We start from the raw sequence: 56,335 nt of genomic DNA, 5'->3' as shown, positions 1-56,335 counted from the left end.
GCCGGAGCGCCCTGCCCGCCACGGCCCGCGCCGAAGGCGCCGCCCTGACGCGAGGGGTCCTGCGGGGAGCCGTTCTGACCGCCCTGGGCCGGGCGGGGGGCACCGTCACGCCCCGACAGCGCGGCACGCGGCCCCGAGGGGGCGCCGACCTGGCCGCGCGGCGCACCGGTGCCGAGACGGCCGCCCGAGGGCGCACCGCCCGCGCCCGGATCGCTCAGGCCGGGACCACCGGCGCCTGGGCCGCCGAGGCCGGGACCGCCGCCGAGGCCCGGACGGCTGCCGCCGGCCGGAGCGCCGGGACGGCCGCCCGCCAGACCGGGAGCGCCGCCGCCGGGGCCCTGCCCCGCGGCGCCCGGACCGCCCGCACCCGGCTTGCCCGGAAGCTTCTTGCCGCCGTGGGCGACATCGACGGGCAGCATGACGAGCGCGGTGGTGCCGCCGGAGTCCGACGGGCGCAGCTGGATACGGATGCCGTGCCGCAGGGACAGGCGGCCGACCACGAACAGACCCATGCGGCGGGAGACCGAGACGTCCACGGTGGGCGGCGACGCCAGCCGCTCGTTGATCGCGGCGAGGTCCTCGGGGGAGAGGCCGATGCCGGTGTCGTGGATCTCGACGAGGACCCGTCCGTCGGGCAGCGCGTGACCGGTGACCCGGACCTTGGTCTGCGGGGAGGAGAACGACGTCGCGTTCTCCAGCAGCTCGGCGAGCAGGTGCACGAGGTCGTTGACGACGCGGCCGGCGACCTCGGTCGCCGGCACGGCCGCCAGCTCGATGCGCTCGTACTGCTCCACCTCGGACGCGGCGGCACGCAGGACGTCGACCAGCGGGACCGGGCGCGTCCACCGGCGGCCCGGCTCCTCGCCGGCGAGGACGAGGAGGTTCTCGCCGTTCCGGCGCATGCGGGTCGCGAGGTGGTCGAGCTTGAACAGCGACGACAGCTGGTCCGGGTCGGCCTCGCGGGACTCCAGCTCGGAGATGAGCGAGAGCTGGCGCTGGATGAGGCCCTGGGAGCGGCGCGAGAGGTTGGTGAACATCGCGTTGACGTTGCCCCGCAGCAAGGCCTGCTCGGCGGCGAGGCGGACCGCCTCGCGGTGCACGTCGTCGAAGGCCGCGGCCACCTGGCCGATCTCGTCCCGGGAGTGGACACCGACGGACTCGACGGAGGTGTCGACGTCCTGCGGGTCGGCCTCCGACAGCTGCTTGACGAGCTCGGGCAGCCGGTCCTGGGCGACTCGGGTGGCGGTGTCCTGCAGGCGGCGCAGCGAGCGGATCATGGACCGCGCCACGACGAACGCGCCGACGAGCGAGACGCCGAGGACGACGAGGATCAGCGCACCGTTGATGATGGCCTCGCGCTGCGACTCCTCGCGCAGCTCGCGGGCCTTGCTCTCCATCTGGCCGAGGAGGGTCGCCTCGATCTGCTTCATCGCGTTGATGCGGACCGAGTAGTCGTCGGTCCAGTCGAGGTGCGACCGCTCGGGCAGGCGGCCGATCTGGCCCTCGGTGTCCAGGACGCGCTTGGCGTACAGCTCCGAGGCCGCGATGGTCGGGTTGCCGTTGTCCAGCGTGGCGGTGAGCTCCTCGGCGTCGCCGCCGGTGGACTCGTAGATCGCCTTGAACGCCTTGAGCTCGGTCTCGCCGTTCTCCACGGCGGCCTTGCCGTACAGGCGGTCGTTCTCGGTGAGACCGGGTGCCTTGGCGTCGTCGCCGCCGGGCAGGGCCGCGGCGATGATCGCGCGCTGGATGGACGCGTACTCCTTGGCGGACGAGAACGCCGCCAGTGCGCGCGTGCGCTTGATCATCTCCGGGTTGCTGGTCGCCTGCGCCATGTCCTGCGACAGGCTCAGCAGGGACTCGATGAGCCGACTGTACGCCTCCACCGTCTGGGAGTTCGGGACGTCACCCTCGTACGCCGTGGCCCGGATCTTGTTCAGGCCGTTGACCTGGACCGCGATCTGGTTCGCGTTGGCGCGGATGCTCTCCAGCGCCTCGTCGTCGTCCGTGTTGGGGATGTCGCGCGTGGCGTCGAGAAACGCCTTCTTGACCAGGTCGGTCTGGTTGCGCGGGCCGGAGACCTTGAAGTCCGTGACGGGGGAGCCGTTGGCGAGCGGGCCGGCGGACAGGTCGCGCTCGGACTGGAGCGCCTGCGCCAGGTCGGTCGCCGCCCGGGTCATCTCCGTGAGCAGCTGCATGTGGTCAAGCTGCTTCATGTCGTCCATGGACTCCTGGATACGGAGTCCGCCCAGCGTGGTCGCCGCGACGACCGGCAGGGTGAGCAGGGAGACCAGACGCGTGCTGATGCGCCAGTTCCGCAGCGCGATGCGCGAGCCGGTGTCCGTGGGCCCCTTCGCCGAGGACGGCGTCTTCCCGCCGTCAGCGGAGGACGCCGAAGCCCCGGAGCGCGAGCCGCGCTCGCCGCTGTCACCGGGCGCGGCCGGTCCCTGGTTGTGGGCGTGCTGGGGCGAGGAGCCGCGGTCGGTCCCGCGCGGCTCCTGATCCGCCGCAGCTTCCCCGCGGCCCTGGCGGGCCGGGGGAGACCCCGAGCCATCCCTCTTGAAACGTCCCTGCACTAGCGTCGCAACCTCTGGACCAGGCGTCCCTCCGCTTGTACGGCGGGACGGTGTCGGCGTCTCGGGGCATCGATCGCGCCCCATGGTGGTCGTGAGTGACCGGCGCTGCTCCCCCTTCCCCGCCGCCACTCGGCGCTGCGTTGCGCCCCTTGCGCGCCGGCCTGAAACCGCGGCGGTGCGTGGAATTCCAGCACAGTGCCGGATCTCCAACAAGGGCCGTGTACCGGCCTGTGACCTGCGTGACACGTTGTAAGCGTTATGTCACAAGCCGTAGAAAGTGTTCGCGTAGAAAAAGGACTTTCCGGTATGAGTCGCTTAGGGGTGGGGGGTGTCCCAGTCGCGATGATCAGGAGCGGAATGGCTCCTTCAGTGGCGGAATGTCCGTTCCCGCAGGGAAGATCCACAGCCCGGATTGCCCGAAATGCCTCTCTCGTCGTGAGCAAACTCACATAGAGATCGACGTCTCCCCCTGGCTTTCGGTGGGAATTGAATGTTTAGCCTGACGCTTTACAAGGACGGTCCGTCCGTCAACTGCGCTTCTCGAAGCGTCCCTACTCCGACAAGGTCTGAAACAGCCGATGAAGACGACGATGATGTTCCGCAACATAGCCAACCCCCGTCGTACGACGCTCGCGCACCTCAAGGACGCGGACGAGCTGGAGACGCCGGAGCAGCCGGAGCACGCGCTCGATCTTCCCACCCAGACGGCCAACCCCCGCCGCACCGTCCTCATGGACGCGCCTGCTTCTCTTTGAGGCTCGGTTCCCCCTGGCCCCGCCGGGGGACCCCCACGGGGCGCCTTGAGACGGCGTCGACGGTCGATCGTGCTCGACTGCTCTCCCCCAGCCACCGCTGGGTGGGGCCCCACGCCCGCAGGGCGTAGGGGGAGTGCCCCCACTCGCAGCCTCCGCGGTTCTCCCTTTCGACACCCGCGCCCCTTCGGCTCTCCCCCTGGCTTCGCCGGGGGGACCCCCACGCCGCGGGGTGAACCCCCGCCCGCGGCGGAAGCCACCGGGTGACTCCCCGCCCGCGGCGGGATGCGCGAGGCAGGCAGCTCCCGCCGCGTTAGCCTGGAGCGTCAGTCTCCGGTTCAGCGAGCGTCAGCGAGTGGGCCGGTCAGCGAGTCACAGTGAGGGGCGGCAGCAACCCGTGCGCATCGCCAGGTTCTCCATCGACGGCAATGTCGCCTTCGGCGCGGTCGAGGAAGGCCCCGACGGCCTCCTCCTCGACATCATCAAGGGCATTCCGTACGCGGACTTCGCACTCTCGGGCACCAAGGTCCCGCTGAGCAAGGTCCGGCTGCTGCCCCCCGTGCTCCCCAACAAGGTCGTGGCCATCGGCCGCAACTACGCGGAGCACGCGGCGGAGCTCGGCAACGAGGTCCCCGAGGCCCCCATCGCCTTCTTCAAGCCCACCACCTCCGTGATCGGCTCCGGCGACGCCATCGAGTACCCCTCGTTCTCGAACGACCTCCACCACGAGGCCGAGCTCGCCGTCGTCATCGGCCGCATGTGCCGCGAAGTCCCGCGCGAACGCGTCAAGGACGTGATCTTCGGCTACACCTGCGCCAACGACGTCACCGCGCGCGACGTCCAGCAGCGCGAGAAGCAGTGGGCCAGGGCCAAGGGCTTCGACACCGCCTGCCCGCTCGGCCCCTGGGTGGAGACCGACCTCGACCCCGCCGACCTGACGATCCAGTGCACGGTCAACGGCGAACAGCGCCAACTGGGGCGTACGAGCGAGATGATCCGGTCCGTCGAGGACCTGATCGTGCACATCACCGAGGCCATGACGCTGCTCCCGGGCGACGTCGTCCTCACGGGCACCCCCGCGGGGGTCGGCCCCCTGAACGTCGGCGACGAGGTCGCCGTCACCATCGAAGGCATCGGCACTCTCACCAACAAGGTGATCAAGCGTGGCTAACGCGAACGTCCGAGTACGTTTCTGTCCGTCCCCGACCGGCAACCCCCATGTGGGCCTGGTCCGCACCGCCCTGTTCAACTGGGCCTACGCCCGGCACACCGGCGGCACCATGGTCTTCCGCATCGAGGACACCGACGCGGCCCGCGACTCCGAGGAGTCGTACCACCAGCTGCTCGACTCGCTGCGCTGGCTCGGGCTCGACTGGGACGAGGGCCCTGAAGTGGGCGGCCCCCACGGCCCCTACCGCCAGTCCCAGCGGATGGACATCTACCGGGATGTCGCCGACAAGCTGATCGCCGGCGGGTACGCGTACCACTGCTACTGCACCGCGCTGGAGCTGGAGGCGCGTCGCGACGCCGCCCGCGCCGCCGGCCGCCCCTCCGGTTACGACGGCAAGTGCCGCACGCTGACCGCCGAGCAGCGGGCCGCGTACGACGCCGAGGGCCGCGAGTCCATCGTGCGCTTCAAGATGCCCGACGAGCCGATCACCTTCACCGACCTGGTGCGCGGCGAGCTGACGTTCACGCCGGACAACGTCCCGGACTACGGCATCGTCCGCGCCAACGGCGCCCCGCTCTACACGCTCGTCAACCCGGTCGACGACGCGCTGATGGAGATCACCCACGTACTGCGCGGCGAGGACCTGCTCTCCTCCACGCCCCGCCAGATCGCGCTCTACAAGGCCCTGATCGAGCTGGGCGTCGCCAAGGGGATCCCCTCCTTCGGCCACCTGCCGTACGTCATGGGCGAGGGCAACAAGAAGCTGTCCAAGCGCGACCCGCAGGCATCGCTCAACCTCTACCGCGAGCGCGGCTTCCTCCCCGAGGGCCTGCTCAACTACCTGTCCCTGCTCGGCTGGTCGTTCTCGGCCGATCAGGACATCTTCACCATCCCGGAGATGGTCGCGAAGTTCGACCTCGCGGACGTCAACGCCAACCCCGCGCGTTTCGACCTGAAGAAGGCCGAGGCGATCAACGCCGACCACATCCGCATGCTGGACGTGAAGACGTTCACCGAGGCGTGCGAGCCGTGGCTGAAGGCCCCGCACGCCAACTGGGCGCCCGAGGACTTCGACCGGGCCGCCTGGGAGGCGATCGCCCCGCACGCGCAGACCCGGCTCACGGTCCTCTCGGACATCACGGCCAACGTCGACTTCCTGTTCCTGAAGGAGCCGGTGGAGGACGAGGCGTCGTGGACCAAGGCGATGAAGGGCGAGCCGGTCGCGCTGCTGACCACCGCCCGCGAGAAGCTCGAGACCGCCGACTGGTCGAGCCCCGAGTCCCTCAAGGAGGCCGTCCTGGCCGCCGGTGAGGCCCACGGCCTCAAGCTCGGCAAGGCCCAGGCCCCGGTCCGCGTCGCGGTCACCGGCCGCACGGTGGGCCTGCCGCTGTTCGAGTCCCTGGAGATCCTGGGCAAGGAGCGGACCCTGGCCCGCATCGACGCGGCGCTGGCGAAGCTCGCGGCGTAAGCACGGTGCCCGAAGGGGCGGTGGCCGAAGAGGCCGCCGCCCCTTCGGCGTTGTCGGAGCGCGGGACTAGTGTTCGGGGCGATCCCGATCGTCTCGGCTCCCTGGGGGACCAGCATGCCCATGCCCGCGCCCGACTTCTCCTGGCACTTCACGCCGGGCAACCGCTTCCAGGAGGAGAACGGGGTCGCCGGCACGATGTCGGTCACCGAGGCGGGGGAGCTGTGGCTGCCCACCGGCCGTGTCGTGGCCTGCGACCCGTTCATCTCCCTCGGGCACGGCGAGGTCGAGCCGTTCACGGCCGAGGTCGCTCCCGGCCGGTACCGGGTGGAGTGCGCCGTGGCCACCCTCACGCGACCCGACGAGGAGCCCTCCGACACCCCGCACCAGCGGATCGCCGCCGCGCGCCTGGTGATCGAGGACACGCCCCCGGCCTCCTGGGAGATCGGCCTCCAAGCCGGCCAGGACCTCTCGGAGCTCTCCGAGGACGAGTTCTTCGGCTACGGCGTCGACGCCGGAACCGGCTGCTTCTACGACGCCTCGTGCGACGAGTCGTTCCCCGAGTGCGAGGGCGACGAGGGCCCGCTGTGGGACGCCTTCGACGGGGAGGACGCCCACCTGGGCCCGCACACGATCGTGGCCCCGGACACCGGCCACAACCTGGTCGCCTTCAGCTCCGGCTGGGGCGACGGCGCGTACCCGACCTGGGTCGGCCGCGACGCCTCGGGCGGGATCGTCTGCTTCGTGACGGACTTCTTCGTGGTCCCGCCCGAGGCCCTGGCCTGAGCCCCGGCCCCGAACCCCTGCCCGGGCGGGCTCGTGGCGGTACGGTCGGATCATGCCGATCCGCGCCGTCCTCCGGGCCATCGACACGGCGTTCATCGGGGGATGACCCCCGAACCCCCAGCCGGGCGGGCTCGTGGCGGTACGGTCGGATCATGCCGATCCGCGCCGTCCTCTGGGACATCGACGACACGATCTTCGACTACGCGAGCGCCGACCGCGCCGGCATGCGCGAGCACCTGCGGAACGAGGGCCTGCCCGGCGGATACGACTCCGTCGAGCAGGCCCTCGTCGCATGGCGGGAGATCACCGAGATCCAGTGGGCCCGCTTCGCCGCCGGGGAGACCACGTTCACGGGGCAGCGCCGTGACAGGGTCCGGCAGTTCCTCGGCGCGCCGGGGATGAGCGACGACGAGGCCGATGCCTGGTTCGGCCGGCACGTCGAGCACTACGAGGCCGCCTGGGAGCTGTTCCCCGACGCCGTCCCCGTGCTCGATCTGCTCGCCCGTGACTACCGTCACGCCGTCCTGTCGAACTCCAGCATCCACAACCAGGACCGCAAGCTGCGCATCCTCGGTGTGCGGGACCGCTTCGAGGCCGTCGTGTGCGCGGTGGAGCTCGGCGTCTCCAAACCCGACGCCGCTGCCTTCCTCGGAGCCTGCGAGGTCATCGGCCTCGCCCCGCACGAGGTCGCGTACGTCGGTGACCAGCCGGACATCGACGCCCGAGGCGCCGTCGAGGCGGGACTCACCGGGATCTGGCTCGACCGCGGGGGCCTGGGCGGCAGACCGGAGCTCACCCGGATCACCGGTCTCGACCAGCTGCCCGCGCTGCTGAGCGGCGATACCCGTTTTGGAGCGCCGTCCACCTTCGGGTAATGTTCTTCCTGCGCCAAGGGGAGCGGGCCGAAAGGGCCGGAACCGGAAGCGCAAACCCGAACAATATCCCCACCGGGGGTTGCGTTTTGGTGGCCTATGGTGTAATTGGCAGCACGACTGATTCTGGTTCAGTTAGTCTAGGTTCGAGTCCTGGTAGGCCAGCTCGCAGAGCTCATCTGCAAAGCCCCCGTTGTGTAGCGGCCTAGCACGCTGCCCTCTCAAGGCAGTAGCGCCGGTTCGAATCCGGTCGGGGGTACAGATCCTTCCCGCGTGATCACCAGGGTCGCACCCGGTGTATGACGATGCAGGATCGCTAGGGCCCCCGTTGTGTAGCGGCCTAGCACGCCGCCCTCTCAAGGCGGTAGCGCCGGTTCGAATCCGGTCGGGGGTACTGGTCTAAACCACCATGGGCTATGGTGTAATTGGCAGCACGAGTGATTCTGGTTCATTTAGTCTAGGTTCGAGTCCTGGTAGCCCAGCGGATCCAGCTGATGGATCGCGATCTTGCCCCCGTTGTGTAGCGGCCTAGCACGCCGCCCTCTCAAGGCGGTAGCGCCGGTTCGAATCCGGTCGGGGGTACAGAGACCGAAGGGGTCCTCCACGCAAGTGGAGGGCCCTTTCGGCATTCCTCGCGACGGCCCCATCTGCCGTGCGCACGGCCCGAGTTCGGCGACGCCGGGTGGTCCCGGAGGGCGTAGGGGGCCGTCCACGGCGAAGCCTCCGTCGCCCGCGGCGCCGGAGGCTTCGCGCAGGGGCTCATACGGTCAGGGGCACCGCGTGGATCTCGTCGGCGGGGTGGCCCGTGCGCTCGTGTATGCGCTGCACGGCGTCCGCCGACGGGCCCTCGGACAGGCAGTAGACGGTGCCCGACTCCGGGTCCGCCCAGGCCTGCTTGAAGTGCACGCCCTCCTCGCCCTCGATCGCGAGGTCCGCACGGTGCGCCTCCCTGAGCTGGTCGCTCGTGATGCCCTTCATTCCGTGGTGTACATCCATGAACTCGGCCATGGTCCTGCACCTCCGTCGCTCGGCAGGTATCTCCATGCTGCACCCGGCAGGCACCGGAAACACCTCCGGCCGGCCCCTGCGGCGTTGGAGGGGCCGGCCGGCCGATGCGACGCTGTCGTGCGGAGGGTCAGCCGGAGCGGCGCAGCGCCTCGCTCAGGCGCGCGGCGGCGTCGATGACGGCCTGGGCGTGCATACGCCCGGGATGGCGAGTCAGGCGCTCGACCGGTCCGGAGACCGAGACGGCGGCCACCACCCGGTTCGACGGGCCCCGCACGGGAGCGGAGACCGAGGCCACGCCCGGCTCGCGCTCGCCGATCGACTGGGCCCAGCCCCGGCGCCGTACGCCCGAGAGGGCCGTCGCCGTGAAGCGGGCGCCCTGAAGCCCGCGGTGCAGGCGCTCGGGCTCCTCCCAGGCCATGAGGATCTGCGCCGAGGAGCCGGCCTTCATCGTGAGCGTGGAGCCGACGGGCACCGTGTCCCGCAGTCCGGACAGCCGCTCGGCCGCCGCCACGCAGATGCGCATGTCTCCCTGCCGGCGGTAGAGCTGGGCGCTCTCGCCGGTCACGTCGCGCAGATGTGTGAGCACAGGTCCGGCTGTGGCCAGCAGCCGGTCCTCGCCGGCCGCGGCGGCGAGCTCCGCCAGCCGCGGTCCGAGGATGAACCGGCCCTGCATGTCCCTCGCCACCATACGGTGGTGTTCCAGTGCCACGGCCAGGCGATGGGCCGTGGGTCGTGCGAGTCCCGTGGCCGCGACCAGACCCGCGAGGGTGGCCGGACCGGACTCCAGGGCGCTCAAGACAAGGGCCGCCTTGTCGAGAACACCGACGCCGCTAGAGTTGTCCATGCAACGATACTCGCGTCTCACTCTGTGAAACGCAAGTTCAATTTTCGAGGGATCTTGCGACGCTGTAGGTGCGGCCCGCGGACCAACGGGCAGTGCACAAGATCCTTAGTTGCGTCGGCGGCGCAGCCGGCCGGAGGGAAAGCGATGGGTAGGACACTCGCAGAGAAGGTCTGGGACGACCATGTCGTCCGGCGCGCCGAGGGCGAGCCCGACCTCCTCTTCATCGATCTGCACCTGCTGCACGAGGTGACCAGTCCGCAGGCCTTCGACGGTCTGCGCAAGAACGGTCGCCCGGTGCGGCGCCTCGACCTCACCATCGCCACCGAGGACCACAACACCCCGACCATCGACATCGACAAGCCGATCGCCGACCCGGTCTCCCGCGCACAGCTGGAGACCCTGCGCAGGAACTGCGCCGAGTTCGGTGTCCGGCTGCACCCGCTGGGCGATGTCGAGCAGGGCGTCGTGCACGTCGTGGGGCCCCAGCTGGGCCTGACCCAGCCCGGCACCACGGTCGTCTGCGGCGACTCGCACACCTCCACCCACGGCGCCTTCGGCGCGCTGGCCTTCGGTATCGGCACCTCCCAGGTGGAGCACGTGCTGGCCACCCAGACGCTGCCGATGGCCCGTCCCAAGACCATGGCCATCACGGTCGAGGGCGACCTGCCGGACGGCGTCACCGCCAAGGACCTGATCCTGGCCATCATCGCCAGGATCGGCACCGGCGGCGGCCAGGGCTATGTCATCGAGTACCGCGGCTCCGCCATCGAGAAGCTCTCGATGGAGGCCCGGATGACCATCTGCAACATGTCGATCGAGGCCGGTGCCCGGGCAGGCATGATCGCCCCGGACCGGACCACGTTCGACTACCTGAAGGGCCGCGACCACGCTCCCCAGGGCGAGGACTGGGACGCCGCGGTCGCGTACTGGGAGACGCTGCGCACGGACGACGACGCCGTCTTCGACGCCGAGGTGTTCATCGACGCCGCCGAACTGGCCCCGTTCGTCACCTGGGGCACCAACCCCGGCCAGGGCGCGCCCCTGTCGGCGAACGTCCCCGACCCGGCTTCGTACGAGGACGCTTCGGAGCGCCTGGCGGCCGAAAAGGCCCTGGAGTACATGGGGTTGACCGCCGGGCAGCCGCTGCGCGACATCAAGGTCGACACCGTCTTCGTAGGCTCGTGCACCAACGGCCGTATCGAGGACCTGCGCTCGGCCGCCGGGATCCTGGACGGGCGCAAAGTCGCCGACGGCGTACGGATGCTGGTCGTCCCGGGCTCCGTCCGGGTCGCCCTGCAGGCGGTCGAGGAGGGCCTGGACAAGGTCTTCACCGCCGCGGGTGCCGAATGGCGGCACGCGGGCTGCTCCATGTGTCTGGGCATGAACCCCGACCAGCTGGCCCCCGGCGAGCGTTCCGCGTCCACCTCCAACCGCAACTTCGAGGGCAGGCAGGGCAAGGGCGGCCGTACGCACCTGGTCTCGCCGCAGGTCGCCGCCGCCACCGCGGTGCTCGGCCGTCTGGCCTCGCCGGCCGACCTGTCCGGCGCCGATCTCTCCACGCCCGCGGGGGTCTGAGGAACCATGGAAGCTTTCACCACGCACACCGGCCGGGCCGTTCCGCTGCGCCGCAGCAACGTCGACACCGACCAGATCATCCCCGCGCACTGGCTGAAGCGGGTCACCCGCGACGGGTTCGAGGACGGGCTGTTCGAGGCCTGGCGCAAGGACCCCGAGTTCGTGCTCAACCGGCCCGAGCGCCAGGGCGCCTCGGTGCTCGTCGCCGGCCCCGACTTCGGCACCGGCTCCTCGCGCGAGCACGCCGTGTGGGCCCTGCAGAACTACGGATTCAAGACCGTCATCTCGTCCCGGTTCGCCGACATCTTCCGCGGCAACTCCCTCAAGAGCGGCCTGCTGACCGTCGTTCTCGACCAGGAGACCGTGGAGGCGCTCTGGCAGCTGACCGAGGCGGACCCGACCGTGGAGATCACGGTGGACCTGGAGCAGCGAAAGGTCCTCGCCCCGGGAATCTCCGCCGACTTCGAGCTCGACGAGAACGCCCGCTGGCGACTGCTGAACGGCCTCGACGACATCAGCCTCACCCTTCAGAACGAAGCGGACATCGCGGCGTACGAGGCGGCCCGACCGTCGTTCAAACCCCGTACGACGCACGCCTGAGCAGCGCTTTTCCCGTACTGCGCCCTCCACCCGCGGGTGGAGGGCGCAGCCGCATGTTGAGACCCTGTCGGGCGACAACTCGCCCCAGATGGCACAATCGGTGCATGGAACGTGACAGCCAACTCGAGCTCTACGAGGCGGTCGCGGCCCGATTGAAGGAAGCGCACACAAGAGTGCGCGCACTGCAAGTCCCGGAGGGCGTAAGGATGGCGCTGTCCCGGAAGCTGCTGGTCGTCACGGCAGCGGCGAAGCACGATCTCCCGGACGCGGCAAGGCGTCTGGACCGGTTGATGAAGGACCTCGACGAGGGCCGATTCCCTGAAGGTGACTGACCTCAGAACTCCGCGGAGGTCGACTTCGTTGCGGCACTAGGGTGATTAGCCCGTTTCGTGTTTGATTTGCGGTATATATCTGCCTAACGTGCGAAAAAGCCTGGACGCAATCGTTCCGGCCAAATGTCTCCGAAGGGGAAGACGTGAACAAGGCGCAGCTCGTAGAAGCGATTGCCGACAAGCTCGGCGGCCGTCAGCAGGCCGCTGACGCTGTCGACGCGGTGCTTGACGCGATCGTCCGCGCGACAGTCGCCGGAGACCGGGTGTCGGTCACCGGCTTCGGTTCGTTCGAGAAGGTCGACCGTCCCGCCCGTTACGCGCGCAACCCGCAGACGGGTGAGCGCGTGCGGGTCAAGAAGACGTCCGTTCCGCGATTCCGTGCGGGCCAGGGCTTCAAGGACCTGGTCAGCGGCACGAAGAAGCTCCCCAAGGGAGGCGAGGTCTCGGTCAAGAAGGCCCCCAAGGGCAGTCTTTCCGGTGGGGCTCCGACCCGTACGACCGCCAAGGCCGCGGCCAAGAAGGCCGCCGCCAAGAAGGCCACGGCGAAGAAGACCACCGCCAAGAAGGCGGCCCCGGCCAAGAAGGCCACGGCGAAGAAGACCACTGCCAAGAAGGCGGCCCCCGCGAAGACCGCCGCGGCCGCCAAGAAGGCGGCACCGGCGAAGGCCGCGGCCAAGAAGGCGACGGCGAAGAAGACCGCTCCCGCCAAGAAGGCCACCGCGAAGAAGGCGCCCGCCAAGAAGGCGACGGCGCGCAAGACCACCGCCAAGAAGACCACCGCCCGCAAGAAGTAGGCGGACGCAAGCGGTACAAGGTCACAGGGCCACTCACGCGCCGGGCCGGTCTCCCCCTGGGGAGACCGGCCCGCGGCGTGTGCGCCCGGCGTCAGAACGTCTGCAGCGTCACCAGGGTGATCCGGCGCGCCTCGCCCTCGCCCTCGGTCTCGATCCGCACCCGCTGACCGGGACGCAGCAGCCGCAGACCGCCCGCGTCGAAGGCGGCGGCGTCGAATTGCACCGGGGTGCCGTCGTCGAGCAGCACACTCCCGCTGCGGGTCTCGGGGTCGTACGTGTACGAGGTCGCCTGCATGCGCCCAGCCTACGGGGCCGACAGTCGCGCGGCGGACAGGGTCCGGCGGCCGCTAGAGGCCGTCCGGCGCGGGTGCGCCCGCCGTGAGCCGCCGGCTGGTCCGCGGGCCGACCCCGAGCGCCAGCGCGACCGACAGATCGGCTGCCGTGTCCACGTCCCGGCGCACGGAATCGACACCGCCGACCAGGATTTCCGTGGCGCCCGATGCCAAATGCCGACGGCGTGAAGGGCCCCCGAAAGCCGGGCGCAATTCCACTCCCGGCAGCGCGCTCAGCAATGTCGTGCCGATTCCCGCGGCATCCGCCAGAAATGCCCGGGTAAATACCGAAGCCGCGGCCAGTACCCGAGTCAATTCACGCGGCCGCAATGCCGGCAGATCGGCGTTGAGCGCGGCGACCGGCGCCGCCGGGCGCCGGGCGCGCACCGACTGCGCGCCGTGCGCCAGCGCCGCGTTCAGGCCCGCCGCGGGCGCGTCCGGCACGATCCGCGCCCCGAGCGCCGTCAGCGCCGCCCCGGCCGCCGGGTCGTCCGTGACGACCACCACATCGCGCACTGCCGGACAGGCCAGCGCCGCGGCCACGGTGTCCTGGGCGAAGGCGAGCGCGAGGCGCGGCCGCAGCGCGTCGTCCGCGGCGTCGCCCAGCCTGCTCTTGGCGAGCGCAAGGGGCTTCAGCGGGACGATCAAGGACCACAGGAAGGTCGGCTTCGTGTCCGTGGCGGGCTCTCCGTCCGTGCGCGTGGGGGCCTCATTGTCGCCCGGGACGGCGCAGGGCCCGAGGGCCGGGGTGTGGTGGCGGGGCGTACCGTGTCCTCGACAGACCAGGGGCGTGGGGCGACACTTGACCCCCAGCAGCCAGGCAATAGCCCGGTCGTAGAGGAAGGTGTCCGAGTGTCCCGCCGTAGAATCGGCTTCTGGTACCGCCTGGCGGCGGTCATCGCCAAGCCGCCGCTGTTGCTTCTGTTCAAGCGGGACTGGCGGGGAATGGAACACATTCCGGACGAGGGCGGATTCATCACCGCCATCAATCACAACTCGTACCTCGACATGTTCTCCTACGGGCACTTCCAGTACAACACCGGACGAGTGCCGCGCTTCCTGGCCAAGGCCGCCCTCTTCAAGGCGCCCGGTGTCGGACTGATGCTGCGCGGCACGGGCCAGATTCCCGTCTTCCGCGAGTCCTCGAACGCGGTCGGCGCCTTCCGCGCCGCCGTCGACGCCGTGGAGCGCGGCGAATGCGTGGCCTTCTACCCCGAGGGCACCCTCACCCGCGACCCCGGCCAGTGGCCGATGACCGCGAAGACCGGAGTGGCCCGCGCCGCCCTGCAGACCAAGGCGCCGGTCATCCCGATCGCCCAGTGGGGCGCCAACTTGGCGATGCCGCCGTACGCCAAGGAGAAGAAGGTCCGCTTCTTCCCCCGCAAGACGCTCCGGGTTCTGGCCGGCCCGCCCGTCGACCTCACGCGCTTCTACGGCCAGGACCCCACGCCCGAGGTGCTCAAGGCCGCGACCGAGGAGATCATGGCCGCGATCACCGCGCTGCTGGAGGAGATCCGCGGCGAGAAGGCGCCCGAGAAACCGTACGATCTGCGCGAAGTGCGTGCCGAGCAGCGCCGCAAGGCCGCCGGGGAGGAAGTGAAGTGACACAGCCCGTCAAGGCAGCCGTCTTCGGAACGGGCTCGTGGGGCACCGCGTTCGGCATGGTCCTCGCCGACGCGGGCTGCGACGTCACCCTCTGGGGCCGCCGTGCCGAACTCGCCGACGCCATCAACACCACCCGTACCAACCCGGACTACCTGCCGGGCATCGAGCTCCCGCAGAACCTGCGGGCCACCACCGACGCGGCCGAGGCCCTTCAGGGCGCCGACTTCACCGTCCTCGCCGTCCCCTCCCAGACGCTGCGCGGCAATCTCGCCGCCTGGGCCCCGAAACTGGCCCCGGACACCGTCCTCGTCTCGCTGATGAAGGGCGTCGAACTGGGCACCGCGAAGCGGATGAGCGAGGTCATCGAGGAGGTGGCCGAGGTGCCCGCCGACCGCGTCGCCGTGGTCACCGGCCCCAATCTGGCCAAGGAGATCGCCTGCCGCATGCCGGCCGCCGCCGTGGTCGCCTGCCGCGACGAGGCCGTGGCCCGGCGGCTGCAGTCCGCCTGCCACACCCCGTACTTCCGCCCGTACACCAACACCGACGTCGTCGGCTGCGAACTGGGCGGCGCTGTGAAGAACGTCATCGGGCTCGCCGTCGGCATCGCCGACGGCATGGGACTCGGGGACAACGCCAAGGGATCGCTCATCACCCGCGGGCTCGCCGAGACCACGCGCCTCGGCCTCGCCATGGGCGCCGACCCGCTCACCTTCTCGGGACTCGCCGGCCTCGGCGACCTCGTCGCCACCTGCTCCTCGCCCCTGTCGCGGAACCACACCTTCGGCACCAACCTCGGCCGCGGTATGACGCTCCAGGAGACCATCGCCGTCACCAAGCAGACCGCGGAAGGAGTCAAGTCCTGCGAGTCGGTGCTCGATCTGGCGCGCCGGCACGATGTCGACATGCCCATCACGGAGACGGTCGTCGACATCGTCCACGAGGGGAAGCCGCCGGTCGTCGCGCTCAAGGAGCTGATGTCCCGCGCCGCCAAGTCCGAGCGGCGCTGACGGGTCAGGAACCAGCGGGTAGTCTCATCGCGATATGAGCACCGAGAACCTCCCCCAGAGCCCCGAGCAGCAGCTCCGCAAGCCGCGCGTAGCCGTCGTCTTCGGCGGCCGCAGCTCCGAACACGGGATCTCCGTGGTCACCGCGGGCGCGGTGCTGCGGGCCATCGACCGCACCAAGTACGACGTGCTGCCGATCGGCATCACCAGCGACGGCCGGTGGGCTCTGACCGCCGACGAGCCGGAGCGGATGGCGATCACCGAGCGCCGCACGCCCAGTGTCGAGGAACTGGCCGAGTCCGACGAGGGCGGCGTGGTGCTCTCCGTCGACCCCGGCAGCCGCGAGGTCGTCTACAGCGAGCCCGGCTCCGTGCCCAAGGCGCTCGGCGAGGTCGACGTCGTCTTCCCGATGCTGCACGGCCCGTACGGCGAGGACGGCACGCTCCAGGGTCTGCTGGAGCTCTCCGGCGTCCCGTACGTCGGCTCGGGCGTGCTCGCCTCGGCCGTCGGCCAGGACAAGGAGTACATGAAGCGGGTCTTCCTCTCCTTCGGCCTGCCCGTCGGCCCCTACGAGGTGATCCGCCCGCGCGAGTGGGCGGCCGACCCGGCCGCCGCCCGCAAGAAGATCGTTGACTTCGCCGGCGAGCACGGCTGGCCGCTGTTCATCAAGCCCGCACGCGGCGGCTCCTCGATGGGCATCACCAAGGTCGACGGCCTCGCCGGACTCGACGACGCGATCGCCGAGGCGCAGCGCCACGATCCCAAGATCCTGGTGGAGTCGCTGCTGCGCGGGCGTGAGATCGAGTGCGGCGTGCTCGAGTTCGAGGACGGCCCGCGCGCCAGCGTGCCCGCCGAGATCCCGCCCGTCTCCTCGCACGACTTCTACGACTTCGAGGCCAAGTACATCGACTCGGCGCCCGGTCTGGTGCCCGCGCCGCTGACCGAGGAGCAGACGGCCGAGGTGCAGCGGCTCGCGGTCGAGGCGTTCGACGCCGCCTCCTGCGAGGGCCTCGTGCGCGCGGACTTCTTCCTCACGGAGGACGGCGAGTTCGTCATCAACGAGATCAACACCATGCCGGGCTTCACACCCATCTCCATGTACCCGCGGATGTGGCAGGAGAGCGGCGTGTCCTACACCGAGCTGGTGGACCGCCTCATCCAGGCGGCATTGAACCGCTCCACCGGACTGCGGTAGTCCGCAGCCGGATCACAGCGTGGCCGGGACCGTCTTCGCGACGGGCCCGGCCAGATCCGTGAGCGGGCTCGCGTCGTGCAGGTACTGCTTGCCGAGGGTGACCTCGACGTAGGTTCTGCGGTACGTCGTGGTGAAGCGCGGACCGTCGTCGCGCTCCTCCAGCAGCCAGTTGACGCCGTTCACCTCGACCCCCTGCGCCTGCGGATCGGACATCCTCTCCGGCCGGGGCACACCGCAGCGCAGTACGATCGCGGCATCGCCCCAGCCGGCGGTGAGTTCGGACGCGGGCTCGGGATCCTCACGTTCCTGTCCCGCGACCGACCGCGGCAGTGCTCGGTCGAGCGCACGGCACAGGGCGGCTTCCTGGGCCGGGGGGCTGGGAACCGCCGCCGACGCCGATGCGTCGCTGGAGGAGCAGCCCGCGGCGGCCACCAGGAGCGCGGCGGCGGACAGGACAAGGGGCCGGCGGTCGAAAGACGTCACCGGCCAAGGGTAGACGGGGGCTAGAGGTGGACGACCGGGCAGGTGAGGGTGCGGGTGATGCCGTCGACTTGCTGGACCTTGGCGACCACCATGCGACCCAGTTCGTCGACCGTGTCGGCCTGGGCGCGCACAATGACGTCGTAGGGGCCGGTCACATCCTCGGCCTGGATCACGCCGTTGATCTTGCCGATGGTCTCGGCGACCGTCGACGCCTTGCCCACCTCGGTCTGAATGAGGATGTACGCCTGTACCACGGAACCTCCAGGGCGGCAGCAGGATCATGCCCCCTACCGTCGGTGGGGAGATCCCAAGGAGAAGGGTCGCCACGGTATCGCGTCGTCGCGGGCCACGGGGAGACCCGCGCGGCCGACGGCGCCCGCAGCGTGGCGTACACAGAACAGAAGTTGACGTATCTCTTGACGGTACCGACGGCCGTGACGGCCCGCGACCGCAGTGCGCGGTCCTCCGGAGCGGCCGCCGACACGTCGAACACATCGGATATATCGGACACATCGACAATGCGGAGAGGTGAACCTCGGTGAAGGGCACTGTGGGCGAGTTGGGGGAGTTCGGGCTCATCAGGGAGCTCACCTCCCGGCTCACCTCCACCCCCGCGGTGCGGCTGGGACCCGGCGACGACGCCGCGGTCGTGGCCGCACCCGACCGGCGGGTCGTGGCGAGCACGGACCTGCTGCTGGAGGGCCGGCACTTCCGCCGCGACTGGTCGACGGCGTACGACGTCGGGCGCAAGGCCGCCGCCCAGAATCTGGCCGACATCGCGGCCATGGGCGCGGTCCCGACCGCCCTTCTCCTCGGGCTCGTCGTCCCCGCCGAGCTCCCCGTCACCTGGGCCACCGAGCTCATGGACGGCATCCGGGACGAGTGCCAGGTCGCCGGGGCGGCCGTCGTCGGGGGCGACGTCGTACGCGGCGACGTGATCACCGTCGCGATCACTGCGCTCGGCGACCTGCGCAACCACGAGCCGGTGACCCGCGCGGGCGCCCAGCCCGGCGACGTCGTCGCCTACACCGGCTGGCTCGGCTGGTCCGCGGCCGGGCACGCGGTGCTCTCACGCGGCTTCCGCTCGCCGCGCGCCTTCGTCGAGGCGCACCGGCGGCCCGAGCCGCCGTACCACGCGGGCCCCGCGGCCGCCGGGCTCGGCGCCACCGCCATGTGCGACGTCAGCGACGGACTCGTCGCCGACCTCGGGCACATCGCCGAGGCCAGCAAGGTCCGCATCGACCTGCGCTCCGGGCTGATCGACATCCCCTCGCAGATGAACGACATCGGCCAGGCCGTCGGTGTCGACCCGCTCCAGTGGGTGCTGACCGGGGGAGAGGACCACGCGATCGTCGCGACGTTCCCGCCGGACGCCAAGCTGCCCGCCCGCTGGAAGGTGATCGGGGAGGTGCTCAACCCGTCGGCGCTGCCCCAGGTGACCGTCGACGGCGCACCGTGGACCAGCAAGGGCGGCTGGGACCACTTCGGGGACATCGAGGACGGCAGGCAGCCCGACGCCCCGTAGCTCAGGTTCTGCGGCTCCGGATTCCCCGGTGGAGGCGGGCGCCTGCCGGTTTCGGACGCCCAGTAGATTCGGGGGCATGTCTCAGCCCCCTCGCGTGCTCACCGTCGCCGGGTCCGACTCCGGCGGCGGTGCCGGCATACAGGCCGACCTCAAGACCATGCTCGCGCTCGGCGTCCACGGCATGAGCGTGCTGACCGCCGTCACCGCCCAGAACTCCACCGGGGTGCAGGGCGCGTGGGAGCTGCCCGTGGAGGCGGTACGGGCCCAGTACCGCAGCGTCGTCGACGACATCGGCGTGCAGGCCGTGAAGACCGGCATGCTGGCCTCCGCCGAACTCGTCGAGACCGTCGCCGAGCTGCTCGCCGCCACCGACGCCCCCGTGGTCGTCGATCCCGTCGGTGTCTCCAAGCACGGGGACCCGCTGCTGGCGGCCTCCGCGCTCGACTCCGTACGCACCAAGCTGCTGCCCACGGCCACCGTGGCCACCCCGAACCTCGACGAGGTCGCCCAGCTCACCGGCATCGAGGTGCACGACGAGCCGGGCATGCGCCGGGCCGCCGACGCCGTCCTCGGATTCGGACCGCGCTGGGCGCTGATCAAGGGCGGGCATCTCGCCGGGGACGCCGTCGACCTGCTCACCGACGGAAGCGAGGAGCACTGGCTGCGCGCCGATCGCCTCGACAACCGGCACACGCACGGCACCGGCTGCACGCTGGCGTCGGCGGTCGCGTCGGGGCTGGCCAGGGGAATGGCCGTGCCGGAGGCCGTACGGGCGGCCAAGGAGTACGTCACCGGGGCGATCGCGGCCGGCTTCGCGCTGGGCGCGGGCATCGGCCCGGTCGACCACGGCTGGCGATTCCGCTAGCGGGAAAGGCGAAAAGCCGGTCCACCGAGGTGGACCGGCTTTCAAGGCAACCGCAGGGGCTGCGCTACGACGAAACGTCGCGGTTAGCGCGAGACCTTGCCGGCCTTGATGCACGAGGTGCAGACGTTGAGCCGCTTCGGCGTCCGACCGACCACGGCACGCACGCGCTGGATGTTCGGGTTCCAGCGACGGGACGTACGGCGGTGCGAGTGCGAAATGTTGTTGCCGAAGCCCGGCCCCTTGCCGCAGACGTCGCAGTTGGCAGCCACGGGTCACTCCAAAGACTTCAGATGCACTTACAGTGAAATCCGGCGTGCCGGAATCAGAATCTGAAGTGGCTTGCCGGGGAAATGGCCCGATTCTCATCGGGCAACCGGAGCAGCATACAACGGCTGCGTCCGAGATACGAAACTACCATGGCTTCCTCCGCACCCGCCCCCGTGCCTGGTGGGGCCCGGGGTCTACGCTGCGAGGCACCCCGCCGCCCACGGCCCCGCACGGCCGACCGAGGAGGACACCAGGTGCCGCAGACGATGGACGCCGAAGCGGTACGCGCCTGGTGCTCGCTGACGCTGGAGGCCCTCGGCCGGGAGCGCGAGGAGATCGACGCGATCAACGTCTACCCGGTCGCGGACGGGGACACCGGCACAAACCTCTATCTGACCGCGGAATCCGCCGCCCAGGCCGTCGAAGCCGTCTTCGCCGCCCACGAGACCGGGCGGTCGGCGCCCTCGCTCGCCGATGTGATGCACGCGATGGCCCACGGCGCGCTGATAGGCGCCCGGGGCAACTCCGGGACGATCCTCGCCCAGCTTCTGCGGGGCATGGCCGAGCGCATCGGTGCCGGAGGCCACCTCCCCGGAGCGCTGCGGCGGGCCGCCGAGATGGCCCGCGAGGCCGTCGCCCACCCCGTCGAGGGCACCATCCTCACCGTGGCCGCGGCCGCCGCCGACGCCGCGGAGGCCGCCCCGACCGACGCGCTCCACGCGGCCTACGCCGGTGCGCGGGCCGCCCTCGACGACACCCCCCGCCAACTGGCGGTCCTGGACCGGGCCGGCGTCGTCGACGCGGGCGGGCGGGGTCTGATCGCGGTACTCGGCGCACTGGTGGAGGCCGTCTGCGGCGAGGCGCCTGCTCCCCCGGGGCACTCCTCGGCCCGGCCGGCACTCCGGGCCCGCGCCGCCGAGCCGTGCGACGACGGCGGGCCCGCCTTCGAGGTGATCTACCTGCTGGAGGCGGGCGACGAGGCCGTCGCCCGGCTGCGCACCCGGCTCGACGGGCTCGGCGACTCGCTCGTCGTCGTCGGCGGCGACGGCCTGTGGAACGTCCATGTGCACGTGGACGATGCGGGCGCCGCCGTCGAGGCGGGCGTCGAGGCCGGGCGGCCGTACCGGATCCGCATCACCCACTTCGGCGCGGAGGCCGCCGAAGCCGCCGGGGCTGCCGAGCAGGCCGAGGCGCGGCGCGAGCGGGTGCAGCGGGCGGTCGTCGCGGTCGTCCCCGGCGACGGCCTCGTCGACCTGTGCGGCCAGGCGGGCGCCACGACCGTGCCCCTGCGGCCGGGGGAACCGCCCGCCAGCGGCGAACTGGTCGACGCGATCCGCCGGGCGCACGCCCGCGAGGTCGTCCTGCTGCCCAACGAGGCGTCCCTGCGGCACACCGCCGCGGCCGCGGCGGAACAGGCCCGCGCCGAAGGCGTCCGCGTCGCGCTCATCCCGACCCGCTCGGCGGTCCAGGGCATCGCGGCACTCGCCGTGCACGAGCCGGGCCGCCGTTTCGACGAGGACGTGGTCGCCATGTCGGCGGCCGCGGGCGCGACCCGGTACGCCGAACTCGCCGTCGCGGAACGGCAGTCGTGGACGTCTGCGGGCGTGTGCCAGGCCGGTGACGTGCTGGGCCTGATCGACGGCGACGTCGCCGTCATCGGCAAGGACCTCACCGATACGGCGCTCACCGTCCTGGACCGGATGCTCTCCTCCGGCGGCGAACTGGTCACCCTCGTACTCGGCGACGACGTCCCGCTCAGCCTCGCCGCCCGGCTGGAGGCCCATGTGCGGGAGGGGTACCTGGCCGTCGACACCCTCACCTACGAGGGCGGGGGCCGCGGGACGCCGCTGCTGATCGGCGTGGAGTAGCCGTACGGCTTCGCCGGGCCGCGTTGTCCACAGGTGCGCGACGACTGTCGGTGGTGTGGTGTGCAATGGATGGCGTGCCCGCGCTCGACGAACCTCTCAAGAACGCGCTCGGAGCCGCCACCGCCAAGGTGATGGCCGAGCACCTCGACCTGCACACCCTCGGTGACCTGCTGCACCACTACCCCCGGCGGTACGCGGAGCGCGGCGAGCTGACGCCGCTGTCCGAGCTGCCGCTGGACGAGCACGTCACGGTGGTGGCCCGCGTCGCCGACGCGCGCGTGCTGACCTTCAATCAGGGCCGCGGACGGCGCCTGGAGGTGACCATCACCGACGGCAGCGGACGGCTCCAGCTGGTCTTCTTCGGCAAGGGCGTGCACAAGCCGCACAAGGACCTGCTGCCCGGCACCCGCGCGATGTTCGCCGGCAAGGTCTCCATGTTCAACCGCAGGCTCCAGCTCGCCCACCCCGCCTACGAGCTGCTGCGCGGCGAGGACGGCGAGGAGGCCGTGGACAGCTGGGCCGGGGCGCTCATCCCGATCTACCCGGCCACCACCAAGCTGGAGTCCTGGAAGATCGCCAAGGCGGTCGACGCGGTCCTGCCCAGCGCCCGGGACGCCGTCGACCCGCTGCCGCCCGCGCTGCGCGAGGGCCGCGGGCTCACCGGCCTCCCCGACGCCCTGCACAAGATCCACCGGCCGCGCAGCAAGGCCGACATCGAGGAGGCGCGGCAGCGGCTGAAGTGGGACGAGGCGTTCGTCCTCCAGGTCGCCCTGGCCCGCCGGAGGTTCGCGGACGCCCAGCTGCCCGCCGTTGCCCGCAGGCCGGTCCCCGGCGGACTGCTCGACGCGTTCGACGCCAAGCTGCCCTTCACGCTCACCGAGGGCCAGCGCTCGGTCAGCAAGGAGATCTTCGACGACCTGGCGACCGAGCACCCCATGCACCGCCTCCTCCAGGGCGAGGTCGGCAGCGGCAAGACGATGGTGGCGCTGCGGGCGATGCTCGCCGTCGTCGACGCGGGCGGTCAGGCCGCGATGCTCGCCCCCACCGAGGTCCTGGCGCAGCAGCACCACCGCTCCGTCGTCGAAATGATGGGCGATCTTGCCGAGGGCGGAATGCTGGGCGGCTCGGACCAGGGCACCAAGGTCGTGCTGCTGACCGGCTCGATGGGTGTCCCGGCGCGCCGCCAGGCCCTGCTCGACCTGGTGACCGGCGAGGCGGGCATCGTCATCGGCACCCACGCCCTGATCGAGGACAAGGTGCAGTTCCACGACCTCGGACTGGTCGTCGTCGACGAGCAGCACCGCTTCGGCGTGGAGCAGCGCGACGCCCTGCGCTCCAAGGGAAAGCAGCCGCCGCACCTGCTGGTCATGACCGCCACCCCCATTCCCCGTACGGTCGCGATGACGGTCTTCGGCGACCTGGAGACCTCTGTGCTCGACCAGTTGCCGGCCGGGCGCTCGCCGATCGCCAGCCATGTGGTCCCGGCCGCCGACAAGCCGCACTTCCTGGCCCGCGCCTGGGAGCGGGTGCGCGAGGAGGTCGAGGGCGGCCACCAGGCGTATGTGGTCTGCCCCCGGATCGGCGACGCCGAGGACGAGAAGCCGAAGAAGAAGTCGGCCGAGGACGAGGCGGAGAAGCGGCCGCCGCTCGCGGTCCTGGAGGTCGCCGAGCAGCTGACCCGCGGCCCCCTCACGGGCCTGCGCGTCGAGATCCTGCACGGGCGGATGGCGCCCGACGACAAGGACGACGTGATGCGGCGCTTCGCCGCCGGCGACGTGGACGTGCTGGTCGCCACCACGGTCATCGAGGTGGGAGTGAACGTGCCGAACGCCACCGCCATGGTGATCATGGACGCGGACCGCTTCGGCGTCTCCCAGCTCCACCAGCTGCGCGGCCGCGTCGGCCGCGGCTCCGCGCCCGGACTGTGCCTGCTGGTCACGGAGATGCCCGAGGCGAGCCCCGCGCGCGCCCGGCTCGGCGCCGTCGCCGCGACGCTGGACGGCTTCGAGCTCTCCCGGATCGACCTGGAGCAGCGCCGCGAGGGCGATGTGCTCGGCCAGGCCCAGTCCGGGGTGCGCTCCTCGCTGCGGATGCTCGCCGTCATCGAGGACGAGGAGGTCATCGCGGCCGCCCGCGAGGAGGCCACTGCCGTCGTCCGGGCCGATCCGGAGCTGGAGCACCTGCCCGAGCTGCGGATCGCCCTGGACGCCCTGCTGGACAAGGAGCGGGAGCAGTACCTGGACAAGGGCTGAGAGACTTGGGGCGTCAGCCCGCACAGAGAGGCCCGAGATGACCCGCGTGATCGCCGGTGCGGCCGGCGGACGCCGCCTCGCCGTTCCGCCCGGCAACGGCACCCGCCCCACGTCCGACCGCGCCCGGGAGGGGCTCTTCTCCAGCTGGGAGGCCCAGCTCGGCAGCCTCCACGGCATCCGCGTCGCCGATCTGTACGCGGGCTCCGGCGCGGTCGGCCTGGAAGCGCTGTCCCGCGGCGCGGCCCACGCCCTGCTGGTCGAGGCGGATGCCCGCGCCGCCCGCACGGTCCGGGAGAACGTCCGCGCGCTCGGCCTGCCCGGCGCCGAGGTCCGTACCGGCAAAGCCGAGCAGATAGTCACCGGCCCGGCTCCCGAGCGCCCCTACGACGTGGTGTTCCTCGATCCTCCGTACGCCGTCACGGACGACGATCTTCGCGAGATTCTGCTCACACTCCGCCGCGGGGGCTGGCTCGCGGACGCTGCGCTCGCCACCGTGGAGCGCAGCACCAGAGGCGGAGAATTCAACTGGCCCGAGGGTTTCGAGCCGCTGCGGGCCCGTCGCTACGGCGAAGGGACGCTTTGGTACGGTCGCGCCGCCTCTACGTGCGAAGACGCACCATGACCGGACCGGAGAGCGAGGGACTTCAGTTGCGCCGCGCAGTCTGTCCGGGGTCGTTCGACCCCATCACCAATGGACACCTCGACATCATCGCCCGCGCCTCCAAGCTGTACGACGTCGTACATGTCGCGGTGATGATCAATCAGTCCAAGAAGGGACTGTTCACGGTGGAGGAGCGGATCGAGCTGATCCGCCAGGTCACCACCGAGTACGGGAACGTCGTGGTGGAGTCCCACCACGGTCTCCTCGTCGACTTCTGCAAGGAACGCGACATCCCGGCGATCGTCAAGGGGCTGCGTGCCGTCAGCGACTTCGACTACGAGCTCCAGATGGCCCAGATGAACAACGGGCTGTCGGGCGTCGAGACCCTGTTCGTCCCGACCAACCCCACCTACAGCTTCCTCTCCTCCAGCCTGGTCAAGGAGGTCGCGGCCTGGGGCGGCGACGTGTCCCACCTGCTGCCGCCGGTGGTCCACCAGGCCCTCGTCCGGCGGCTCGCCGAGAAGTGAGTCTCTGACAGTCCGTCACCCGGTGTCGGGAGGGCACCGACTGGCCGTACAGTCGACCCGTCCGTCTCCAATCCGGCTGTAGAGAGTGGCAAACACACGGTGGACGTGCAGAAGAAGCTCGACGAGATCGTCGAGGCGGTCGGGAACGCCCGGTCCATGCCCATGTCGGCCTCCTGCGTGGTCAACCGCGCCGAGCTGCTCGCCATGCTCGAAGAGGTGCGCCAGGCCCTGCCCGGCTCCCTCGCCCAAGCCCAGGAGCTCATCGGCGGCCGGGAACAGCTCGTCGAGCAGGCCCGCAAGGAGGCGGAGCGGATCATCGAGTCCGCGCACGCCGAGCGCGGTTCGCTCATCTCCGACACCCAGGTCGCGCGCGAGTCCCAGGAGCGGGCGGACCGGATCCTCGCCGAGGCCCGTCGGGAGGCCGAGGAGATCCGCGCCGAGGCCGACGACTACGTCGACTCCAAGCTCGCCAACTTCGAGGTCGTCCTCACCAAGACCATCGGCTCGGTCGACCGCGGGCGCGAGAAGCTGCTCGGCCGCGGCCCCGGCCTCGACGAGCAGGGCTTCGCCGACGAGGACGCCCCCGAGCACAGCAGCGACCCGCAGACGCTCATCCGGCGCGCGGACGAGTACGTCGACGCCAAGCTGGGCGCCTTCGAGGCCGTGCTCTCCAAGACCCTCGACGCGGTCGGCCGCGGCCGGCAGAAGCTGCACGGCCGGATCGCCACCGACGACCTGGGCGCCCACATGGCCGCCCAGGACGCCGCGGGCGGCGGTCAGCAGCACACGAGCGACGCCGACTACCTGGCGGGCCTCGCCGAGCTGGCCGACCCGGCCCCGGAGCGCGCGCGGCAGGACTCTCAGGCGACGTATGCCGCCGCGTACCAGGCACCGGCGGCGGCGCCGCAGATCCCGGCCCAGCAGGATGTGTACGGCTACCCGGCGCAGGACGCGTACGCCGGGGCCTACGGGGCAGCGCAGCCCGACCCGTACGCCGCGTACCAGGAGCAGGGCTACGACCCGCAGCAGTACGTGCAGCAGGATCCCTACGCCTACCAGCAGCCCCAGCAGCATCAGCAGCAGGCCCAGCAGGGCGCCGCGCTCGACGAGACCAGCCTCTTCGACACGAGCATGATCGACATGGAGCAGCTGCGCCTGGGGGCACCTCCCAGGCGAAGCTCTGGGGGAGAACAGGGCCGCTAGTGCCGGAAGGCCGCCGAACAGCCCGGATTGGGTCTACGGCGGCCGTTCCAGTATCCTGGCTCTTCGGTCGCGCGTAGTTCGCGATCCCGGCTGCCCGCTTCGCCTCGCGAATCGGGACGGCCCCTCCCCACGATCCGAAAGCAGGAAGAGCCGTGAGCACGCGCCTCGACCACCGCAACCCCCTCGTGTTCGACACACACGAGCTGGGACGGCGGCCCGGTGCGCTCCAGCGGCTGTCCCGCACGGTGGACGCACCGAAGGACCTGGGAATCGAAGGCGTCATCGGCGTGCCCGAGGGCAAGCCGGTGGAGCTGGACCTCCGCCTCGAGTCCGTCATGGAAGGGGTGCTTGTCACAGGCACCGCCCGTGCGAGCGCCGAGGGGGAGTGCGTAAGGTGTCTGGAGCCGCTGCGCCAAGAGGTTGCCGCGGACTTCCAGGAGATGTTCACGTATCCCGACGCCGACGACCGGGGCCGCCCCGCGGAGCCTGTCGAGGACGAGGACGAGGACATTCTCTATCTCGAGGACGGCATGTTCGACCTCGAGCCCGTGCTGCGTGATGCGGTGGTGCTCGCACTGCCGATGCAGCCGGTGTGCCGGGAGGACTGTGCCGGCCTGTGTCCCGAGTGCGGGATCAGGCTGGACGACGACCCGGACCACCACCACGACGCCGTCGACATTCGTTGGGCGGCACTGCAGGGACTCGCCGATTCACTCGGAACCGGTGAGAAGGACAACATGGGCGGCGCCGATGCGGGCGTCGACGAGAAGCAGGAGAAGTAGCCGTGGCTGTTCCGAAGCGGAAGATGTCGCGCAGCAACACGCGCCACCGCCGGTCGCAGTGGAAGGCTGCGGTCCCCACCCTGGTTTCGTGTGAGCGTTGCCAGGAGCCGAAGCAGCAGCACATCGCGTGCCCCAGCTGCGGCACCTACAACAAGCGCCAGGTCCTCGAGGTCTGAGCGGCTGGTGAGAGGCCCGATGTCTGAGGTGTCCCCTGCCAAGAAGCAGGCAGACGCAGTGAACACAGTCAACGCAGCCTCGTCCCACACGCTTCTGGAAGGGCGGCTCGGGTATCACCTCGAGTCCGCCCTTCTGGTGCGCGCGCTGACCCACCGTTCGTACGCGTACGAGAACGGCGGTCTGCCCACCAACGAGCGTCTGGAGTTCCTCGGGGACTCGGTGCTCGGCCTGGTGGTCACCGACACGCTGTACCGCACCCACCCCGACCTGCCCGAAGGCCAGCTGGCCAAGCTGCGGGCCGCGGTGGTCAACTCGCGTGCGCTGGCGGAGGTCGGCCGCGGCCTCGAACTGGGCTCCTTCATCCGGCTGGGCCGGGGCGAAGAGGGCACGGGTGGCCGGGACAAGGCCTCCATCCTCGCCGACACCCTTGAAGCGGTGATCGGCGCCGTCTATCTCGACCAGGGTCTCGAAGCGGCGTCCGAGCTGGTGCACCGGCTCTTCGACCCGCTGATCGAGAAGTCCTCGAACCTGGGTGCGGGCCTGGACTGGAAGACCAGTCTCCAGGAACTCACCGCGGCCGAGGGGCTCGGTGTGCCGGAGTATCTCGTCACCGAGACCGGTCCCGATCACGAGAAGACCTTCACTGCTGCCGCCCGCGTCGGTGGTGTCTCGTACGGCACCGGCACCGGCCGCAGCAAGAAAGAAGCGGAGCAGCAGGCGGCGGAGTCCGCGTGGCGGGAGATCCGTGCCGCCGCGGACGAGCGCGCCACGGCGGCGGCCCAGGCCGCTGCCGAGCAGGACGCGGGCAGTGGCGAAGGGGCCGCCGACACCCCTGCCGCCCCGGCGCCGACGGACCGGGCCTCGGCCTGAGACGGTCCGTTGCCGCCACCGCGGCTCCGCTTTCCAGCAGTTCCTGTGAGGCCCCTCGCCGCGGCGGCGAGGGGCCTCACCGCTGTCCGTCCTCCGCCGCGCGATACCCTGCGGGCATCGTCCCGACCACCGCGGAAGGAGACCCGTGCCCGAGCTGCCAGAGGTCGAAGTCGTACGCCGCGGACTGGCCACCTGGGTCGGCGGGCGCACCATCGCCGAGGTGCAGGTGCTGCACCCGCGCGCCGTGCGCCGGCATGTCGCGGGCGGTGAGGACTTCGCGGCCCGGCTGAAGGGCCAGGGCATCGCGGACGCCTGCCGGCGCGGCAAGTACCTGTGGCTGCCGCTCACCGACTCGGACACCTCGATCCTCGGTCACCTCGGCATGAGCGGACAGTTGCTGGTGCAGCCGCACGACGCCCCCGACGAGAAGCACCTGCGCATCAGGCTCCGCTTCGACGACTCCCTCGGCACCGAGCTCCGCTTCGTCGACCAGCGCACCTTCGGCGGTCTGTCCCTCCACGACAACACCCCCGACGGGCTGCCCGACGTCATCGCGCACATCGCCCGCGACCCGCTCGACCCGCTCTTCGACGACCTCGCCTTCCACACCGCGCTCCGCGCGCGCCGCACCACGGTCAAGCGCGCCCTGCTCGACCAGTCCCTGATCAGCGGGGTCGGCAACATCTACGCGGACGAGGCGCTGTGGCGTTCCCGCCTGCACTACGACCGCCCGACGGCGACGCTCACCCGGCCGCGCTCGGTGGAACTGCTGGGCCACGTACGCGAGGTGATGACGGCCGCCCTCGCGGTCGGCGGCACCACCTTCGACAGCCTGTACGTGAACGTCAACGGCGAATCGGGGTACTTCGACCGTTCCCTGGACGCGTACGGCCGCGAGGGCGAGCCCTGCAACCGCTGCGGCACCCTCATGCGGCGCCGGGCCTGGATGAACCGGTCCAGCTACTTCTGCCCCCGCTGCCAGCGGGTTCCGCGCACCATGGCCTGATCCCGGCCGTCCTGCCGGGGCGCCGCTAGCGGGATGCCGCCGGGGTGCCGGCCTCCTCGCGCGCCGCGTCGTACCGCCGCCGAGCATCGAGCACCTCGGGCATCCGGCCCTCGACCAGGTGGATCAAGCCGAGCAGCTGCTCGGCGACGGCCCGGCCGAGCGGGGTGAGTTCGTAGTCCACGCGCGGCGGATTGGTCGGCTGCGCCTCGCGGTGCACGAGCCCGTCGCGCTCCAGCGCGTGCAGCGTCTGGGACAGCATCTTCTCGCTCACGCCGTCGACGCGGCGGCGCAGTTCGTTGAAGCGCAGGCGCTCCTCGTGGAGGGCACCCATCGTCAGGCTGCCCCAGCGGCCCGTCACATGCTCCAGCGTGCCGCGTGAGGCGCAGTGCCGGGAGAACACGTCGAACGCCGGTTCCTCGACCATATCCGCCACGATACTGCGCGCAGCGCTCACCGAGAGGCGGCCCTTTCGAAAAGTGAGCGCTCGCGGGTGCCGGAACGAGTCGGGGGCCCGGCCCCCCCGGGGCCCGGGGCCCCCCCGGCCCCCCCCCCCCCCCCCCGGCGGCCCCCCCCCCCCCCCCGCCCCCCCCCCCCCCGGGCGCCCAATATCACTGGGGGGGGGGGGGGGGGGGGGGGCCGGGGGGGCCCCGGGGCCGGGGGGGGCCGGGCCCCCGACTCGTCGCGCCTGCTGCGCGCCGGGCGTCAGAAGCCGAAGTTCTGCGTCCACCACGGGCCGCCGTCGCCCATGTACACGCCCACGCCCATCGTCGTGAAGTCGCAGTTCAGCATGTTGGCGCGGTGACCCTCGCTCTGCATCCACGCGTTCATCACGGCACCCGCGTCGGCCTGGCCGCGCGCGATGTTCTCCGCGCCGAGGTTCGAGACACCGGCCTTGTCCGCGCGGTCCCACGGCGTCTCGCCGTCGGGGTTCGTGTGGTCGAAGAACCCGCGCACCGCCATGTCCTTGGAGTGGGCGCGCGCCAGGTCGGACAGCGCCGCGCTCATCTTGACGGGGGCGCAGCCGACGTTGGCGCGCTCCTCGTTGACCAGGCCGAGCACGGCCGACTCGGCCGAGGATGCACCCGAGGTGGGAGCGGTGGACGGAGCCGACGGGCGCGACTCGGGCCGGACCGCCTCACGGGCCTTCTCCCGCACCGGCGCCGACGTGGTCTTCTTCGGCTCGGGAGTGCTGGTCTTCTCCGGCGGCTTCTTGGAGGGCTTCGCCGACGGCTTGGCCGGCTTGGCCGACTTGGTGGGCGACGGCTTGGCCGGCTTGGTGGGCGACGGCTTCGCGGGAGACTTCGACGGCTTGGCGGTCCGGCTCGGCGTCGGCGAGGCGGACGGCGTGGGCGTGGCGCTCGCGTCTCCCTGCGTCTGGAGCAGAGCGGGCCCCCCGGTGCGTATCTCCGCGGGTGATTCCTTGCTGGAGGATCCGATCGTGTACGTGTCACCGCCCGGCAGGATGCCGGTGGTGACGGCCACGGCGCCTACCGCCAGGGCAGCGGAGGCGCCGAGCAGCCCGGTGCGCACGGACAGGCCCGCACGCTTTTTCCGATGGCGACCCATCTCGTGTGCCTTCCTGGTCCCCGACACCGTCGTGCTCGGCGTCGAACGTCAAACGAGTACACCCGTACGGGTGAGGCTCAATGCGTCCGGACTGTACGCCATGCCGCGCCGGAGGCGATGTGATCTGTATGCATTCAGCCGGTTACCGTGCACTCATGAACGACGATGCGCGACTCACCGCGTGGGTACGCGGCCGAGTACAGGGAGTGGGCTTCCGCTGGTTCACCAGGGCGAACGCACTCGAGATCGGAGACCTCAAGGGCTTCGCCCTCAACCTTGAGGACGGCAGGGTGCAGGTGGTCGCCGAGGGGCCACGTGAGAATTGCCACCGTCTGCTGGACTGGCTGCGCTCCGGCGACACACCCGGACGCGTCGACGGCGTCACTGAGATCTGGGACACGCCCCGCGGCGTCTACGCGGACTTCGCCATCCGCTGAGCGGCCCTCCGCCGGGGCCCCCGCGGCCGCATCGGCCGCTCGGTCGGGCATATGCCTCAGGCATCGGTCCGGGAAGGAAACGGCCTGGTGGTTGCCAAGAAGAGGCTTGTCGTGCCAGGCTGCGGAGAGAAGGATGATCGCCACGCCCCCAGGGCCCCGCAGGTCAGGCTCGCCGCTCGATGGAGCGGCCGTAAGCCCCCGGGATGCCCGCCGATACGGGGTGTGATCGTGTTGACCGTCAAACTTTTTGGTGAGACTCTGGAAGCCCCGCGCACCTTAGCTGTTTGGCAGTAAAAGAACGCAGCAGGACACCAGTAGTACGACAAAAACTGTCAGCACCGCGGGTGCGAATCCCTCACGACCCACACCGCATCGGTCGGTCACTCATTGTGGAGGACCATCCATCATGGCAAAGGCGCTTCTCGGTTACGTCGGCGGTTCCGACCCGCGACTCCTCGCCGAGATGCGACGGCTTCAGCAGCGTGTCCAGGATCTCGAGTCCGAGCTCGTACGGATTCAGCACGAGAACGACGCGCTCACGGCTGCCGCCGCTCAGCACCCTGGCGAGCCGCTTCTCAACGGCATCGACATCGACGTACACCAGGGGGAGCCAGCGCTCACCTGAGAGAGAGCACGGACTCCGTCGCGCACGAAGATATGCAAGGGACGCCCAGGCGTCCCTTCTTTCTTTTCCGCCCCCGTCTCTCCCCGTCCCCTCCCCGTACGTGCTTCCTTTACCGTCTGATGTGCCCTGCGCCCTCAGAGGCGAAACCGCGAGCGAAAGGTAGAGTCCGGCGGCGTGCACCTCAAGGCCATGACCCTCCGCGGGTTCAAATCCTTCGCGTCCGCCACGACGCTGCGCTTCGAGCCGGGGATCACCTGCGTCGTCGGCCCGAACGGCTCCGGCAAGTCCAACGTCGTGGACGCGCTGTCCTGGGTCATGGGGGAGCAGGGAGCCAAGTCGCTGCGCGGCGGCAAGATGGAGGACGTCATCTTCGCCGGGACGACCGGCCGGCCGCCGCTGGGCCGCGCCGAGGTCTCCCTCACCATCGACAACTCCGACGGCGCGCTGCCGATCGAGTACGCCGAGGTCACCATCACGCGGATCATGTTCCGCAACGGCGGCAGCGAGTACCAGATCAACGGTGACACCTGCCGGCTGCTCGACATCCAGGAGCTGTTGTCCGACTCCGGCATCGGCCGCGAGATGCACGTCATCGTCGGCCAGGGCCAGCTCGACTCGGTCCTGCACGCCGACCCCATGGGCCGTCGCGCCTTCATCGAGGAAGCCGCGGGTGTCCTCAAGCACCGCAAGCGCAAGGAGAAGGCGCTGCGGAAGCTCGATGCCATGCAGGCCAACCTCGCGCGCGTGCAGGACCTCACCGACGAACTGCGCCGCCAGCTCAAACCCCTCGGCCGACAGGCCGCCGTCGCCCGCCGCGCCGCCGTCATCCAGGCCGACCTGCGCGACGCCCGGCTGCGGCTGCTCGCCGACGACCTCGTCACCCTCCGGGAGGCGCTGCGCGCCGAGATCGCCGACGAGGCCGCCCTCAAGCAGCGCAAGGAAGCGGCCGAGGCGCAGCTGAAGGCGGCCCTCGCCCGAGAGGCCGAACTGGAGGACGAGGTACGGCGCCTCGCGCCACGTCTCCAGCGCGCCCAGCAGACCTGGTACGAACTCTCCCAGCTCGCCGAACGGGTCCGCGGCACGATCTCGCTCGCCGACGCCCGGGTCAAGAGCGCCACCGCCCAGCCCCCGGAGGAGCGGCGCGGACGCGACCCCGAGGACATGGAGCGGGAGGCGGCCCGCATCCGCGAGCAGGAGGCGGAGCTGGAAGCCGCGCTGGAGGCGGCCGAGCGGGCGCTGGAGGACACGGTCGCCCACCGCGCCGAGCTGGAGCGGCAGCTCACCCTCGAGGAGCGCCGGCTCAAGGACGTCGCCCGCGCGATCGCCGACCGGCGCGAAGGGCTGGCCCGGCTGAGCGGCCAGGTCAACGCGGCCCGTTCCCGCGCCGCGTCGGCCCAGGCCGAGATCGACCGGCTCGCCGCCGCCCGCGACGAGGCCCAGGAGCGGGCCGCCGCAGCCCAGGAGGAGTACGAGCAGCTCAAGGCCGAGGTCGAGGGCCTCGACGCGGGCGACTCCGCCCTCGCCGAACAGCACGAGGCCGCCAAGCGTGAACTCGCCGCCGCCGAGGGCGCGCTGAGCACCGCCCGCGAGGCCCTGACCGGCGCCGAGCGCAAGCGCGCCGCGGTCGCGGCCCGGCGCGAGGCGCTCGCCCTCGGCCTGCGGCGCAAGGACGGCACGGGCACACTGCTCGCCGCGCGGGACCGGCTCGGGGGCCTCTTGGGTCCGGCCGCCGCTCTGCTCACCGTGACGCCCGGCTACGAGATCCCGGTGGCCGCGGCACTCGGCGCCGCCGCCGACGCGGTCGCCGTCGCCGACCCTGCCACCGCAGCGGAGGCGATCCGGCTGCTCCGCAAGGAGGACGGCGGGCGCGCGGCACTGCTCCTGGCGGACGCGGCCGGAGCGGCCGAGGGCCCGGACCCGCACGGCGAAGGCCCCTCCGGGCACCGGTACGCCGCCGGTCTGGTGCGCGGCCCCGAGGAACTGATGGGCGCCGTACGGCGGCTGCTGCGCGATGTCGTCGTCGTCGGGACCCTGGAGGACGCCGAGGACCTCGTGTACGCGCACCCCGGCCTGACCGCCGTCACCGGCGAAGGCGACGTGCTCGGCGCCCACTTCGCGCAGGGCGGGTCCGCCGGGGCGCCGAGCCTGCTGGAGGTGCAGGCGTCCGTCGACGAGGCCGCCGCCGAGCTCGAACGGCTCGACGCGCGGTGCGAGGAGCTGACCGCAGCTCAACAGCAGGCCGCCGACCGCCGTGGCGCCTGCGCCGCCCTCGTCGAGGAGCTGGGGGACCGCAGGCGCGCCGCCGAGCGGGAGAAGTCGGCCGTGTCCGGGCAGCTCGGCCGGCTGGCCGGGCAGGCGCGCGGCGCCGCGGGCGAGGCGGAGCGTGCGGGCGCGGCCGCCGCGCGCGCCCAGGAGGCGCTGGAGCGGGCGGCGGAGGAGGCCGAGGAGCTGGCCGAGCGGCTGCTGGTCGCGGAGGAGGCCCCCGTCGAGGAGGAGCCCGACACGCATGTGCGCGACCGGCTCGCCGCCGACGGCGCCAACGCGCGCCAGACCGAGATGGAGGCACGGCTCCAGGTCCGTACGCACGAGGAGCGGGTCAAGGGCCTCGCGGGCCGGGCCGACGCCCTCGACCGGGGGGCCCGCGCCGAACGCGAGGCACGGGCACGCGCCGAGCAGCGGCGCGCCCGCATGCGACACGAGGCCGAGGTCGCGGCGGCCGTGGCCGCCGGCGCCCGGCAGGTGCTGGCGCATGTCGAGGTGTCGCTGGTGCGGGCGGAGGCCGAGCGCGTGGCCGCGGAGGCGGCCAAGGCGGAGCGTGAGCAGGAGCTGGCGGCCGCCCGTACCGAGGGACGCGACCTCAAGGGCGAGCTGGACAAGCTGACCGACTCGGTGCACCGGGGCGAGGTGCTGGGGGCGGAGAAGCGCCTGCGCATGGAGCAGCTGGAGACCCGTGCCCTGGAAGAGCTCGGCGTGGAACCGGCGGGGCTCGTCGCCGACTACGGTCCCGACCAGCTCGTGCCGCCGTCCCCGCCCGCCGAGGGCGAACAGCTGCCCGAGGACCCGGAGCATCCGCGCAACCAGCCGAGGCCGTTCGTCCGCGCGGAGCAGGAAAAACGGCTGAGGGCCGCCGAACGGGCGTACCAGCAGCTCGGCAAGGTGAACCCGCTGGCGCTCGAGGAGTTCTCGGCGTTGGAGGAGCGGCACAAGTTCCTCTCCGAGCAGCTCGAAGACCTGAAGAAGACCCGCGCCGACCTGCTCCAGGTCGTCAAGGAGGTCGACGAGCGCGTCGAGCAGGTCTTCACCGAGGCGTACCGGGACACCGCCCGCGAGTTCGAGGGGGTCTTCTCCCGGCTCTTCCCCGGCGGCGAGGGACGGCTCGTGCTGACCGATCCCGACAACATGCTCACCACCGGTGTGGATGTCGAGGCCCGGCCGCCCGGCAAGAAGGTCAAGCGGCTGTCGCTGCTGTCCGGCGGCGAGCGGTCGCTGACGGCCGTGGCGATGCTGGTGTCGATCTTCAAGGCCAGGCCGAGCCCGTTCTACGTCATGGACGAGGTCGAGGCCGCACTCGACGACACCAATCTGCAGCGGCTGATCCGCATCATGCAGGAGCTCCAGGAGAGCTCCCAGCTGATCGTGATCACGCACCAGAAGCGGACCATGGAGGTCGCGGACGCGCTCTACGGCGTGTCCATGCAGGGCGACGGCGTCTCCAAGGTCATCAGCCAGCGACTGCGCTGACCGCTCGGAACGGCCCGCGCCCGCGGAGCCCCGGCCGTTTGCCCGATCTTCAATACTTGAACTCAAGACGACACGCCGATGGCTGATGCCGATTTGAGCCGACCTCTTGACTTCGAAACTTGAAGGAATAGTCTCTGCAACGTTGCTTTTACCTTCAAGTGGTGGGCGGCCAGCACATGTGCGCCACTTGAAGGGCTCGCCCCCACACGCCCGGCGATGCCTGCCGGACGGCCCCAGGAGTACACGTGACCAGCACTGCGCAGCCCCCGCCGGCATCGGGCGCCCGCGAAGCCCACCCCGAACACCTCGGGCATGTCGTCTTCATCACGGCGGCCGCCGCCATGGGCGGTTTCCTCTTCGGCTACGACAGTTCCGTCATCAACGGCGCCGTCGAAGCCATCCGGGACCGCTACGACATCGGCTCGGGCACGCTCGCCCAGGTCATCGCCATCGCCCTGATCGGCTGCGCCATCGGCGCCGCGACCGCCGGCCGTATCGCCGACCGCATCGGACGCATCCGCTGCATGCAGATCGCGGCCACGCTGTTCACCGTCAGCGCCGTCGGCTCCGCCGTCCCGTTCGCCCTTTGGGACCTGGCCCTGTGGCGCGTCGTCGGCGGCTTCGCCATCGGCATGGCGTCCGTCATCGGCCCCGCCTACATCGCCGAGGTCTCCCCGCCCGCCTACCGCGGCCGGCTCGCCGCCTTCCAGCAGGCCGCGATCGTCATCGGCATCGCCGTCTCCCAGCTCGTCAACTACGGCATCCTGCAGCTCGCCGACGGTGAGCAGCGCGGTGAGATCGGCGGGCTCGAGGCCTGGCAGTGGATGCTCGGCGTCATGGTCGTCCCGGCCGTCCTCTACGGCCTGCTCTCCTTCGCGATCCCCGAGTCCCCGCGCTTTCTGATCTCCGTCGGCCGGACCGACAGGGCCAGGAAGGTCCTCGCCGAGGTCGAGGGCAAGAACGTCGACCTCGACGCCCGGATCGAGGAGATCGACCTCGCGATGCGCCGCGAGCACAAGTCGACCTTCAAGGACCTGCTCGGCAGCCGCTTCGGCTTCCTGCCGATCGTCTGGATCGGCATCGGCCTCTCGGTGTTCCAGCAGCTCGTCGGCATCAACGTCGCGTTCTACTACTCGGCGACGCTGTGGCAGTCGGTGGGCGTCGACCCGTCCAGCTCGTTCTTCTACTCGTTCACCACATCGATCATCAACATCGTCGGCACCGTGATCGCGATGGTCCTGGTCGACCGGATCGGCCGCCGCCCGCTGGCGCTCATCGGCTCCGCCGGTATGGCGATCGCGCTCGCCTTCGAGGCGTGGGCCTTCTCCGCCGACCTCGTCGACGGCAAGCTGCCCGAGGCCCAGGGCGTCGTCGCCCTGATCGCCGCGCACGTCTTCGTGCTCTTCTTCGCCCTGTCGTGGGGCGTCGTGGTGTGGGTCTTCCTCGGCGAGATGTTCCCGAACCGGATCCGCGCCGCCGCGCTCGGCGTCGCCGCGTCCGCGCAGTGGATCGCCAACTGGGCGATCACCGCGAGCTTCCCGAGCCTCGCCGACTGGAACCTCTCCGGCACCTACATCATCTACACGGTCTTCGCCGTGCTCTCGATCCCGTTCGTGCTCAGGTACGTCCGGGAGACGAAGGGCAAGGCGTTGGAGGAGATGGGCTAATCCCCGCTGCCCCTCTCCTCACCACGGAAACTGCCCCGGCTCAGCGCGTGAGCCGGGGCAGTACGTCTTCGCACAGCAGCTGCAGGCTGCGCCAGCCCTCGTCCATCGGCATCCCGCCGCACAGCGGATGCAGCACCAGGCTCTCCGCGCCCAGCTCCACGCACTGATCCGGCGTGACGATCCGGTACACGCCCTCCGCGCGCAGCTCCTCCACGGTGTCCGCGGTGGAGCGCACCGCCGAGCGGATGTACTTCGACTGCCAGGAGGCGTACGTGCGCGCCTCGTGCAGGAAGTGCTTGCCGTACAGCGCCCACGCCCGGTCCGGGTCCTCGGCGATGTGCAGCAGCGGCGTCCTCTCGGCGGGCATCATGCAGAAGCCCTCGGTGCCGTACGCGGCCCGGCGCTCGTGGTAGTACGCCTCCAGTTCCGGCAGATGCGCGCTCGGGAAGAACGGCAGCCCCAGCCGCGCCGCCCGCCGGGCGGCGGCGCGTGACGAACCGCCCACCAGCAGCAACGGATGCGGCTGCGTGTGCGGGCGGGGAGTGACGCGCACACCGCGCCCGCGGTACACGAACTCCTCGCCCGTCCACGCGGCGAGCAGCGTCTCGAGCAGCTCGTCCTGGAGCGCCCCGCGCCTGCCCCACTCCACACCCGCCCGCTCGTACTCCTCCGGCCGGTAGCCGATGCCCGCGACCGTGACGAGCCTGCCCTTGCCGATCAGGTCGAGCACCGCGATGTCCTCCGCCATGCGCAGCGGATCATGCAGCGGCCCGATGACCGCGGAGACGGTGACGGCGATACGGCGGGTGGCGCCGAGCACCGCGCCGGCGAAGACGAAGGGGGAGGGCAGCCAGTTGTTCGCGGCCCCGTGGTGCTCCTCGGTCTGAACGGTGTCGATGCCGCGGTCGTCGGCGTACGCGGCCATCTCCAGGGCCGCGCGGTAGCGGGCCGCGAGTGTGTCGGGCGTCGCGTCCGACTCGACCAGATTGAACCGGGCCACCGTGAAGGCCATGGAAAGTCCCCCTCCGCCGGATGTGGGCATGGCGAAGAGGACGGTAGCTGACGGAACGTCAGATGGACAGGGGTGGGAGCAGCGGTTGGCTCAGGCCACGACATGGGCTGAGCCAACCCTGGGTGCATGTCTGCGCACCCGACGCGATCGCCTACTGGAGCGTTGTGACTCCGCCCACAGGGGCTTCTCGCCGACACGGGGCCGGACGACGGACCAGCCCGGCCCGCAGGAGTAAACACCCCCGCCCATAGAACGAACCGTCGTGCCAGAGGGTCACGCATACTGAGTGCGTTATGGAAATCGTCATCCTTGCTGTAGTCATCGCCCTGGTCGCGATCGGCGCCATCAGCGGGCTCGTGGTCAGCAGCCGCAAGAAGAAGCAGCAGCTGCCGCCCTCGGCACCGTCGAGCACGCCGACCATCACTGCTCCGCCCGCCGAACCGCATGTCGGCGACGAGGCGGAGGCACCGCGGGACGAAGCCCGCCGCACCATCGAGGAGGTCGACCTCCCGACAGCCGAGGCGGCTGTCGAGACCCCCGTCGCCGCCGAGGACCCGGTCGTCGCCGAGCCCGTCGCGCCGGCGATCGAGATCCCCGAGCCGACCGCGGGCCGGCTCGTCCGGCTGCGCGCGCGCCTCGCCCGCTCCCAGAACTCCCTCGGCAAGGGACTGCTCACGCTGCTGTCGCGCGAGCACCTCGACGAGGACACCTGGGAGGAGATCGAGGACACCCTCCTCACGGCGGACGTGGGCGTCGCCCCGACCCAGGAGCTCGTCGAGCGTCTGCGCGAGCGCGTGAAGGTGCTCGGCACCCGTACGCCCGAGGAGCTGCGCACCCTGCTCCGCGAGGAGCTGCTCACCCTGGTGGGAACCGACCTGGACCGCACCGTCCACACGGAGAGCGACCTGGACACCCCGGGCATCGTCATGGTCGTCGGCGTCAACGGCACCGGCAAGACCACGACCACCGGCAAGCTGGCGAGGGTGCTGGTCGCCGACGGCAGGTCGGTCGTACTCGGCGCGGCCGACACGTTCCGTGCCGCCGCCACCGATCAGCTCCAGACCTGGGGTGACCGCGTCGGCGCCCGTACGATCCGCGGCCCGGAGAACGGCGACCCGGCGTCGGTCGCCTATGACGCGGTCAAGGAAGGTATCGCCGAGGGCGCGGACGTCGTGCTCATCGACACCGCGGGCCGGCTGCACACCAAGACGGGCCTGATGGACGAGCTCGGCAAGGTCAAGCGCGTCGTGGAGAAGCACGGCCCGCTGGACGAGGTCCTGCTGGTCCTGGACGCCACGACCGGGCAGAACGGCCTGGTGCAGGCGCGGGTCTTCGCCGAGGTCGTGGACATCACCGGCATCGTGCTCACCAAGCTGGACGGCACGGCCAAGGGCGGCATCGTCGTCGCGGTCCAGCGGGAGCTGGGCGTGCCGGTGAAGCTCGTCGGGCTGGGCGAGGGCGCGGACGACCTGGCTCCGTTCGAGCCGGAGGCGTTCGTCGACGCACTCATCGGGGACTGACCCCCTTACGTCACAGGGGCCCGGCCGCGTACGTCGCGGCCGGGCCCCTGTGCGTGTCAGGGCCAGGGCTCAGGGACTGCGGTGGCAGACGTACGCCAGCGTGCCGAGCAGCAGCCGGGCCTCGGGCGGTGCCACCGCGGTGTCCGGGGACGGTGCGCGCAGCCACCGCACGGGGCCGAGGCCGCCGCGGTCGGACGGCGGGGCGGTGATGTGCTCGCCGGGGCCCAGGCAGCGCAGATCCAGGTCCGCGTCGTCCCAGCCCATCCGGTACAGCAGGCGCGGCAGCCCGGCCGCCGCGCCCGGCGCGACGAGGAACTGGCAGCGGCCCTCGGGCGTCTGGGACACCGGGCCGAGCCGCAGGCCCATGCGCTCCATGCGCACCATCGCCCGGTGGCCTGCCGGGGCCGCCACGTCCAGGACGTCGAAGGCGCGGCCCACGGGCAGCATCAGCGCGGCGCCCGGCACCTCCGACCACGCCTTCGCCGCCTCGTCGAGCGTGGCCCCGGGCGGGACCTCCAGGGCGAAGTCGAGGGGGTGGGCGCCCGGCGCGGCGCACCCCGTGTCGCCGCAGGAGCACCGGCCCGCCGCCGCGCGCGCTCCCGGGATGACGGACCAGCCCCACAGGCCGGTGTACTCGGCCACCGCGGTGGCCTCCGTCGTGCGTCCGCGGCGTCGGGAGCCGGACCGGATCTGACTGATCCCCCGGGTGCCGCCGATCGTGAAGCCCATGCCCCCTCCAACGGGTCGAACGCGCCGGTGGTTACGACCAGGAGCTCGCCGGTGACACTCCGTCGCCTCCGGCCGGCTTCCGGCGGCGCGCGATGCCTCCCGGGGGAGCGCGGCGTGCGACACGCGCCTACCCGTGCGACACTGCGCCACCCCTGGATCGTGCTGTGTCAAGTGAATCGCGCCTGACCGCAAGTGGGTTCACTCGGAGGGGTGGCGAATGGTGGCGTTTCTGCAATCCCACTCGCTGAGGGCGTGATCGTAGGATTACTTTCAGTGCACGAACCTGCAATTGCAGCGCACCGGCGGGTATGCCCGGGGCAACGCGGCTTCGCCGACGACCCCGTGCAAGCGGGGCACCGGCGGCCGTGACCCACGGCATTCTGGTAGCGGTTCGGGCGAGACGGCATCGGCGGATGGGGGCACTCCAGTGAGCGGCAGCGGCGCAGACGGTACGAGCACCGGCAAGCGCCCGAACGAGCAGCTGAGCTCATGGTTCATGCGGAGCGGCTGGTCGAAGGGCGAGCTCGCGCGCCAGGTCAACCGCAGGGCGCGTCAGATGGGCGCACACCACATCAGCACGGACACCTCCCGCGTGCGCCGCTGGCTGGACGGTGAGCAGCCCCGCGAGCCCATCCCGCGCATCCTGTCCGAGCTGTTCTCCGAGCGGTTCGGCAGCGTCGTCGCCGTCGAGGACCTCGGACTGCGCACCGCGCACCAGGCACCCTCCGTGTCCGGCGTCGACCTGCCCTGGGCGGGCGACCAGACCGTCACCCTGCTGAGCGAGTTCTCCCGCAGCGACCTGATGCTCGCCCGCCGCGGTTTCCTCGGCACCTCGCTCGCCCTCGCCGCCGGCCCCGCCCTCGTCGAGCCGATGCAGCGCTGGCTCGTGCCCACCCCCGGCGACGGGGCGGCGCGGCAGGAGCCGCCCACCCCGCTGCGCAGATCGGCCCGGCTGTCCGGCCCCGAGCTGGACCTGCTGGAGTCCACCACCGCCATGTTCCGGCAGTGGGACGCCCAGTGCGGCGGCGGACTGCGGCGCAAGGCGGTCGTCGGCCAGCTCCACGAGGTCACCGACCTGCTCCAGGAGCCCCAGCCCGCCACCACCGAGCGCCGGCTCTTCAAGGTCGCCGCCGAGCTGGCCGAGCTCGCCGGCTGGATGAGCTACGACGTGGGACTCCAGCCCACCGCGCAGAAGTACTTCGTCCTCGCCCTGCACGCCGCCAAGGAGGCCGGTGACAAGCCGCTGGGCTCGTACATCCTGTCCTCGATGAGCCGCCAGATGATCCATCTCGGCAGGCCCGACGACGCCCTGGAGCTCGTCCACCTCGCGCAGTACGGAAGCCGCGACTGCGCCACCGCCCGCACCCAGGCCATGCTGTATGCGATGGAGGCCCGCGCCTACGCCAACATGGGCCAGCCCAGCAAGTGCAAGCGGGCCGTGCGGATGGCCGAGGACACCTTCGCCGACGTCGGCTTCGACGACGAGCCCGAGCCCGACTGGATCCGCTTCTTCTCCGAGGCCGAGCTCAACGGCGAGAACGCCCACTCCTACCGCGACCTCGCCTATGTCGCGGGCCGCAGCCCGACCTACGCCTCCCTGTCCGAGCCGGTCATGCAGCGCGCCGTCGAGCTCTTCAGCCGGGACCCCGAGCACCAGCGGTCGTACGCACTCAACCTGATCGGCATGGCCACCGTGCACCTGCTGAAGAAGGAACCGGAGCAGGCCACCGCCCTGGCCGACCAGGCCCTCGTCATCGCCAGGAAGGTCCGCTCCGAGCGGGTCAACACCCGGCTGCGCAAGACCGTTGACACGGCCGCGAGGGACTTCGGGGACGTGCCCGAGGTCGCCCGCTTCACCGACCGGCTCACCGCCCAGCTGCCCGAGACCGCCGAAGCGGTCTGACGCGCGGGCCGCACACCCCGGCCGCGGCACCCACCCCGGACTGTCCGACTCGGCTCCCCCCTTGTGCCAAGTCTTCCGGGTGAGTGTCGCGGCCGGTCCCGTGATGGCCCAGAGGGTACGCCCGGGCCCCCGGGGCGATCAGTCCGTTCATGGCGACGTAACACGCCGGACCCCTTCGTCACGGCCGCGAAACATGGAGCGGCATCGGCGGAAACGGCGCTGCGCCAACCTCATGGCGCATAACCGGCCCGCTCTTACCGCACTGGCTCCGCCCGCACGCGGCCGCACGACGACGAGGAGACGCCGATGCCCCCAGGCATCTCGACCCTTGCCGCAGACGCCCCCGAGCTGTCTGCCGCCAACACAGGGTTCATGCTCATCTGTTCCGCCCTGGTGATGCTCATGACGCCTGGTCTGGCCTTCTTCTACGGAGGCATGGTCCGGGTCAAGAGCACCCTGAACATGCTGATGATGAGCTTCATCAGCCTCGGGATCGTCACCATCCTCTGGGTGCTGTACGGCTTCAGCCTTGCCTTCGGCACCGACTCCGGCTCCCTCATCGGCTGGAGCTCGGACTATGTCGGCCTCAGCGGAATCGGGATCACCGAGCTGTGGGACGGCTACACCATCCCGGTGTACGTCTTCGCCGTCTTCCAGCTGATGTTCGCGATCATCACGCCCGCTCTGATCAGCGGCGCGCTCGCCGACCGCGTGAAGTTCACCGCCTGGGCGCTGTTCATCACCCTGTGGGCCACCGTTGTGTACTTCCCGGTCGCGCACTGGGTGTGGGGTGCCGGCGGCTGGCTGTTCGAGATGGGCGTCATCGACTTCGCCGGTGGCACGGCCGTGCACATCAACGCCGGTGCGGCCGCCCTCGGCGTCATCCTGGTGATCGGCAAGCGTGTCGGATTCAAGAAGGACCCGATGCGCCCGCACAGCCTGCCGCTGGTGATGCTCGGCGCCGGGCTCCTGTGGTTCGGCTGGTTCGGCTTCAACGCGGGCTCCTGGCTCGGCAACGACGACGGCGTCGGCGCGGTGATGTTCGTCAACACCCAGGTCGCCACCGCCGCCGCGATGCTCGCCTGGCTGATCTACGAGAAGATCCGCCACGGCGCCTTCACCACCCTCGGTGCCGCCTCCGGCGCGGTCGCCGGCCTGGTCGCCATCACCCCGTCCGGCGGCGCCGTCTCCCCGCTCGGCGCGATCGCGGTCGGTGCCATCGCCGGTCTGCTGTGCGCCATGGCCGTCGGCCTGAAGTTCAAGTTCGGTTACGACGACTCCCTCGACGTCGTCGGCGTCCACCTCGTCGGCGGAATCATCGGCTCCCTGCTCGTCGGCCTTTTCGCCACCGGCGGCGTCCAGTCCGACGTCAAGGGCCTCTTCTACGGCGGCGGCCTCGACCAGCTGGGCAAGCAGGCCATCGGTGTCTTCGCGGTCCTCGCCTACTCTCTGGTGGTCTCCGCGGTCCTCGCCTTCGTCCTCGACAAGACGATCGGCATGAGGGTCGACGAGGACGACGAGGTCTCGGGCATCGACCAGGTCGAGCACGCCGAGACCGCGTACGACTTCAGCGGCGCGGGCGGCGGTACCGGCTCCCGCAAGGCCGCGCCCGTACCCGCCGGCACCGCCGCAGCCGGAGCCGAGAACAAGAAGGTGGACGCATGAAGCTCATCACCGCAGTCGTGAAGCCGCACCGGCTGGACGAGATCAAGGAGGCCCTCCAGGCCTTCGGCGTCCAGGGGCTCACGGTCACCGAGGCCAGCGGCTACGGCCGGCAGCGCGGCCACACCGAGGTCTACCGGGGTGCCGAGTACACCGTCGACCTCGTCCCCAAGATCCGCATCGAGGTGCTGGTCGAGGACGACGACGCCGAACAGCTCGTGGACGTGATCGTCAAGGCCGCCCGTACCGGCAAGATCGGGGACGGAAAGGTCTGGAGCGTCCCGGTCGACACCGCGGTCAGGGTCCGCACCGGCGAGCGCGGCCCCGACGCCCTCTGACCCCACGACGAACAGGAGCTGCTGGGTGAGCCTCGACGTGATCGGTGAATCGGAAGACTCCGGACCCAGCGGCTACGCGGCGGCCCGGCTGCGCCTTCTCGGGGAGAAGGCGCAGTCCGGGCCGCCGCGTCGTGCGGCGCTCGCCGGGCTGACCGACGACTGGCTGGCCGCACTCTTCACCACCGCGGTCCTGGAGACGGGGGTGCGGGGCGCGGCGCTCGTCGCCGTCGGCGGCTACGGCCGCGGCGAGCTCTCACCCCGCAGCGACCTCGACCTGCTGCTCCTGCACGACGGCAGCGCGGACCCCGCGGCCGTCGCCGCGGTCGCGGACCGGATCTGGTACCCGGTCTGGGACCTCGGCCTCGCCCTCGACCACTCCGTACGCACCCCGGCCGAGGCCCGCAGGACCGCGGGCGAGGACCTCAAGGTGCAGCTCGGCCTCCTCGACGCACGCGCCGTCGCCGGCGATCTGGGGCTCGTGGCCTCCCTGCGCACCGCCGTACTCGCCGACTGGCGCAACCAGGCCCCCAAGCGCCTGCCCGAGCTCGACGAGCTGTGCCGCGAACGGGCCGCCCGCCAGGGCGAGCTCCAGTACCTCCTCGAACCCGACCTGAAAGAGGCCCGCGGCGGGCTGCGCGATGTCACCGCCCTGCGCGCCGTCGCCGCCTCCTGGCTCGCCGACGCACCGCGCGAGGGCCTCGCCGAGGCCCGCCGCACCCTGCTCGACGTCCGCGACGCACTCCACCGCACCACCGGACGCGCCACCGACCGCCTCGCCCTCCAGGAACAGGACCAGGTCGCCGCCGAGCTGGGCCTCCTCGACGCCGACGCGCTGCTGCGCCGGGTGTACGAGGCCGCGCGGACCATCTCGTACGCCGGCGACGTCACCTGGCGCGAGGTCGGCCGCGTGCTCAGGGCCCGTGCCGTACGGCCACGGCTGCGCGCCATGCTGAGCGGCGGGCGCAGCGTCCAGCCCGAGCGCACCCCTCTCGCCGAGGGCGTCGTCGTGCAGGACGGCGAGGTCGTCCTCGCCCGCACCGCGCGGCCCGACCGCGACCCGGTCCTGGTGCTGCGCGCCGCCGCCGCGGCGGCCCAGTCCGGCCTGCCGATCTCCCGGTACGCCGTGCGCCGCCTGGCGCAGGCGGCGAGCACGCACCCGCTGCCCGTGCCCTGGCCCGCCGAGGCCCGCGAGGAACTCGTCACCCTGCTCGGCGCGGGGGAGCCGACCGTCCCCGTCTGGGAGGCGCTGGAGGCCGAGGGGCTGATCACCAGGCTCGTGCCCGACTGGGAGCGGGTGCGCTGCCGGCCGCAGCGCAACGCCGTGCACACCTGGACCGTCGACCGCCACCTCGTCGAGACGGCGGTCAAGGCATCCGCGCTGACCCGCCGCGTCGGCCGCCCCGACCTGCTCCTGGTCGCCGCCCTGCTCCACGACATCGGCAAGGGCTGGCCCGGCGACCACTCCGTGGCGGGCGAGACCATCGCGCGCGACGTCGCCGCCAGGATCGGCTTCGACCGCGCGGACGTCGAGGTCGTCGCCACCCTCGTACGCCACCACCTGCTGCTCGTCGAGACCGCGACCCGGCGCGACCTGGACGATCCGGCCACCGTCGCGTCCGTCGCCGCCGCCGCCGTCGGCTCGGCCGGCACGCTGGAGCTGCTGCACGCCCTCACCGAGGCCGACGCCCTCGCGACCGGGCCGGCGGCCTGGTCGTCCTGGCGCGGCTCGCTCGTCGCGGACCTCGTGCGGCGCGTCGCCGCCGTCCTCGCGGGCGACGCCCCGGCCGAACCGGAGGAGCCCGCACCCAGCGCCGAACAGGAACGCCTCGCCGTCGAGGCGCTGCGCACCAAGGAGCCCGTCCTCGCCCTGCACACCCAGGCCACCACGCCGCACGAGGAGGGCGAGACGGAACCGGTCGGCGTCGAACTGCTGATCGCGCTGCCCGACCAGCCCGGTGTCCTGCCCGCCGTCGCCGGCGTCCTCGCCCTCCACCGCCTCACCGTCCGCGCGGCCGACCTGAGTGCCATGGAGCTGCCGGCCGAAATGGGCGGCGGCTCGGTCCTCGTCCTCGCCTGGCGCGTGGCGGCCGAGTACGGATCGCTGCCGCAGGCCACCCGACTGCGTGCCGACCTCGTCCGCGCCCTGGACGGCTCCCTGGACATCCGCAGCCGCCTCGCCGAGCGCGAGGCCGCCTATCCCCGGCGGCGCGGGCTCACGGCGCCGCCGCCGCGGGTCACCCTCGCGCCGGCCGGTTCGCACCGCGCGACGGTCATCGAGGTCCGCGCCCAGGACGCCCCGGGCCTGCTGCACCGCATCGGCCGGGCGCTGGAGGGCGCGGCGGTCCGGGTGCGCAGCGCGCACGTCTCGACGCTGGGCGCGAACGCGGTGGACGCGTTCTACGTCACCGATCCGAAGGGCTCCCCGCTGTCCCCGGCCGAGGCCGCCGAGGTGGCGCAGGCCCTGGAGAGCGCGCTGCGCGTCTAGAGGGCCTCCGGCCGGGCGGTGCCCGTGTCTGCTGCGTACCCGCGCGGCCGGATACCCTGGGGGGCGACCGTCCGCCCGCTTCCGACCTTGAGGACCCGCGACCGCCGTGTTCGATACCCTCTCCGACCGCCTTGCAGCGACATTCAAGAACCTCCGGGGCAAGGGCCGCCTCAGCGAGGCCGACATCGACGCCACGGCACGTGAGATCCGTATCGCGCTGCTCGAGGCGGACGTCGCGCTCCCCGTGGTCCGCTCCTTCATCAAGCAGGTCAAGGAGCGTGCGACCGGTTCCGAGGTCTCCCAGGCGCTGAATCCCGCCCAGCAGGTCATCAAGATCGTCAACGAGGAGCTCATCGGCATCCTCGGCGGCGAGACCCGCCGTCTGCGGTTCGCCAAGACCTCGCCGACCGTGATCATGCTCGCCGGTCTGCAGGGTGCCGGTAAGACCACTCTCGCCGGAAAGCTCGGTCTCTGGCTCAAGGGGCAGGGCCACTCCCCGCTCCTCGTGGCCTGTGACCTCCAGCGCCCCAACGCCGTCACGCAGCTGGGCGTCGTCGCCGAGCGCGCCGGCGTGGCGTTCTACGGCCCGCAGCCGGGCAACGGCGTCGGCGACCCGGTCCAGGTCGCCAAGGACTCGATCGAGCACGCGCGCGGCAAGCAGTACGACATCGTCATCGTCGACACCGCCGGCCGCCTCGGCATCGACGCCGAGATGATGCAGCAGGCCGCGGACATCCGCGACGCGGTCTCGCCCGACGAGATCCTCTTCGTCGTCGACGCGATGATCGGTCAGGACGCCGTCAACACCGCCGAGGCGTTCCGCGACGGCGTCGGCTTCGACGGCGTGGTGCTGTCCAAGCTCGACGGCGACGCCCGAGGCGGTGCCGCGCTCTCCATCGCGCACGTCACCGGCAAGCAGATCATGTTCGCCTCCAACGGCGAGAAGCTGGACGACTTCGACGCGTTCCACCCGGACCGCATGGCGTCCCGCATCCTCGGCATGGGCGACATGCTCTCGCTCATCGAGAAGGCCGAGCAGACCTTCAGCCAGGAAGAGGCCGCCAAGATGGCCTCCAAGCTGGCGTCCAAGAAGGGCCAGGAGTTCACGCTCGACGACTTCCTCGCCCAGATGGAGCAGGTCCGCAAGATGGGCTCCATCTCCAAGCTCCTCGGCATGCTGCCCGGCATGGCGCAGATGAAGGAGCAGATCAACAACATCGACGAGCGCGACGTGGACCGCACGGCCGCGATCATCAAGTCGATGACCCCGGGTGAGCGCCACGACCCCACGATCATCAACGGTTCGCGCCGCGCCCGTATCGCCAAGGGCTCCGGCGTCGAGGTCAGCGCGGTCAAGTCGCTCGTCGAGCGGTTCTTCGAGGCCCGCAAGATGATGTCGCGCATGGCCCAGGGCGGCGGGATGCCCGGCATGCCCGGCATCCCGGGCATGGGCGGCGGGCCGGGCCGGCAGAAGAAGCAGCAGAAGCAGGCCAAGGGCAAGCGCAAGAGCGGCAACCCGATGAAGCGCAAGGCCGAGGAGGCCGCGGCCGCGGCACGGCGCGAGCAGGCCGCCCAGGAGGGCGGCGCGTTCGGCCTGCCGGCCGGGCAGCCCGGCCAGGACTTCGAACTGCCGGACGAGTTCAAGAAGTTCATGGGCTGACGCACACGGTCCAGGACGTGAGAGGGGCCCGCGACCGATCCGGTCGCGGGCCCCTTCGCGTACCCGGGGTCAGGGTGTGCGGGTGATCAGGTAGCGGAAGACGTTCGGCATCCAGACCGTCCCGTCGGGCCGCACATGCGGGTGCAGCGCCTCGGTGATCTCCTTCTCGACCTGGCCCTGGTCGCTCTCCGCCACCGCCGCGTCGTACAAACCCGTCGACAGCAGCCCGCGCACGGCACTGTCCACGTCCGCGTAGCCGAAGGGGCACGCCACCCGCCCCGAACCGTCCGGCCGCAGCCCGGCGCGCGCGGCGACGTCCTCCAGGTCGTCGCGCAGCGCCGGCCGCCAGCGCACTCCCCCTACGGCCTGGCGGCCGTGGGTGGGGGGAGTGCCCCCATCCGGGCGCGTCCGGCCGGAATGCCCCTCTGCGACGCGGAGCACTGCCGAGCTGGCGCACCGCTCCGGCGGGCCCCAGCCAGTGAGCACCACGGCACTCCCGCGCTCCGCGAGCGGGACGGCGCCCCGCAGGGCCGCGCCGAGCCCGTCCGCGTCGCCGGCCCGGCAGCCGATCGGCTGGAAGACCGTGATCAGGTTGTACAGGGGGAGGGCCGGATCCGCCGCGGCCCGGGCCCCGCCCTCGAACAGGCGCGCGGACTGTGCGGCGGAGCCGTCGGCGGTCAGCCGCTCGCTCGCGAGGGCCAGCCGCTCGCGGTTCGTGTCCGTCCCGCTCACCGCGGCGCCGCGCGCGGCGGCGATCAGCAGCGCGAGACCGGAGCCGCAGCCGAGCCCCAGCAGCCGGGAGCCCGCTCCGACCTCCAGGCGCTCGTACACGGCTTCGTACAGCGGCACCAGCATCCGTTCCTGGATCTCGGCCCAGTCCCGGGCCCGTTCGCACGCCTGAGCAGAGGAGGCCGACGCCGCGTGGGGTCGGTGCTGGACGAGCGTGGATGTCATCTGTACGCCCCATTCCGCCGAGAGAGTCGGTTGTGCCCTGAAGGACAGCCCCCGTGTGCTTTCGCCGCGCCCCCGTATGCCAGGGAACTGCGCGCGCGTCCCCACGTCCAGGGGTTGTGCGGCACTGCTTGCGCGCCGGGGTGTGCGCCACGGCCCGCCTGGCCGATTCCCGATCGGGCCCCGTGCCGCCGTACCATGCGCGCCATGGCCAAGACACCTGTCCTGACGCCTCAGGCGGAGGACTTCCCACGCTGGTACCAGGACCTGATCAACAAGGCCGAACTGGCGGACAACGGCCCGGTGCGCGGCACCATGGTCATCCGGCCGTACGGCTACGGCCTGTGGGAGCGGATGCAGCAGGAGATGGACGCCCGCATCAAGGCCGCGGGCGCTCAGAACGCCTACTTCCCGCTCTTCATCCCCCAGTCTTACCTGACTCGCGAGGCTGAGCACGTCGAGGGCTTCGCACCCGAGCTCGCGGTGGTCACCCACGGCGGCGGCAAGGACCTCGAAGAGCCCGTCGTGGTGCGGCCCACGTCCGAGACGATCATCAACGACTACTTCTCGAAGTGGGTGCAGAGCTACCGGGATCTGCCGCTGCTGATCAATCAGTGGGCCAATGTGGTCCGTTGGGAGATGCGCCCGCGGGTGTTCCTGCGCACCACGGAGTTCCTCTGGCAGGAGGGCCACACCGCGCACGCCACCTACGAGGACGCCCGCGACTACGCCGCGTACATCCACCGGGACGTCTACGCGGACTTCATGGTCGATGTCCTCGGCATCGACGTCGTGCTCGGCCGCAAGACGCCCCGGGAGCGGTTCGCCGGAGCCATCAACACCCTCACCCTGGAAGGGATGATGGGCGACGGCAAGGCCCTGCAGATGGGCACGAGCCATGAGCTCGGCACCAATTTCGCCAAGGCCTTCCAGACCACCTACCTCTCCAGGGACGGGCACCAGGAGCTCGTCTGGCAGACCTCCTGGGGCACCTCCACCCGGATGGTCGGCGGGCTGATCATGTCGCACGGCGACGACAACGGGCTGCGCGTCCCGCCCCGGCTCGCGGCGGTCCAGGTCGTCGTCATGGCGATCAAGGGCGACGAGGCGGTCGCGAAGGTCCGCGAGATGGGCGAGACGCTCAGGGCGGCGGGCCTGCGGGTGCACGTCGACGACCGCGTGGACACTCCCTTCGGCCGCCGCGCGGTGGACTGGGAGCTCAAGGGCGTGCCCGTACGGATCGAGATCGGCCCGCGGGACCTGGAGGCGGGCACCGCGATGCTGGCGCGCCGCATCCCCGGCGGGAAGGAACCGGTGAGCCTCGCGTCGCTCCCCGCGCTGCTGCCGAAGGCCCTCGACGACGACCAGGCGCTCCTGCTGGAACAGTCCCGCCGGCGGCGCGAGGACCGCACCAGCGACGTGGCGACCGTCGAGGAGGCCGCCGAGGCCGCCGCGGCCGGCGGCTGGGCCCGTATCCCGTGGGCAACCCTGGGGGACGAGGGCGAAGCCGCACTGGCGGAGGAGGGCGTGTCGGTACGCTGCCTGGTCGCGGAGGACGGGTCGGTGCCCGAGTCCGACGACGCACCGGGTACGGTCGCGATCGTGGCCCGCGCCTACTGACGGCGCCGCCGCCCTGGTTCCGCCCTGGTGGCAGCGCACCCCCGGCGCGACGAGGCCCGCCACGCGCCGGGGCGCACGCCATCGGTGGCATTGCGCCGGACGCGCGCTACGTACCACCTTGCGAGGCTTCTCCGCAGATCAGCGCACCCGCCCTCGTCCGCATGCATCAACGGCAACTGACGGGTACGTGCAAATTATTTGGGATGCCCCGGAATGGAACCCGGCGGGCTCCCGGCTCGTTATCACGACGTGAGCACGACACCACCTGTTCTCGCCGCAGAGCTGGCACAGGCGTGGGCCGACATTCAGCGGCACCACCCCGAACTGCCGGATCTTGCCGCGCCCGAGTCCCTGATCGGAGAGTCGTCGTCCGCCTGTGGCGCCGAGCTCTCCTTCGAGCGACTGCTCCACGAGGCAGTCCACGGCATCGCCGCCGCGCGAGGCGTCCGCGACACCTCCCGCGCCGGCCGCTACCACAACCGCCGGTTCCTCGCGATCGCCGAGGAGATGGGCCTGGACCACGTGGAGGAGCCGCACCCGAGCAGCGGTTTCTCCCTGGTCGTGCTCAACCCCGAGGCCAAGCGGCGGTATCGCCCGACGATCGAGCGGCTGCAGCGCGCCCTCAAGGCGCACACGGCAGCGACGGCCTCCGACACCAAGCGCACCTTCCGCGGCCCTGCCGCCCGGCACGGCTCGTCGGGCGGAGGCGTGCGGGTGAAGGCCGTCTGCGACTGCGGCCGCAATGTGAGAGTGGTGCCCTCGGTCCTGGCCCAGGCGCCCATCGTCTGCGGCGGATGCGGAAAACCGTTCCGCATCCCGGAAACGGTCGGCGCGGCGAGCTGACCGCGCGTCCCGAGCGCGGCGGGCACGCGCCTGTGCGGTGACCGCCCATTCCGGGCGCCGAGTGCACGGCACCCGCGGCTGAGTGCCCGTACCGAGCGCCGCGGGCACGGCACCGTACGCCGATCGCCGTTCCGGGACCGCGGGTACGGCGCCCGGTGGGCCGACCGTCCGCAGCCGTTGGCCGACCGCCCGCACCCGCGGGCTGAGCGCCCGTCCCGGCGCCGAGGGCGCGGCACCCGGGGGCCGGCCGCCCGCACCCGCGTGCCGACCGCCGCTGCCGAGCGCCGCGTGCACGGCGCCTGTGGGCCGACCGCCCCTTGCGGCGACGACTTCACGGCGCGCACGGGCCCGCGCCCTTCGGCGAGGCGGCGGGCGCAGGTCGTCGGGGTGGCGGGCGGGGGAGATCCCGGGCCGGGCGTATGGCACAATGGCTAGCTGTACTCGACAGCCGCACAGGAACCCTCTCGCCTCCGGCTGACGCGTCCATCGGGCACCCCGAGTACCGCAACCCCACGTGGCATCTCGTTGTGCCCAACCACGTCAAGACCAGGAGACACCACTCCCGTGGCAGTCAAGATCAAGCTGAAGCGTCTCGGCAAGATTCGCCAGCCCCACTACCGCATCGTCGTCGCCGACTCCCGTACCCGCCGTGACGGCCGGGCCATCGAGGAGATCGGTCTCTACCACCCGACGTACAACCCGTCGCGCATCGAGGTCGACTCGGAGCGTGCGCAGTACTGGCTGTCCGTCGGTGCCCAGCCGACCGAGCCGGTCCTCGCCATCCTGAAGCTCACCGGCGACTGGCAGAAGGCCAAGGGCCTGCCGGCCCCGGAGAAGCCGCTGCTGGCCCCGGCGACCAAGGAGGACAAGCGCGCCTCCTTCGACGCCTTCGCCAAGGCTCTGGAGGGCGACGACGCCAAGGGTGAGGCCATCACCCCGAAGGCGAAGAAGGCCGACAAGAAGGCGGACGAGGCCGAGGCCGCTCCCGCCGAGTCGACCGAGGCCTGAGCATGCTCGAGGAGGCTCTCGAGCACCTCGTGAAGGGCATCGTCGACAACCCGGACGATGTGCAGGTCGCCTCGCGCAACCTGCGCCGCGGACGCGTGCTGGAGGTCCGGGTGCACCCCGACGACCTCGGTAAGGTGATCGGCCGCAACGGCCGCACCGCGCGCGCACTGCGTACCGTCGTGGGCGCCATCGGTGGCCGTGGCATCCGCGTCGACCTCGTCGACGTGGACCAGGTCCGCTGATCGAAGGTGAAGGGAATCCGGGGACGCCCCCGGATCCACGCAGCACCGGCTCGGGCCGGGGAGGGCTTACGGGCCCGCCCCGGCCCGTCGTCGTATCGAAGGAGAGACAAGCGTGCAGCTGGTAGTGGCGCGGATCGGCCGCGCCCATGGCATCAAGGGCGAGGTCACCGTCGAGGTGCGCACGGACGAGCCGGAACTGCGGCTTGGCCCCGGCGCCGTGCTGGCCACGGACCCGGCCGCCGCGGGACCGCTGACGATCGAGTCGGGCCGGGTGCACAGCGGCCGGCTGCTGCTGCGCTTCGAGGGCGTACGCGACCGCAACGCCGCAGAGGCGCTGCGTAACACTTTGCTCATCGCCGAGGTGGACCCCGAGGAGCTTCCCGAGGACCCCGACGAGTACTACGACCACCAGCTGATGGACCTCGACGTGGTCCTCGCGGACGGCACGGAGATCGGGCGGATCACCGAGATCAGCCACCTGCCCTCGCAGGACCTGTTCATCGTCGAGCGGCCCGACGGCAGCGAGGTGATGATCCCGTTCGTGGAGGAGATCGTCACCGAGATCGACCTGGCCGAGCAGAAGGCCGTCATCGACCCGCCGCCCGGCCTGATCGACGACAGCGAGGCCGAGATCGCGTCCAGCCGCGAGGAAGAGTCCTGATGCGGCTCGACGTCGTCACGATCTTCCCCGAGTACCTGGAACCGCTGAACGTCTCCCTGGTCGGCAAGGCGCGCGCCCGCGGACAGCTCGGCGTCCATGTGCACCACCTGCGCCACTGGACGTACGACCGCCACAACACGGTCGACGACACCCCGTACGGCGGCGGCCCCGGCATGGTCATGAAGACCGAGCCGTGGGGCGACGCCCTGGACGACGTCCTCGCGAGCGGCTACGAGGCGGGCGCCCACGGCCCCGCCCTGGTCGTCCCGACCCCGAGCGGCCGCCCCTTCACCCAGGAGCTCGCCGTCGAGCTCTCCGAGCGGCCCTGGCTGGTCTTCACCCCCGCCCGCTACGAGGGCATCGACCGACGGGTCGTCGACGAGTACGCGACCCGCATGCCCGTGTACGAGGTCTCCATCGGCGACTACGTGCTGGCCGGCGGTGAGGCGGCCGTCCTGGTCATCACGGAGGCCGTGGCCCGGCTGCTGCCCGGCGTCCTCGGCAACGCCGAGTCCCACCGGGACGACTCCTTCGCGCCCGGCGCCATGGCCAACCTGCTGGAGGGGCCCGTCTACACCAAGCCCCCGGTCTGGCGCGGACGCGCCATCCCGGACGTGCTGATCAGCGGCCACCACGGGAAGATCGCGCGCTGGCGCAGGGACGAGGCGTTCCGCCGCACTGCCCTCAACAGGCCCGACCTGATCGAGCGTTGCGACCCCGCGGCCTTCGACAAGAAGGACAGGGAGATCCTGTCCATGCTCGGCTGGGCCCCCGAGCCCGGCGGCCGATTTTGGCGCAGGCCCGAGGCCATGGAAGAATGAGCCGCTGCTGTACGTCCGGCCGGCGCCCCTGCCACAGGGGGAACGACGCCCGCCCGGCGGAGGCACCCCTTCTCATCACGACATTCCGTCGATGACCTGTGGCATCGGCGAGGAAGCAGACCACCATGGCTCACCTGCTCGACAGCGTCAACGCGGCTTCGCTGCGCACCGACGTCCCGGCCTTCCGTCCCGGTGACACCGTGAACGTCCACGTTCGCGTCATCGAGGGCAACCGCTCCCGTATCCAGCAGTTCAAGGGCGTCGTCATCCGCCGCCAGGGCGCGGGCGTGAGCGAGACCTTCACGGTCCGCAAGGTCTCCTTCTCCGTCGGCGTCGAGCGCACCTTCCCGGTGCACAGCCCGATCTTCGAGAAGATCGAGCTCATCACCCGCGGTGACGTCCGTCGCGCCAAGCTGTACTACCTGCGCGACCTGCGCGGCAAGGCCGCCAAGATCAAGGAGAAGCGCGACAACTGAGCTCCGGCTCATACGCGCGCCCGGTGTCACAGGGCGGCCGGATAGGCTCTGCCACCGATGGACACCGAAGCACAGCACACGGAGCGCGACCGCTCTTCCGCACCCGACGACGGGTCGCAGGGAGAGGGGTCGCGCTCCGCGCGTCGTTCCGGCCTCTCCCGGGTGTCCCTGCGCACCGCGGCGCTGACCGGTGTCGCCTGCACCGTCTTCGTGCTGCTGCTCAGCCACTTCGTGGTGCAGCCCTTCCAGATCCCGAGCAGTTCCATGGAACCCGCCCTGCAGGTCGGCGACCGGGTGCTGGTCAACAAGCTGGCCTACCGGTCCGGCTCCGAGCCGGCACGCGGGGACGTCGTCGTCTTCGACGGCAGAGGCTCGTTCGTACCCGAGGAACTGACGGAAAACCCCGTCAGTTCCGTAGTACGAGAGGGGCTCGCCATGCTCGGGCTCGCCGAGCCGACCGAGACGGATTTCGTCAAGCGTGTGGTGGGCACGGGCGGGGACCGGGTGGTCTGCTGCGACACGGAGGGCAGGATCGAGGTGAACGGTGTACCGGTCGAGGAGAGGTACCTCCACCCCGACGGCGTGCCCTCGGAGGTCGCTTTCGACATCGTCGTCCCCGAGGGGAGGCTGTGGGTCATGGGCGACCACCGCAGCGCCTCACGCGACTCCCGGGACCACCTCGGCGAGCCGGGCGGCGGCATGGTGCCCGTGGACAGGGTGATCGGCCGGGCCGACTGGATCGGCTGGCCCGCCGGACGCTGGTCCGGCCTGGAGCCCACCGACGCCTTCTCCGGGGTCCCCGATCCGGGCCCGCTGTCCGGCGGTGCCCATGGGTAACCGCGGACGCCGTGCGAGCCACCGGGCCGACACCCGGCTGCCCACCGGGACGCGGCCCACGAACGGCGCCCGGCCCCTGCCGGGCCGGGCGGAGCGCCGCAGGCTCGCACAGAAGGTCAAGCGCAAACGCCGCCGCTCGGCCGTGAAGGAGATACCCCTCCTGATCACCGTGGCGCTGCTCATAGCCCTGGTGCTGA

At 71.4% G+C, this 56,335-nt stretch carries 55 protein-coding genes, 5 tRNA genes and 1 pseudogene (2 of these 61 cut by a window edge); 48 read left to right on the top strand and 13 right to left on the bottom strand.

The features are described 5' to 3' along the window. Positions 1–2,213, bottom strand: partial view of a nitrate- and nitrite sensing domain-containing protein gene (locus tag ACF08N_RS30780; RefSeq protein ID WP_392327990.1) — the 5' portion only. It extends 1,027 nt beyond the left edge of the window; the window shows 2,213 of its 3,240 coding nt (coding positions 1–2,213); its start codon is at positions 2,211–2,213; its stop codon lies beyond the left edge, outside the window. Positions 2,214–2,220: 7 nt separating this feature from the next. Here ACF08N_RS30780 and ACF08N_RS30775 point away from each other — a divergent pair, with 7 nt between their 5' ends. From ACF08N_RS30775 to ACF08N_RS30725, 11 genes are all read left to right on the top strand, one after another. Next, entirely contained in the window at positions 2,221–2,499 is a 279-nt protein-coding gene (locus ACF08N_RS30775; protein ID WP_392327989.1) for a hypothetical protein, read from the top strand. A gap of 652 nt (positions 2,500–3,151) precedes the next feature. After that, positions 3,152–3,328 (top strand): hypothetical protein, encoded by a 177-nt coding sequence (locus ACF08N_RS30770; RefSeq protein ID WP_392327988.1) that lies wholly within the window; start codon positions 3,152–3,154, stop codon positions 3,326–3,328. Between the two features lie 394 nt (positions 3,329–3,722). Then, on the top strand, positions 3,723–4,496 hold the full coding sequence (locus ACF08N_RS30765) for a fumarylacetoacetate hydrolase family protein (protein WP_392327987.1): 774 nt from the start codon (positions 3,723–3,725) through the stop codon (positions 4,494–4,496). Beyond that, a complete protein-coding gene (gltX, locus tag ACF08N_RS30760) occupies positions 4,489–5,964 on the top strand; it encodes a glutamate--tRNA ligase (protein ID WP_392327986.1) in 1,476 nt (491 codons plus the stop codon). The genes ACF08N_RS30765 and gltX overlap by 8 nt, the downstream gene beginning before the upstream one ends. 114 nt (positions 5,965–6,078) lie before the next feature. After that, the gene (locus tag ACF08N_RS30755; protein WP_392327985.1) at positions 6,079–6,747 is read left to right on the top strand and encodes a DUF4241 domain-containing protein; all 669 of its coding nucleotides are present in this window, start codon (positions 6,079–6,081) and stop codon (positions 6,745–6,747) included. A gap of 152 nt (positions 6,748–6,899) precedes the next feature. Next, positions 6,900–7,622 carry an HAD family hydrolase gene (locus ACF08N_RS30750; protein WP_392327984.1) on the top strand — a complete coding sequence of 241 codons (723 nt, stop codon included), beginning with the start codon at positions 6,900–6,902 and terminating at the stop codon, positions 7,620–7,622. 90 nt (positions 7,623–7,712) lie between these two features. After that, positions 7,713–7,784: transfer RNA gene (locus ACF08N_RS30745), tRNA-Gln, on the top strand. A gap of 21 nt (positions 7,785–7,805) precedes the next feature. Then, positions 7,806–7,878: transfer RNA gene (locus ACF08N_RS30740), tRNA-Glu, on the top strand. A gap of 62 nt (positions 7,879–7,940) precedes the next feature. After that, positions 7,941–8,013: transfer RNA gene (locus ACF08N_RS30735), tRNA-Glu, on the top strand. A 16-nt stretch (positions 8,014–8,029) separates the two neighbouring features. Then, positions 8,030–8,101: transfer RNA gene (locus ACF08N_RS30730), tRNA-Gln, on the top strand. Positions 8,102–8,128: 27 nt separating this feature from the next. Then, positions 8,129–8,201: transfer RNA gene (locus ACF08N_RS30725), tRNA-Glu, on the top strand. Positions 8,202–8,378: 177 nt separating this feature from the next. Here ACF08N_RS30725 and ACF08N_RS30720 read toward each other — a convergent pair. Both ACF08N_RS30720 and ndgR read right to left on the bottom strand, forming a co-directional pair. Next, a complete protein-coding gene (locus tag ACF08N_RS30720; protein ID WP_392327983.1) occupies positions 8,379–8,627 on the bottom strand; it encodes an SCO4226 family nickel-binding protein in 249 nt (82 codons plus the stop codon). Between the two features lie 127 nt (positions 8,628–8,754). After that, on the bottom strand, positions 8,755–9,471 hold the full coding sequence (gene ndgR / locus ACF08N_RS30715; RefSeq protein WP_392327982.1) for an IclR family transcriptional regulator NdgR: 717 nt from the start codon (positions 9,469–9,471) through the stop codon (positions 8,755–8,757). 144 nt (positions 9,472–9,615) lie between these two features. On the opposite strand from ndgR, the gene leuC reads away from it, so the two are divergent. From leuC to ACF08N_RS30695, 4 genes are all read left to right on the top strand, one after another. After that, positions 9,616–11,046, top strand: a complete 1,431-nt coding sequence (gene leuC / locus ACF08N_RS30710) for a 3-isopropylmalate dehydratase large subunit (RefSeq protein WP_392327981.1) — start codon at positions 9,616–9,618, stop codon at positions 11,044–11,046. A 6-nt stretch (positions 11,047–11,052) separates the two neighbouring features. Beyond that, positions 11,053–11,646: a 3-isopropylmalate dehydratase small subunit gene (gene leuD / locus ACF08N_RS30705; protein ID WP_392327980.1), complete on the top strand. Its 594-nt coding sequence runs from the start codon at positions 11,053–11,055 to the stop codon at positions 11,644–11,646. Positions 11,647–11,750: 104 nt separating this feature from the next. After that, the gene (locus ACF08N_RS30700; RefSeq protein ID WP_142213448.1) at positions 11,751–11,978 is read left to right on the top strand and encodes a hypothetical protein; all 228 of its coding nucleotides are present in this window, start codon (positions 11,751–11,753) and stop codon (positions 11,976–11,978) included. Between the two features lie 143 nt (positions 11,979–12,121). Continuing rightward, positions 12,122–12,772, top strand: coding sequence for an HU family DNA-binding protein (locus ACF08N_RS30695; RefSeq protein WP_392327979.1), 651 nt, complete (start codon positions 12,122–12,124; stop codon positions 12,770–12,772). 91 nt (positions 12,773–12,863) lie between these two features. Here the strand turns inward: ACF08N_RS30695 and ACF08N_RS30690 are convergent, their stop codons facing one another. Further along, complete coding sequence (locus tag ACF08N_RS30690) at positions 12,864–13,067, bottom strand: hypothetical protein (RefSeq protein ID WP_392327978.1); 204 nt, start codon at positions 13,065–13,067, stop codon at positions 12,864–12,866. A gap of 52 nt (positions 13,068–13,119) precedes the next feature. After that, positions 13,120–13,752 (bottom strand): 2-phospho-L-lactate guanylyltransferase, encoded by a 633-nt coding sequence (gene cofC / locus ACF08N_RS30685; RefSeq protein WP_392327977.1) that lies wholly within the window; start codon positions 13,750–13,752, stop codon positions 13,120–13,122. Between the two features lie 204 nt (positions 13,753–13,956). On the opposite strand from cofC, the gene ACF08N_RS30680 reads away from it, so the two are divergent. The 3 genes from ACF08N_RS30680 to ACF08N_RS30670 are packed head-to-tail and all read left to right on the top strand — an operon-like array spanning position 13,957 to position 16,908. Next, entirely contained in the window at positions 13,957–14,709 is a 753-nt protein-coding gene (locus ACF08N_RS30680) for a lysophospholipid acyltransferase family protein (protein ID WP_392327976.1), read from the top strand. Next, positions 14,706–15,716, top strand: coding sequence for an NAD(P)H-dependent glycerol-3-phosphate dehydrogenase (locus ACF08N_RS30675; RefSeq protein WP_392327975.1), 1,011 nt, complete (start codon positions 14,706–14,708; stop codon positions 15,714–15,716). Before ACF08N_RS30680 ends, ACF08N_RS30675 begins: the two co-directional genes overlap by 4 nt. Before the next feature lie 34 nt (positions 15,717–15,750). Continuing rightward, positions 15,751–16,908, top strand: coding sequence for a D-alanine--D-alanine ligase family protein (locus tag ACF08N_RS30670; RefSeq protein WP_392327974.1), 1,158 nt, complete (start codon positions 15,751–15,753; stop codon positions 16,906–16,908). A gap of 12 nt (positions 16,909–16,920) precedes the next feature. Here ACF08N_RS30670 and ACF08N_RS30665 read toward each other — a convergent pair whose 3' ends face one another. Together ACF08N_RS30665 and ACF08N_RS30660 are read right to left on the bottom strand one after the other, a co-directional pair. Beyond that, positions 16,921–17,391 carry a DUF3515 domain-containing protein gene (locus tag ACF08N_RS30665; protein ID WP_392327973.1) on the bottom strand — a complete coding sequence of 157 codons (471 nt, stop codon included), beginning with the start codon at positions 17,389–17,391 and terminating at the stop codon, positions 16,921–16,923. Between the two features lie 20 nt (positions 17,392–17,411). Next, positions 17,412–17,645 carry an Lrp/AsnC ligand binding domain-containing protein gene (locus ACF08N_RS30660; RefSeq protein WP_392327972.1) on the bottom strand — a complete coding sequence of 78 codons (234 nt, stop codon included), beginning with the start codon at positions 17,643–17,645 and terminating at the stop codon, positions 17,412–17,414. Between the two features lie 284 nt (positions 17,646–17,929). On the opposite strand from ACF08N_RS30660, the gene ACF08N_RS30655 reads away from it, so the two are divergent. Beyond that, on the top strand, positions 17,930–18,916 hold the full coding sequence (locus ACF08N_RS30655) for a thiamine-phosphate kinase (protein ID WP_392327971.1): 987 nt from the start codon (positions 17,930–17,932) through the stop codon (positions 18,914–18,916). A gap of 76 nt (positions 18,917–18,992) precedes the next feature. Beyond that, on the top strand, positions 18,993–19,781 hold the full coding sequence (gene thiD, locus ACF08N_RS30650; RefSeq protein WP_392327970.1) for a bifunctional hydroxymethylpyrimidine kinase/phosphomethylpyrimidine kinase: 789 nt from the start codon (positions 18,993–18,995) through the stop codon (positions 19,779–19,781). An 83-nt stretch (positions 19,782–19,864) separates the two neighbouring features. Here thiD and rpmB read toward each other — a convergent pair whose 3' ends face one another. Next, entirely contained in the window at positions 19,865–20,050 is a 186-nt protein-coding gene (gene rpmB / locus ACF08N_RS30645) for a 50S ribosomal protein L28 (protein ID WP_003957616.1), read from the bottom strand. 264 nt (positions 20,051–20,314) lie between these two features. Here rpmB and ACF08N_RS30640 point away from each other — a divergent pair, with 264 nt between their 5' ends. From ACF08N_RS30640 to mutM, 9 genes are all read left to right on the top strand, one after another. After that, a complete protein-coding gene (locus tag ACF08N_RS30640) occupies positions 20,315–21,916 on the top strand; it encodes a DAK2 domain-containing protein (RefSeq protein WP_392328018.1) in 1,602 nt (533 codons plus the stop codon). Positions 21,917–21,981: 65 nt separating this feature from the next. After that, entirely contained in the window at positions 21,982–24,168 is a 2,187-nt protein-coding gene (gene recG / locus ACF08N_RS30635) for an ATP-dependent DNA helicase RecG (RefSeq protein ID WP_392327969.1), read from the top strand. Between the two features lie 37 nt (positions 24,169–24,205). Further along, the gene (gene rsmD / locus ACF08N_RS30630; protein ID WP_392327968.1) at positions 24,206–24,790 is read left to right on the top strand and encodes a 16S rRNA (guanine(966)-N(2))-methyltransferase RsmD; all 585 of its coding nucleotides are present in this window, start codon (positions 24,206–24,208) and stop codon (positions 24,788–24,790) included. A 26-nt stretch (positions 24,791–24,816) separates the two neighbouring features. Then, a complete protein-coding gene (gene coaD, locus ACF08N_RS30625) occupies positions 24,817–25,296 on the top strand; it encodes a pantetheine-phosphate adenylyltransferase (protein WP_392328017.1) in 480 nt (159 codons plus the stop codon). A gap of 99 nt (positions 25,297–25,395) precedes the next feature. Beyond that, a complete protein-coding gene (locus ACF08N_RS30620) occupies positions 25,396–26,499 on the top strand; it encodes an ATP synthase F0 subunit B (RefSeq protein WP_392327967.1) in 1,104 nt (367 codons plus the stop codon). Positions 26,500–26,651: 152 nt separating this feature from the next. Next, complete coding sequence (locus ACF08N_RS30615) at positions 26,652–27,281, top strand: YceD family protein (RefSeq protein WP_392327966.1); 630 nt, start codon at positions 26,652–26,654, stop codon at positions 27,279–27,281. 2 nt (positions 27,282–27,283) lie between these two features. Further along, positions 27,284–27,457, top strand: coding sequence for a 50S ribosomal protein L32 (rpmF, locus tag ACF08N_RS30610; RefSeq protein WP_026165248.1), 174 nt, complete (start codon positions 27,284–27,286; stop codon positions 27,455–27,457). Positions 27,458–27,476: 19 nt separating this feature from the next. Further along, positions 27,477–28,328: a ribonuclease III gene (gene rnc, locus ACF08N_RS30605; RefSeq protein WP_392327965.1), complete on the top strand. Its 852-nt coding sequence runs from the start codon at positions 27,477–27,479 to the stop codon at positions 28,326–28,328. A gap of 145 nt (positions 28,329–28,473) precedes the next feature. Next, positions 28,474–29,334, top strand: a complete 861-nt coding sequence (gene mutM / locus ACF08N_RS30600; protein ID WP_392327964.1) for a bifunctional DNA-formamidopyrimidine glycosylase/DNA-(apurinic or apyrimidinic site) lyase — start codon at positions 28,474–28,476, stop codon at positions 29,332–29,334. A gap of 25 nt (positions 29,335–29,359) precedes the next feature. On the opposite strand, the gene ACF08N_RS30595 is transcribed toward mutM, so the two are convergent. Next, positions 29,360–29,758 (bottom strand): winged helix-turn-helix transcriptional regulator, encoded by a 399-nt coding sequence (locus ACF08N_RS30595; RefSeq protein ID WP_392327963.1) that lies wholly within the window; start codon positions 29,756–29,758, stop codon positions 29,360–29,362. A gap of 278 nt (positions 29,759–30,036) precedes the next feature. Next, positions 30,037–30,900 (bottom strand): CAP domain-containing protein, encoded by an 864-nt coding sequence (locus ACF08N_RS30590; RefSeq protein ID WP_392327962.1) that lies wholly within the window; start codon positions 30,898–30,900, stop codon positions 30,037–30,039. A gap of 155 nt (positions 30,901–31,055) precedes the next feature. On the opposite strand from ACF08N_RS30590, the gene ACF08N_RS30585 reads away from it, so the two are divergent. The 4 genes from ACF08N_RS30585 (at position 31,056) to ACF08N_RS30570 (ending at position 37,370) form a co-directional block, all read left to right on the top strand. Further along, positions 31,056–31,337: an acylphosphatase gene (locus tag ACF08N_RS30585; protein ID WP_392327961.1), complete on the top strand. Its 282-nt coding sequence runs from the start codon at positions 31,056–31,058 to the stop codon at positions 31,335–31,337. A 406-nt stretch (positions 31,338–31,743) separates the two neighbouring features. Then, positions 31,744–31,962, top strand: coding sequence for a hypothetical protein (locus ACF08N_RS30580; RefSeq protein WP_392327960.1), 219 nt, complete (start codon positions 31,744–31,746; stop codon positions 31,960–31,962). A gap of 174 nt (positions 31,963–32,136) precedes the next feature. Next, entirely contained in the window at positions 32,137–35,703 is a 3,567-nt protein-coding gene (gene smc, locus ACF08N_RS30575; RefSeq protein WP_392327959.1) for a chromosome segregation protein SMC, read from the top strand. Between the two features lie 245 nt (positions 35,704–35,948). Continuing rightward, the gene (locus ACF08N_RS30570; protein WP_392327958.1) at positions 35,949–37,370 is read left to right on the top strand and encodes a sugar porter family MFS transporter; all 1,422 of its coding nucleotides are present in this window, start codon (positions 35,949–35,951) and stop codon (positions 37,368–37,370) included. Between the two features lie 40 nt (positions 37,371–37,410). Here the strand turns inward: ACF08N_RS30570 and ACF08N_RS30565 are convergent, their stop codons facing one another. After that, a complete protein-coding gene (locus ACF08N_RS30565; protein ID WP_392327957.1) occupies positions 37,411–38,382 on the bottom strand; it encodes an LLM class flavin-dependent oxidoreductase in 972 nt (323 codons plus the stop codon). Positions 38,383–38,675: 293 nt separating this feature from the next. Here ACF08N_RS30565 and ftsY point away from each other — a divergent pair, with 293 nt between their 5' ends. Continuing rightward, positions 38,676–39,902: a signal recognition particle-docking protein FtsY gene (gene ftsY / locus ACF08N_RS30560; protein ID WP_392327956.1), complete on the top strand. Its 1,227-nt coding sequence runs from the start codon at positions 38,676–38,678 to the stop codon at positions 39,900–39,902. Between the two features lie 69 nt (positions 39,903–39,971). Here ftsY and ACF08N_RS30555 read toward each other — a convergent pair whose 3' ends face one another. Beyond that, entirely contained in the window at positions 39,972–40,631 is a 660-nt protein-coding gene (locus ACF08N_RS30555; protein ID WP_392327955.1) for a bifunctional DNA primase/polymerase, read from the bottom strand. Between the two features lie 427 nt (positions 40,632–41,058). Between ACF08N_RS30555 and ACF08N_RS30550 the strand changes: the two genes are divergently transcribed. The 5 genes from ACF08N_RS30550 to ffh all read left to right on the top strand — a co-directional run bounded on the left by ACF08N_RS30550 (position 41,059) and on the right by ffh (position 48,679). Next, the gene (locus ACF08N_RS30550) at positions 41,059–42,534 is read left to right on the top strand and encodes a hypothetical protein (RefSeq protein ID WP_392327954.1); all 1,476 of its coding nucleotides are present in this window, start codon (positions 41,059–41,061) and stop codon (positions 42,532–42,534) included. A gap of 306 nt (positions 42,535–42,840) precedes the next feature. Then, the gene (locus ACF08N_RS30545) at positions 42,841–44,199 is read left to right on the top strand and encodes an ammonium transporter (protein WP_392327953.1); all 1,359 of its coding nucleotides are present in this window, start codon (positions 42,841–42,843) and stop codon (positions 44,197–44,199) included. Then, positions 44,196–44,534 (top strand): P-II family nitrogen regulator, encoded by a 339-nt coding sequence (locus tag ACF08N_RS30540; protein WP_005311372.1) that lies wholly within the window; start codon positions 44,196–44,198, stop codon positions 44,532–44,534. The genes ACF08N_RS30545 and ACF08N_RS30540 overlap by 4 nt, the downstream gene beginning before the upstream one ends. Before the next feature lie 25 nt (positions 44,535–44,559). Further along, positions 44,560–47,019: a [protein-PII] uridylyltransferase gene (locus ACF08N_RS30535; RefSeq protein ID WP_392327952.1), complete on the top strand. Its 2,460-nt coding sequence runs from the start codon at positions 44,560–44,562 to the stop codon at positions 47,017–47,019. 106 nt (positions 47,020–47,125) lie between these two features. Beyond that, the gene (gene ffh / locus ACF08N_RS30530) at positions 47,126–48,679 is read left to right on the top strand and encodes a signal recognition particle protein (RefSeq protein WP_392327951.1); all 1,554 of its coding nucleotides are present in this window, start codon (positions 47,126–47,128) and stop codon (positions 48,677–48,679) included. A 69-nt stretch (positions 48,680–48,748) separates the two neighbouring features. Here the strand turns inward: ffh and ACF08N_RS30525 are convergent, their stop codons facing one another. Further along, positions 48,749–49,633, bottom strand: a complete 885-nt coding sequence (locus ACF08N_RS30525) for an SAM-dependent methyltransferase (protein ID WP_392327950.1) — start codon at positions 49,631–49,633, stop codon at positions 48,749–48,751. A 204-nt stretch (positions 49,634–49,837) separates the two neighbouring features. On the opposite strand from ACF08N_RS30525, the gene proS reads away from it, so the two are divergent. The 9 genes and pseudogenes from proS to lepB (ACF08N_RS30480) form a co-directional block, all read left to right on the top strand. Continuing rightward, positions 49,838–51,250, top strand: coding sequence for a proline--tRNA ligase (proS, locus tag ACF08N_RS30520; RefSeq protein ID WP_392327949.1), 1,413 nt, complete (start codon positions 49,838–49,840; stop codon positions 51,248–51,250). 213 nt (positions 51,251–51,463) lie between these two features. Beyond that, the gene (locus ACF08N_RS30515; protein WP_392327948.1) at positions 51,464–52,093 is read left to right on the top strand and encodes a hypothetical protein; all 630 of its coding nucleotides are present in this window, start codon (positions 51,464–51,466) and stop codon (positions 52,091–52,093) included. 564 nt (positions 52,094–52,657) lie between these two features. Further along, on the top strand, positions 52,658–53,101 hold the full coding sequence (gene rpsP / locus ACF08N_RS30510) for a 30S ribosomal protein S16 (RefSeq protein ID WP_365993627.1): 444 nt from the start codon (positions 52,658–52,660) through the stop codon (positions 53,099–53,101). A 2-nt stretch (positions 53,102–53,103) separates the two neighbouring features. Then, entirely contained in the window at positions 53,104–53,343 is a 240-nt protein-coding gene (locus ACF08N_RS30505; RefSeq protein ID WP_005311361.1) for an RNA-binding protein, read from the top strand. 112 nt (positions 53,344–53,455) lie between these two features. Beyond that, complete coding sequence (gene rimM / locus ACF08N_RS30500; RefSeq protein WP_392327947.1) at positions 53,456–54,004, top strand: ribosome maturation factor RimM; 549 nt, start codon at positions 53,456–53,458, stop codon at positions 54,002–54,004. Then, positions 54,004–54,825 carry a tRNA (guanosine(37)-N1)-methyltransferase TrmD gene (trmD, locus tag ACF08N_RS30495; RefSeq protein WP_392327946.1) on the top strand — a complete coding sequence of 274 codons (822 nt, stop codon included), beginning with the start codon at positions 54,004–54,006 and terminating at the stop codon, positions 54,823–54,825. Before rimM ends, trmD begins: the two co-directional genes overlap by 1 nt. 125 nt (positions 54,826–54,950) lie before the next feature. Then, positions 54,951–55,301: a 50S ribosomal protein L19 gene (gene rplS, locus ACF08N_RS30490; RefSeq protein WP_392327945.1), complete on the top strand. Its 351-nt coding sequence runs from the start codon at positions 54,951–54,953 to the stop codon at positions 55,299–55,301. Positions 55,302–55,358: 57 nt separating this feature from the next. Continuing rightward, entirely contained in the window at positions 55,359–56,138 is a 780-nt protein-coding gene (lepB, locus tag ACF08N_RS30485) for a signal peptidase I (RefSeq protein WP_392327944.1), read from the top strand. Continuing rightward, positions 56,131–56,335, top strand: a pseudogene (gene lepB / locus ACF08N_RS30480) (signal peptidase I) (its annotated part continues 858 nt past the right edge of the window); the annotation flags it as partial. The gene lepB (ACF08N_RS30485) and the pseudogene lepB (ACF08N_RS30480), both read left to right, overlap by 8 nt.

Origin of the sequence: Streptomyces sp. NPDC015127, from assembly GCF_043080095.1 — a bacterium.
Classification (GTDB): Bacteria; Actinomycetota; Actinomycetes; order Streptomycetales; family Streptomycetaceae; genus Streptomyces.
The sequence above is the reverse complement of the archived record's forward strand: the minus strand, read 5'-3'. Positions and strand labels throughout refer to the sequence as shown.

Coding starts and splice junctions, on each gene's coding strand:
- ACF08N_RS30775 (WP_392327989.1), top strand. CDS start 2,221: ATGGACTCCTGGATACGGAGTCCGCCCAGCGTGGTCGCCGCGACGACC.
- ACF08N_RS30770 (WP_392327988.1), top strand. CDS start 3,152: ATGAAGACGACGATGATGTTCCGCAACATAGCCAACCCCCGTCGTACG.
- ACF08N_RS30755 (WP_392327985.1), top strand. CDS start 6,079: ATGCCCATGCCCGCGCCCGACTTCTCCTGGCACTTCACGCCGGGCAAC.
- ACF08N_RS30750 (WP_392327984.1), top strand. CDS start 6,900: ATGCCGATCCGCGCCGTCCTCTGGGACATCGACGACACGATCTTCGAC.
- ACF08N_RS30720 (WP_392327983.1), bottom strand. CDS start 8,627: ATGGCCGAGTTCATGGATGTACACCACGGAATGAAGGGCATCACGAGC.
- ndgR (WP_392327982.1), bottom strand. CDS start 9,471: ATGGACAACTCTAGCGGCGTCGGTGTTCTCGACAAGGCGGCCCTTGTC.
- leuC (WP_392327981.1), top strand. CDS start 9,616: ATGGGTAGGACACTCGCAGAGAAGGTCTGGGACGACCATGTCGTCCGG.
- leuD (WP_392327980.1), top strand. CDS start 11,053: ATGGAAGCTTTCACCACGCACACCGGCCGGGCCGTTCCGCTGCGCCGC.
- ACF08N_RS30700 (WP_142213448.1), top strand. CDS start 11,751: ATGGAACGTGACAGCCAACTCGAGCTCTACGAGGCGGTCGCGGCCCGA.
- ACF08N_RS30690 (WP_392327978.1), bottom strand. CDS start 13,067: ATGCAGGCGACCTCGTACACGTACGACCCCGAGACCCGCAGCGGGAGT.
- ACF08N_RS30670 (WP_392327974.1), top strand. CDS start 15,751: ATGAGCACCGAGAACCTCCCCCAGAGCCCCGAGCAGCAGCTCCGCAAG.
- thiD (WP_392327970.1), top strand. CDS start 18,993: ATGTCTCAGCCCCCTCGCGTGCTCACCGTCGCCGGGTCCGACTCCGGC.
- ACF08N_RS30640 (WP_392328018.1), top strand. CDS start 20,315: ATGGACGCCGAAGCGGTACGCGCCTGGTGCTCGCTGACGCTGGAGGCC.
- recG (WP_392327969.1), top strand. CDS start 21,982: ATGGATGGCGTGCCCGCGCTCGACGAACCTCTCAAGAACGCGCTCGGA.
- rsmD (WP_392327968.1), top strand. CDS start 24,206: ATGACCCGCGTGATCGCCGGTGCGGCCGGCGGACGCCGCCTCGCCGTT.
- rnc (WP_392327965.1), top strand. CDS start 27,477: ATGTCTGAGGTGTCCCCTGCCAAGAAGCAGGCAGACGCAGTGAACACA.
- ACF08N_RS30595 (WP_392327963.1), bottom strand. CDS start 29,758: ATGGTCGAGGAACCGGCGTTCGACGTGTTCTCCCGGCACTGCGCCTCA.
- ACF08N_RS30590 (WP_392327962.1), bottom strand. CDS start 30,900: ATGGGTCGCCATCGGAAAAAGCGTGCGGGCCTGTCCGTGCGCACCGGG.
- ACF08N_RS30585 (WP_392327961.1), top strand. CDS start 31,056: ATGAACGACGATGCGCGACTCACCGCGTGGGTACGCGGCCGAGTACAG.
- ACF08N_RS30580 (WP_392327960.1), top strand. CDS start 31,744: ATGGCAAAGGCGCTTCTCGGTTACGTCGGCGGTTCCGACCCGCGACTC.
- ACF08N_RS30565 (WP_392327957.1), bottom strand. CDS start 38,382: ATGGCCTTCACGGTGGCCCGGTTCAATCTGGTCGAGTCGGACGCGACG.
- ftsY (WP_392327956.1), top strand. CDS start 38,676: ATGGAAATCGTCATCCTTGCTGTAGTCATCGCCCTGGTCGCGATCGGC.
- ACF08N_RS30555 (WP_392327955.1), bottom strand. CDS start 40,631: ATGGGCTTCACGATCGGCGGCACCCGGGGGATCAGTCAGATCCGGTCC.
- ACF08N_RS30545 (WP_392327953.1), top strand. CDS start 42,841: ATGCCCCCAGGCATCTCGACCCTTGCCGCAGACGCCCCCGAGCTGTCT.
- ACF08N_RS30540 (WP_005311372.1), top strand. CDS start 44,196: ATGAAGCTCATCACCGCAGTCGTGAAGCCGCACCGGCTGGACGAGATC.
- ACF08N_RS30525 (WP_392327950.1), bottom strand. CDS start 49,633: ATGACATCCACGCTCGTCCAGCACCGACCCCACGCGGCGTCGGCCTCC.
- proS (WP_392327949.1), top strand. CDS start 49,838: ATGGCCAAGACACCTGTCCTGACGCCTCAGGCGGAGGACTTCCCACGC.
- ACF08N_RS30515 (WP_392327948.1), top strand. CDS start 51,464: ATGGAACCCGGCGGGCTCCCGGCTCGTTATCACGACGTGAGCACGACA.
- ACF08N_RS30505 (WP_005311361.1), top strand. CDS start 53,104: ATGCTCGAGGAGGCTCTCGAGCACCTCGTGAAGGGCATCGTCGACAAC.
- trmD (WP_392327946.1), top strand. CDS start 54,004: ATGCGGCTCGACGTCGTCACGATCTTCCCCGAGTACCTGGAACCGCTG.
- rplS (WP_392327945.1), top strand. CDS start 54,951: ATGGCTCACCTGCTCGACAGCGTCAACGCGGCTTCGCTGCGCACCGAC.
- lepB (WP_392327944.1), top strand. CDS start 55,359: ATGGACACCGAAGCACAGCACACGGAGCGCGACCGCTCTTCCGCACCC.